Origin of the sequence: Streptomyces sp. NPDC102490, assembly GCF_044765285.1 — a bacterium.
Classification (GTDB): Bacteria; Actinomycetota; Actinomycetes; order Streptomycetales; family Streptomycetaceae; genus Streptomyces.
The window spans coordinates 1-46,648 of the sequence record NZ_JBIWJU010000023.1 but is presented as its reverse complement, the minus strand read 5'-3'; the positions used below and the strand labels follow the sequence as shown (position 1 = coordinate 46,648).

52 protein-coding genes and 1 pseudogene are annotated in these 46,648 nt (G+C 72.1%); 39 read left to right on the top strand and 14 right to left on the bottom strand.

Annotated elements, in window-relative coordinates:
• Positions 1–164: 164 nt before the first annotated feature.
• The 12 genes and pseudogenes from ACIRGB_RS35450 (at position 165) to ACIRGB_RS35395 (ending at position 11,483) form a co-directional block, all read left to right on the top strand.
• Positions 165–782: a hypothetical protein gene (locus ACIRGB_RS35450; protein WP_403873761.1), complete on the top strand. Its 618-nt coding sequence runs from the start codon at positions 165–167 to the stop codon at positions 780–782.
• Positions 779–1,306 (top strand): HIT family protein, encoded by a 528-nt coding sequence (locus ACIRGB_RS35445; protein WP_403873759.1) that lies wholly within the window; start codon positions 779–781, stop codon positions 1,304–1,306. Before ACIRGB_RS35450 ends, ACIRGB_RS35445 begins: the two co-directional genes overlap by 4 nt.
• Positions 1,303–1,662 (top strand): annotated as a pseudogene (locus tag ACIRGB_RS35440) (nucleoside 2-deoxyribosyltransferase domain-containing protein); the annotation flags it as partial. The gene ACIRGB_RS35445 and the pseudogene ACIRGB_RS35440, both read left to right, overlap by 4 nt.
• Before the next feature lie 114 nt (positions 1,663–1,776).
• Positions 1,777–2,223, top strand: a complete 447-nt coding sequence (locus ACIRGB_RS35435; protein ID WP_403873764.1) for an NUDIX domain-containing protein — start codon at positions 1,777–1,779, stop codon at positions 2,221–2,223.
• The gene (locus tag ACIRGB_RS35430; RefSeq protein WP_403873756.1) at positions 2,220–2,780 is read left to right on the top strand and encodes a hypothetical protein; all 561 of its coding nucleotides are present in this window, start codon (positions 2,220–2,222) and stop codon (positions 2,778–2,780) included. The genes ACIRGB_RS35435 and ACIRGB_RS35430 overlap by 4 nt, the downstream gene beginning before the upstream one ends.
• Before the next feature lie 92 nt (positions 2,781–2,872).
• Complete coding sequence (locus ACIRGB_RS35425; protein WP_403873753.1) at positions 2,873–3,421, top strand: hypothetical protein; 549 nt, start codon at positions 2,873–2,875, stop codon at positions 3,419–3,421.
• Between the two features lie 5 nt (positions 3,422–3,426).
• Positions 3,427–3,777 (top strand): hypothetical protein, encoded by a 351-nt coding sequence (locus ACIRGB_RS35420; RefSeq protein ID WP_403873751.1) that lies wholly within the window; start codon positions 3,427–3,429, stop codon positions 3,775–3,777.
• 82 nt (positions 3,778–3,859) lie between these two features.
• A complete protein-coding gene (locus ACIRGB_RS35415; protein WP_325748123.1) occupies positions 3,860–4,423 on the top strand; it encodes a Uma2 family endonuclease in 564 nt (187 codons plus the stop codon).
• A gap of 256 nt (positions 4,424–4,679) precedes the next feature.
• The gene (locus tag ACIRGB_RS35410; protein ID WP_403873747.1) at positions 4,680–5,135 is read left to right on the top strand and encodes a hypothetical protein; all 456 of its coding nucleotides are present in this window, start codon (positions 4,680–4,682) and stop codon (positions 5,133–5,135) included.
• A 358-nt stretch (positions 5,136–5,493) separates the two neighbouring features.
• On the top strand, positions 5,494–9,717 hold the full coding sequence (gene mobF, locus ACIRGB_RS35405) for a MobF family relaxase (protein WP_403873744.1): 4,224 nt from the start codon (positions 5,494–5,496) through the stop codon (positions 9,715–9,717).
• 234 nt (positions 9,718–9,951) lie between these two features.
• Entirely contained in the window at positions 9,952–10,839 is an 888-nt protein-coding gene (locus ACIRGB_RS35400) for a hypothetical protein (RefSeq protein ID WP_403873741.1), read from the top strand.
• Between the two features lie 434 nt (positions 10,840–11,273).
• Complete coding sequence (locus ACIRGB_RS35395) at positions 11,274–11,483, top strand: hypothetical protein (protein ID WP_403873738.1); 210 nt, start codon at positions 11,274–11,276, stop codon at positions 11,481–11,483.
• A 245-nt stretch (positions 11,484–11,728) separates the two neighbouring features.
• Here ACIRGB_RS35395 and ACIRGB_RS35390 read toward each other — a convergent pair whose 3' ends face one another.
• Both ACIRGB_RS35390 and ACIRGB_RS35385 read right to left on the bottom strand, forming a co-directional pair.
• The gene (locus ACIRGB_RS35390) at positions 11,729–12,289 is read right to left on the bottom strand and encodes a hypothetical protein (RefSeq protein ID WP_360017380.1); all 561 of its coding nucleotides are present in this window, start codon (positions 12,287–12,289) and stop codon (positions 11,729–11,731) included.
• Between the two features lie 118 nt (positions 12,290–12,407).
• Complete coding sequence (locus tag ACIRGB_RS35385; protein ID WP_403873734.1) at positions 12,408–12,923, bottom strand: hypothetical protein; 516 nt, start codon at positions 12,921–12,923, stop codon at positions 12,408–12,410.
• A 186-nt stretch (positions 12,924–13,109) separates the two neighbouring features.
• Between ACIRGB_RS35385 and ACIRGB_RS35380 the strand changes: the two genes are divergently transcribed.
• Entirely contained in the window at positions 13,110–14,081 is a 972-nt protein-coding gene (locus ACIRGB_RS35380; RefSeq protein ID WP_403873731.1) for a tyrosine-type recombinase/integrase, read from the top strand.
• A 50-nt stretch (positions 14,082–14,131) separates the two neighbouring features.
• Here the strand turns inward: ACIRGB_RS35380 and ACIRGB_RS35375 are convergent, their stop codons facing one another.
• Positions 14,132–14,440: a hypothetical protein gene (locus ACIRGB_RS35375; RefSeq protein WP_403873728.1), complete on the bottom strand. Its 309-nt coding sequence runs from the start codon at positions 14,438–14,440 to the stop codon at positions 14,132–14,134.
• Between ACIRGB_RS35375 and ACIRGB_RS35370 the strand changes: the two genes are divergently transcribed.
• Positions 14,439–14,777, top strand: coding sequence for a hypothetical protein (locus tag ACIRGB_RS35370; RefSeq protein WP_403873726.1), 339 nt, complete (start codon positions 14,439–14,441; stop codon positions 14,775–14,777). The genes ACIRGB_RS35375 and ACIRGB_RS35370 overlap by 2 nt on opposite strands.
• Positions 14,778–14,882: 105 nt before the next feature.
• On the opposite strand, the gene ACIRGB_RS35365 is transcribed toward ACIRGB_RS35370, so the two are convergent.
• A complete protein-coding gene (locus ACIRGB_RS35365) occupies positions 14,883–15,674 on the bottom strand; it encodes a replication-relaxation family protein (protein WP_403873723.1) in 792 nt (263 codons plus the stop codon).
• A gap of 130 nt (positions 15,675–15,804) precedes the next feature.
• Here ACIRGB_RS35365 and ACIRGB_RS35360 point away from each other — a divergent pair, with 130 nt between their 5' ends.
• The 3 genes from ACIRGB_RS35360 to ACIRGB_RS35350 all read left to right on the top strand — a co-directional run bounded on the left by ACIRGB_RS35360 (position 15,805) and on the right by ACIRGB_RS35350 (position 17,867).
• Entirely contained in the window at positions 15,805–16,008 is a 204-nt protein-coding gene (locus ACIRGB_RS35360) for a hypothetical protein (protein ID WP_392017092.1), read from the top strand.
• A 73-nt stretch (positions 16,009–16,081) separates the two neighbouring features.
• Positions 16,082–16,444: a hypothetical protein gene (locus ACIRGB_RS35355; protein WP_403873720.1), complete on the top strand. Its 363-nt coding sequence runs from the start codon at positions 16,082–16,084 to the stop codon at positions 16,442–16,444.
• Between the two features lie 373 nt (positions 16,445–16,817).
• A complete protein-coding gene (locus ACIRGB_RS35350) occupies positions 16,818–17,867 on the top strand; it encodes a hypothetical protein (protein WP_403873718.1) in 1,050 nt (349 codons plus the stop codon).
• A gap of 647 nt (positions 17,868–18,514) precedes the next feature.
• Here ACIRGB_RS35350 and ACIRGB_RS35345 read toward each other — a convergent pair.
• From ACIRGB_RS35345 to ACIRGB_RS35335, 3 genes are all read right to left on the bottom strand, one after another.
• On the bottom strand, positions 18,515–20,038 hold the full coding sequence (locus ACIRGB_RS35345; RefSeq protein WP_403873715.1) for a hypothetical protein: 1,524 nt from the start codon (positions 20,036–20,038) through the stop codon (positions 18,515–18,517).
• A gap of 268 nt (positions 20,039–20,306) precedes the next feature.
• On the bottom strand, positions 20,307–20,678 hold the full coding sequence (locus ACIRGB_RS35340) for a hypothetical protein (RefSeq protein ID WP_403873712.1): 372 nt from the start codon (positions 20,676–20,678) through the stop codon (positions 20,307–20,309).
• Positions 20,675–21,493, bottom strand: coding sequence for a ParA family protein (locus tag ACIRGB_RS35335; protein WP_360017398.1), 819 nt, complete (start codon positions 21,491–21,493; stop codon positions 20,675–20,677). Before ACIRGB_RS35335 ends, ACIRGB_RS35340 begins: the two co-directional genes overlap by 4 nt.
• Positions 21,494–21,825: 332 nt before the next feature.
• On the opposite strand from ACIRGB_RS35335, the gene ACIRGB_RS35330 reads away from it, so the two are divergent.
• Together ACIRGB_RS35330 and ACIRGB_RS35325 are read left to right on the top strand one after the other, a co-directional pair.
• A complete protein-coding gene (locus ACIRGB_RS35330; protein ID WP_403873707.1) occupies positions 21,826–22,605 on the top strand; it encodes a hypothetical protein in 780 nt (259 codons plus the stop codon).
• Positions 22,602–23,861: a hypothetical protein gene (locus ACIRGB_RS35325; protein WP_403873704.1), complete on the top strand. Its 1,260-nt coding sequence runs from the start codon at positions 22,602–22,604 to the stop codon at positions 23,859–23,861. Before ACIRGB_RS35330 ends, ACIRGB_RS35325 begins: the two co-directional genes overlap by 4 nt.
• Positions 23,862–24,244: 383 nt before the next feature.
• Here the strand turns inward: ACIRGB_RS35325 and ACIRGB_RS35320 are convergent, their stop codons facing one another.
• The 7 genes from ACIRGB_RS35320 to ACIRGB_RS35290 all read right to left on the bottom strand — a co-directional run bounded on the left by ACIRGB_RS35320 (position 24,245) and on the right by ACIRGB_RS35290 (position 32,310).
• Complete coding sequence (locus ACIRGB_RS35320; protein WP_403873701.1) at positions 24,245–25,144, bottom strand: hypothetical protein; 900 nt, start codon at positions 25,142–25,144, stop codon at positions 24,245–24,247.
• 1,742 nt (positions 25,145–26,886) lie between these two features.
• The gene (locus ACIRGB_RS35315; RefSeq protein ID WP_403873698.1) at positions 26,887–27,240 is read right to left on the bottom strand and encodes a hypothetical protein; all 354 of its coding nucleotides are present in this window, start codon (positions 27,238–27,240) and stop codon (positions 26,887–26,889) included.
• A gap of 212 nt (positions 27,241–27,452) precedes the next feature.
• The gene (locus ACIRGB_RS35310; protein WP_403873694.1) at positions 27,453–28,958 is read right to left on the bottom strand and encodes a hypothetical protein; all 1,506 of its coding nucleotides are present in this window, start codon (positions 28,956–28,958) and stop codon (positions 27,453–27,455) included.
• Entirely contained in the window at positions 28,955–29,197 is a 243-nt protein-coding gene (locus ACIRGB_RS35305; protein ID WP_403873691.1) for a hypothetical protein, read from the bottom strand. The genes ACIRGB_RS35310 and ACIRGB_RS35305 overlap by 4 nt, the downstream gene beginning before the upstream one ends.
• Positions 29,198–29,438: 241 nt before the next feature.
• On the bottom strand, positions 29,439–30,593 hold the full coding sequence (locus ACIRGB_RS35300; RefSeq protein WP_403873688.1) for an XRE family transcriptional regulator: 1,155 nt from the start codon (positions 30,591–30,593) through the stop codon (positions 29,439–29,441).
• Between the two features lie 320 nt (positions 30,594–30,913).
• Positions 30,914–31,579 (bottom strand): AAA family ATPase, encoded by a 666-nt coding sequence (locus ACIRGB_RS35295; RefSeq protein ID WP_403873685.1) that lies wholly within the window; start codon positions 31,577–31,579, stop codon positions 30,914–30,916.
• A complete protein-coding gene (locus ACIRGB_RS35290) occupies positions 31,576–32,310 on the bottom strand; it encodes a GntR family transcriptional regulator (RefSeq protein ID WP_360017324.1) in 735 nt (244 codons plus the stop codon). The genes ACIRGB_RS35295 and ACIRGB_RS35290 overlap by 4 nt, the downstream gene beginning before the upstream one ends.
• A gap of 495 nt (positions 32,311–32,805) precedes the next feature.
• Between ACIRGB_RS35290 and ACIRGB_RS35285 the strand changes: the two genes are divergently transcribed.
• The 20 genes from ACIRGB_RS35285 (at position 32,806) to ACIRGB_RS35190 (ending at position 46,531) form a co-directional block, all read left to right on the top strand.
• Positions 32,806–33,105 carry a hypothetical protein gene (locus tag ACIRGB_RS35285; protein ID WP_403873682.1) on the top strand — a complete coding sequence of 100 codons (300 nt, stop codon included), beginning with the start codon at positions 32,806–32,808 and terminating at the stop codon, positions 33,103–33,105.
• Positions 33,102–33,458 carry a hypothetical protein gene (locus ACIRGB_RS35280; protein ID WP_403873679.1) on the top strand — a complete coding sequence of 119 codons (357 nt, stop codon included), beginning with the start codon at positions 33,102–33,104 and terminating at the stop codon, positions 33,456–33,458. The genes ACIRGB_RS35285 and ACIRGB_RS35280 overlap by 4 nt, the downstream gene beginning before the upstream one ends.
• Positions 33,455–33,940 (top strand): hypothetical protein, encoded by a 486-nt coding sequence (locus tag ACIRGB_RS35275; protein ID WP_403873676.1) that lies wholly within the window; start codon positions 33,455–33,457, stop codon positions 33,938–33,940. The genes ACIRGB_RS35280 and ACIRGB_RS35275 overlap by 4 nt, the downstream gene beginning before the upstream one ends.
• The gene (locus ACIRGB_RS35270; RefSeq protein ID WP_403873673.1) at positions 33,937–35,379 is read left to right on the top strand and encodes a hypothetical protein; all 1,443 of its coding nucleotides are present in this window, start codon (positions 33,937–33,939) and stop codon (positions 35,377–35,379) included. The genes ACIRGB_RS35275 and ACIRGB_RS35270 overlap by 4 nt, the downstream gene beginning before the upstream one ends.
• Positions 35,379–35,753, top strand: coding sequence for an RRQRL motif-containing zinc-binding protein (locus ACIRGB_RS35265; protein WP_403873670.1), 375 nt, complete (start codon positions 35,379–35,381; stop codon positions 35,751–35,753). The genes ACIRGB_RS35270 and ACIRGB_RS35265 overlap by 1 nt, the downstream gene beginning before the upstream one ends.
• 147 nt (positions 35,754–35,900) lie before the next feature.
• A complete protein-coding gene (locus ACIRGB_RS35260; RefSeq protein ID WP_403873667.1) occupies positions 35,901–38,480 on the top strand; it encodes a DNA translocase FtsK in 2,580 nt (859 codons plus the stop codon).
• Positions 38,481–38,703: 223 nt separating this feature from the next.
• Positions 38,704–39,468 carry a hypothetical protein gene (locus ACIRGB_RS35255; RefSeq protein WP_403873664.1) on the top strand — a complete coding sequence of 255 codons (765 nt, stop codon included), beginning with the start codon at positions 38,704–38,706 and terminating at the stop codon, positions 39,466–39,468.
• A 1-nt stretch (position 39,469) separates the two neighbouring features.
• Positions 39,470–40,393, top strand: coding sequence for a hypothetical protein (locus ACIRGB_RS35250; protein WP_403873661.1), 924 nt, complete (start codon positions 39,470–39,472; stop codon positions 40,391–40,393).
• Between the two features lie 2 nt (positions 40,394–40,395).
• Positions 40,396–40,587, top strand: coding sequence for a DUF2304 domain-containing protein (locus tag ACIRGB_RS35245; RefSeq protein ID WP_384276222.1), 192 nt, complete (start codon positions 40,396–40,398; stop codon positions 40,585–40,587).
• 178 nt (positions 40,588–40,765) lie between these two features.
• Positions 40,766–40,945, top strand: coding sequence for a hypothetical protein (locus ACIRGB_RS35240; RefSeq protein WP_403873658.1), 180 nt, complete (start codon positions 40,766–40,768; stop codon positions 40,943–40,945).
• Between the two features lie 109 nt (positions 40,946–41,054).
• The gene (locus ACIRGB_RS35235) at positions 41,055–41,432 is read left to right on the top strand and encodes a hypothetical protein (protein WP_403873655.1); all 378 of its coding nucleotides are present in this window, start codon (positions 41,055–41,057) and stop codon (positions 41,430–41,432) included.
• A gap of 123 nt (positions 41,433–41,555) precedes the next feature.
• On the top strand, positions 41,556–42,413 hold the full coding sequence (locus ACIRGB_RS35230) for a DUF4097 family beta strand repeat-containing protein (protein ID WP_403873653.1): 858 nt from the start codon (positions 41,556–41,558) through the stop codon (positions 42,411–42,413).
• A gap of 41 nt (positions 42,414–42,454) precedes the next feature.
• Positions 42,455–42,832, top strand: coding sequence for a hypothetical protein (locus tag ACIRGB_RS35225; RefSeq protein ID WP_403873650.1), 378 nt, complete (start codon positions 42,455–42,457; stop codon positions 42,830–42,832).
• Positions 42,833–42,951: 119 nt separating this feature from the next.
• Entirely contained in the window at positions 42,952–43,194 is a 243-nt protein-coding gene (locus ACIRGB_RS35220; protein ID WP_403873647.1) for a hypothetical protein, read from the top strand.
• Between the two features lie 74 nt (positions 43,195–43,268).
• On the top strand, positions 43,269–43,916 hold the full coding sequence (locus ACIRGB_RS35215; protein WP_403873644.1) for a hypothetical protein: 648 nt from the start codon (positions 43,269–43,271) through the stop codon (positions 43,914–43,916).
• Between the two features lie 15 nt (positions 43,917–43,931).
• Positions 43,932–44,471 carry a hypothetical protein gene (locus ACIRGB_RS35210; RefSeq protein WP_403873641.1) on the top strand — a complete coding sequence of 180 codons (540 nt, stop codon included), beginning with the start codon at positions 43,932–43,934 and terminating at the stop codon, positions 44,469–44,471.
• Positions 44,472–44,506: 35 nt separating this feature from the next.
• Complete coding sequence (locus ACIRGB_RS35205) at positions 44,507–44,680, top strand: pRL2-8 (protein WP_403873638.1); 174 nt, start codon at positions 44,507–44,509, stop codon at positions 44,678–44,680.
• An 11-nt stretch (positions 44,681–44,691) separates the two neighbouring features.
• A complete protein-coding gene (locus tag ACIRGB_RS35200; protein WP_403873635.1) occupies positions 44,692–45,477 on the top strand; it encodes a DUF6919 domain-containing protein in 786 nt (261 codons plus the stop codon).
• Between the two features lie 101 nt (positions 45,478–45,578).
• Complete coding sequence (locus ACIRGB_RS35195) at positions 45,579–45,809, top strand: hypothetical protein (RefSeq protein ID WP_403873633.1); 231 nt, start codon at positions 45,579–45,581, stop codon at positions 45,807–45,809.
• Between the two features lie 86 nt (positions 45,810–45,895).
• Complete coding sequence (locus ACIRGB_RS35190; RefSeq protein ID WP_403873630.1) at positions 45,896–46,531, top strand: GGDEF domain-containing protein; 636 nt, start codon at positions 45,896–45,898, stop codon at positions 46,529–46,531.
• The last annotated feature ends 117 nt before the right edge of the window (positions 46,532–46,648 follow it).

The window sequence follows — 46,648 nt, the reverse complement described above, 5'->3', positions numbered from 1 at the left end:
GCGGGCGCCCGGGTCGTCGGCTCCGCCGCGTACCGGGTCTGACCTGCACCCGAAGAAAAAGCATCCTTCAAAGATGCCAACCCCCTAGAAATGCATCCTTCGAGGATGCATTATTGATGTGCGGGGGTCACCCGGCCCCCGCACCTCCGATCAAGGAGTTCTGCATGTCCGACCGCTTCCGCGCCATCGAGGGCCTGGCCCTGGTCGCCACTCTCACCAGCGTCTTCGGCGAGATCCACCCGCTGTGCGACCAGTTCGTACAGAACAGCCACGACGCGTCGACCAAGGGAATGCACGGCTCGCACCTCGTCTACAAGAGCGACGGCTCCACCGTCGAGGCCGACCCGTGGCGGCACGGCAAGGAGGGCCGCACTTGCACCGCCAGCGCGTACGGCAGGCGCTCGGTCAGCCGGCACGTCGCCAGCTACTCCGCCGTCCAGCTCGCCTCCACCCTCGCCGTCACCCGCACCCTGGGCTACCGCGTCCCCGCGGCCGCGCTCCTCACCGGCGCCGCGATCAACGCGATCACCCACGGCATCATCGACCGGCGCGACCCGCTGCTCTGGCTCGCCGAGAAGACCGGCAAGGGCGGCTACATCAAGCACGCCACGGTCGTGCGCAAGCAGGGCGGCGAGGGCACCGAGTACCCCGAGCCGGTGCAGGACGTGTCCGGTCCCGGTACGGCGCTCATGGAGCTGGACCAGGCGGCGCACCGAGCGATCGGCGTCGCCGCCGCCCTGGTCACCACCTGGATCACGCTCCGCAAGGGCGGCCGCCGATGAGCGCCGACTGCACGTTCTGCGCCATCGTGGCGGGCGAGCTCCCGGCGACGATCGTCCGCGAGTGGGACGACACCGTGGCGATCCTGCCGCGCGGCGGTTGCACCGAGGGGCACGTCCTGGTCATCCCCCGCACGCACGTCGCGGACGCCGGGGCCGACCCGGAGGTGACCGCCCGGACCATGGCCCGCGCCGCCGAGCTGATGGCGGAGCACGAGGACGCGAACATCATCACGTCCAAGGGCTCGGTCGCCACGCAGACCCAGTTCCACCTGCACGTCCACGTGGTGCCCCGCGTCGAGGGCGACGGGCTCGCGCTCCCCTGGACCGGACAGTCCGACTGGGACCGGCTGGTCGCCGAGCGGGACGCGGCCCTCACCAAGCTCAGCGTGCTGGCCGACCGGGTCGAGGACGCTGGCAGCATGATGGTCACCGCTTACGTCCGCGAGGCCCTGGAGGGCGGCACCGCCCGCTCCGTCGCCGAGTACGTCCGCGCACAGCAGGCGGCGGGGGTGTTCGACGCATGAGCCGCCACACGCCCACCGTCATCTACGCCCGCGAGCCGATCCCGGCCGGACCGAGCGTCTTCCTCGCCGGACCGACCCCGCGCGCCGGCGGCGACGTCCCCTCCTGGCGGCCCGCCGCCATCGAGGAGCTCACCGCCCGCTGGACCGGCGAACAGCCGCTGACCATCCTCACCCCGGAGTCGCGCGGCGGCGTCCGCGCCAAGCACTACGACGACCAGGTCGGTTGGGAGACCGAGGCCCGCGCCGCCGCCGACGCGATCCTGTTCTGGATCCCCCGCGACCTGGAGACGCTCCCCGGCTTCACCACCAACGTGGAGTTCGGCCTGGACGTGACGAGCGGCAAGGCCGTCCTCGGTGCGCCGGCCGACTGCCCCAACCCGGAGCGCAACCGCTACCTGGTCTACGTCGCCGAGCGGCACGGCGTCCCCGTACGGGACACGCTCGCCGCCACGGTGGCCGCCGCCCTGGACATCGTCGAAGCGACCGAGGCCGAGGCCGAGACCTTCGAGACCATCCGCTTCACCGCCGATGTGGTGACCATGACGCCGGACGGGCGCGTGCTGCTCATCGAGCGCGACTGGCCGCCGTACGAGGGCGCCTGGGCATTGCCGGGTGGTCACGTGGACGTCGGGGAGTCGAGCCGGTTGGCGGCCGCCCGCGAGCTGGAGGAGGAGACCGGTGTCCGGGTGGACCCGGGCCACCTGCGTCAGCTCGGCGTCTGGGACCAGCCCGGCCGCGATCCGCGCGGCCGGTACGTCACCGTCGCGTACCTCGCCGTCGTCCCCGCCGACACCACGATCGTCGCTGGGGACGACGCCCGCACCGCCCGCTGGTGGCCCGCCACCGACCTGCCGCCGCACCTGGCGTTCGACCACGCCGACATCCTCACCGCAGCCCTGACGGAGGTGTCCGTATGACCCCGCGCGCGATCCTCACCCCGAAGACCGAACCGGTCGGAGCCGACGGCTTCACGCTGCGCGAGCGGTCGTGGAAGCGCGAGGCCGACAAGCACGTCCAGGCGCTCAACGTGCTGCTCGCCGAGCGCGGCGCCCCGATCCGCTTCGGCTTCCCGGCCCCGGTCGCCGTCCCCTTCGACGGCCCCGGGCCCGACGAGGCGTACGCCGGGGCGCTGCCCCTGGACGACGAGCTCGCCGACGTCATGGCGCTGTCCACCGCGCTGCTGCAGGCCGCCCGCACCGGCACCGACGACATCGGCGACGAGCGGACGTTACTGCTCAAGCGGGCGGCGCTCACCGACCGGCTGGCCCTGGCGACCCCGCACGACACCACGGCGCAGAGCCGGGCCATCCGCGAGGCCCACATCCTCATGACGTTCGACGTCGTCCACCACACCGGCCGCGGCGAGTTCGCCGCCGACTCCATCGAGGCCGACGGGGCTGGCGGGCCGCGCGCCTACGTCCGCCAGGAGTACGCGGCCTGGCACACCCCGATCCCCCCGGGCGAAGGCATCTGACCAGTTCGCCCCCGTACCGTCACAGCCACACGACACAGTGAAGCCCGGGGCCGCACCAATCGGCCCCGGGCTTCACCCATGAAGGGAACCAGATGAGCACCCCGACCACCGACTCCCCGGCGCGGATCCGCCGGATCTACGACGGCCACGCCGGGCTGTACGCCGACAGTCTCGTCACCGAGGCCGCCGCCCTGCTGGACGCCTACCTCACCACCGCCGAGCAGCACGGCCTGGACCGCAAGGCCGCCGACGAGGACGGGTGGCTCGCGCTCAGCGCCGCCGAGACGATCTCCCGGAAGTACAGCCGACCGAAGACCGAGCGGACGTCCGCCGAGCTGAGCCAGCTCGTGCGCGAGCTGAACACCGCGCTGACCGCCGAGGGCCTGGAGGTCGTGCCCACCCAGATCCGGATGGGCACGGGCGTCGCCCCGCTGCCCGGCGGCCCGACCTGGGGGATGAACGGCGGCCTGGTCATCGCGCTCTACTCGGACAGCGGATGGCACCTGATGGCCAACGTCGCCCGCACCACGGTCCACACGATCTACGCCCCGGACAACGCCGACGGTGCCCGTGAGGTCGCCCAGCTCGTGCACCGCGTACTGCGCGGCGACGTCACCGACCCGTTCCGCCGGAACCGGTGACCGCGGTGACCGACACGAACGGCATCGACGCCGCGGCGGTCATCGGCGCCTACTTCGCCGAGCAGACCGCGAAGGCCCGCGCCGAGGCCGAGAAGGCCAATGCCGCGCTCGCCGAGGCGGAGCAGGCGGCCGCGGCCTACGCCGAACGCAAGGAGCTCCCGCCGGCGGTCGGCGGGATGAAGCAGGGCTGGGAGATCGCCGGGTGGTTCACCGACCGGTCCTCCCGGATCGCCTCCGCCGCCATCGACGGCAAGGCGAGCAGGGAGCAGTACGACCAGGCCAAGGCGGAGCGGCAGGCCGTGCTCGACTGGCTGGACGCCAACGGGTACGAGGTGCCCGCCCCGTACAGGAGCTGACCACGCCGGGCGGTCCCAGGGAAGACAGCGGCCACCGCGCCGGGTCACACTGGAGACCGGCCGGAAGGAGGTGAAAGGAACCGTGAGTGTCGCCTACAGCCACGCCGGACCGTGGACGCTGGACGCCGTCCTGGCGCTGCCCGAGGACACGAGCCAGCGCGTCGAGCTGGTCGGAGGGCAGCTGATGATGAGCCCCGCGCCCGGCCTGCCGCACCAGCGCGCATCGCACCGGCTGCACAACCTGCTGGAGCAGGCCGCCGAAGCCGCCGGCGCCGAGGTCGAGGTCTTCGAGGGGATCAACGTCATCGTCCCCGACGGGCTGCTGATCCCGGACCTGGCCATCATCGACGCGGCGGCCGCCGAGGAATCCGGCGTCGCCGTCTCCGCGCACGACGTCCTCGCCGTGGTGGAGATCGCCTCGCCGTCGACGCGGGTCACCGACCGCAAGCTCAAGCCGTCGCTGTACGCGGCGGCGGGCATCGAGCACTACTGGCGCATCGAGCTGGAGCCCGCGCCGCGGCTCCTGATCGGCCGCCTCCGCAACGGTGCGTACGCCGACCAGCCGCCACTCCTGGCGGGCGCTGTCGCCCACGTCGACGAGCCGTTCCCCATCGCGTTCGACCCCGCATCGCTGGTCCGCAGGTAGGACCGGACAGCACCCCCGAGGCCCTCGCCCCGCCGGATCATCCGGCCGGAGCGGGGGCCTTTTTGCGTTCCGGGGCGGGACGGTGATCCGGGCCGCCGCCGGGCACCGTGCCCGCCAGGCGGAGCCGGAATCAAGATCGTTGCCCGCCAGGCGGGAGCGGACGAAGTTGCCTGCCCCACGGCCGCCCGCGATGCCGTAGGCCGGGGAAGGCTGCGTGATCACGCGCCGCCGACCCCGCGCGAAAGGAACCGCCCCGATGTCAGATGCCTACAGCCACCCCGACCCCGACTTCGCCGTCGCCACCCTCGGACGGGCGCTGCGCGAGTTGCTCGCCACGTTCACCTCGGCGGCACCCGAGCACGACGCCGACGGCGGCGAGCACGCCTCCTGGTGGCTCCTGCTGCGCCCCGCCGACGACCACCAGGCCGACGCCCTGCTTCCTGTCGCAACGCCCACCGTGACCGTCTCCGTCGACGCCGACTCCACCCGCATCGAGGTCGCCCGGCCACTCGCCACGGAGGCGTACGACGACGTCGCCGGCGACATCGTCGAGGGCGCCCCGTACGCGGTGCAGCTGCCCGCCGGAAGCGTCCGGATCCTCACCCGCCTGGTGATGGACCTCTGGCATCAAGAGCAGCAGTCGGCGACCGCCCGCGGCCTGTGCCAGATGTGCGGCCAGGGCCGTGCGCTGTCGGTCTGGCGGCCCCGGTGAGCGCCCGCCGGCCTGCGCCGTGCGGCACGCCTTTCGCGCGCCGCACGGAGGCCGCGGCCCTCTATCACAGCCCCCCTTGTCCGCGGTCTGACGGCCGCGTTCCCGGTGTCCGTTTTCGCCTTGACCCGACCGATTTCCCGCACCGCTGTACCGCGCTTTCAGCGCAGGTCAGCAGTGCAATAGCCCGCTCCCGGAAGACCTCTTTGGTCAACCGCCAATCCGGAGGTACTGTCATGGACCCAAAGATCAACAGCGGACGTACCAAGGTATGGCTGCGCCATACGTCAAGGGACTTCAAGATCATCGACGCGGGAGGGGGTGAGTAGCGATGGCGTGGGTGACCACATTGGGCCCGGACATGCAGCAGGTGGAGTACCGGCTGACCGGGCAGTGCGGATGCGACCTGGAGCACGAGGGGCAGAAGGTCGAGGAGGACGACGCGCAGGTCGACTACCGCCTCGGTGAAGCGCGTGATCTGGAGTGGATCGGCGGCGGCCTCGCCGACGTCGGACTGGTCGCCGGGATGCCCGTCGACAAGGATCAGGCGCGGCTGCTGATGGACGGCCGGCACCCGCTGACCGGCGAGCTGCTCGTGACGCCGAAGGTGGCCGTCGACCCGCGCGGCAAAGTGCAGGCGCGGCCGCTCGCCGAGGCGATCGAGGCGGCGGCCGCCGAGCGCGGTGTGAGTGTCGAGCAGCTGCTCGGCGACGACGAGAAACTGGTCAAGCGCCTCGCCCGGCTGCAGCGCGGTGTGCACCGCGAGGGCGACCGCCACCGTGTCCCCTTCCGTGCGGCGGAGGACCTCGCCGAGGCGAGTGGCGTCGACCTCACCGAGCTGTACGGACGCGGCGGTGTGGCGGAGGCCCGCGAGTACGCCGACGCCCGGATCCGCGTCGGGAACCGCGGCTACGACGTGACGCTCGATCTGTCGAAGACCTACAGCGCCGCCGTGGCGCTCGCCGGTGAGGAGAAGTCCGAGGAGCTGCGCGGCGCGTTCCTCGAGGTGGCCCGCGAAACGTTCGGCGCGCTGGAGGGCTGGGCCGCGTACGCGATGGCGGGCGAGCACGGCAACGGCAAGACCGCCGACCGCGTCGACACCTCCGGATTCCTCGGCTGGATGACCGTGCACTACTCCGCCCGCCCGGTCGGCGGCGAGGTCGGAGACCCGCACCTGCACGTCCACGGCAACCTGGCGAACATGGCGCACGCCGAGGACGGCAAGTGGCGCACGGTCGGGGCCGGCGGCCGCGACATCATGCGCCACGCGCACGCCGCCGACGCGATGGTCAAGGCCCGCCTGCGGCAGGTGACCGGCGAGCGGTTCGGGATGCGCTGGGAGCGTCACCCCGAGACCGGCGCGTGGGAGGTCGTCGGCATCGACGAGGACGTACGCCGCGCGTTCTCCCGCCGCAACGCCCAGATCGTCGCGGCGGCCGCCGAGGAAGCGACGACCGGCGAGCAGAAGCTGATCGCCCGGCAGCTCGCCGAGGGCAAGGACACCACCATCACCCAGGCCGACGTCCGTGCCGCCTGGCGGGCCCGTGCCGAGGGCGTCGGCGCCGACGTCGACGCGATGATCCGGCGCGCGATCCCCGGCCCCGAAGGCCCCGACGGCCCGTCCGTCGCGGGCCCCGGCGGCGGCCCGATCATGCCCTCCCCCGAGGAGATCGCCGCGTTCATCTGGCGGCGCGAGGGCGGCCTGACCGAGTCGCGGAAGTCGGTCACCCGGGCCGACGTCCTGGCCCACGTGATCGACGCCTGCCCGTTCGGCGTGCCCGACATCGCGGCCGCCGAGGCCCTGACCGATGCGGTCCTCGCCGTCGACGGCGAGGCGGTCGCCCTGCCGACCAAGGGCATGGCGCACCTGACCAACCCCCAGCGCTACACCCACGCCTCGATCCTGGCCGCCGAGCAGACCATCGCCGAGACGACCGCCGAGCGCCTGGACGAGGGCGCGGCCCGGCTCACCGTGCGCGGTGCGGAGCTCGCCATCGCCGCGTTCGAGGCGCAGCGCACCTCCGACCCGAAGCGCCCGTTCGTCATGTCCACCGAGCAGCGCGCCGCGACCCTGCGCTTCCTCACCGCCGGGCACGGCGTCGACGTCCTGCGCGGCAAGGCGGGCACCGGCAAGACCACCATCATGTCGGCGGCCCGGATGGGCTGGGAGGCCGCCGGCCTTCGCGTCTCGGGAGCGGCCACCGCGGCGGTCGCCGCCTCCAAGCTGCAGGCCGAGTCCGGCATCGCGAGCGCCACGGTGGCCACCTGGCTGATGGACATCCGCGACGGCGGCCGCCGCATGGCGAACACCGACGTCCTGGTCCTCGAAGAGGCCGCGATGGTGGACGACCGCGACGTCGCCGCGCTGCTCACGGCGGCCGCCGAGAACGGCGTGAAGGTCGTCCAGATCGGCGACTGGGCACAGCTGAAGGCGATCGGCGTCGGCGGCGGCTTCAAGCGCGCCCACGAGATCGTCGACGGCCTGGAGCTCAGCGAGAACCGCAGGCAGAAGGACGCGGTGGAACGGGCCGCGCTGGAGGCGTGGCTGGACGGCGGGCGGCGCACCGCGCTGTCGATGCTCGCCGAGCACGGCCGCGTCCACGCCGTGGCGACGCCCGACGACGCGTACGCCGAGATGCTCGGCGCGTGGAAGGACCTCGTCGGCCAGCTGGAGGGCGACGTCCACGACCAGATCGAGGACCTGGTCGTCCTCGCCGCCCGCAACGCCGACGTCGAGGTCCTCAACCTCGGCGCCCGCGAGCTGCGCAAGAAGGACGGCGAACTCACCGGCGGCCACACCTACGCACTCGCCAACGGCGAGCGCCTGGAGCTCGCCGCCGGCGACGTCATCCGGATCAAGCGCAACGACTACCGCACCCGCCGCGGCGGCGACGTCGACGTCCTCAACGGCTACCGGGGACAGGTCACCTACGCCGCCAAGGGCGGGGTCGCCGTCGAATGGCGCCGCCCCGCCGACGACGGCGGATACGCCATCGAGCGGGCCTGGATCACCGCCGACCAGATCGCCGACGGCACCCTGCAGCACGGCTACGCGATGACCATCGCGGCCGCGCAGGGACTCACCTGCGACTACACCCTGGCCTACGGCGTGGGAGCGTCCGCGAACGACCTGTACCCGGCGATCTCCCGCGACCGGATCGCCACCCACCTGTGGCTGCCCGCCGACGTCGTCGAGAGCGAGGAGACCCGCCTCCGCCTCGGCGAGGCCCGCAGCGAGCAGGAGCGGCTGGAGCGGACGGTCGCCGCGTACGCCGACTCCCTGGAGGGCGACACCGACGACCGGATGGTCTCCGACGAGCTCACGCCGGCACCCGAGGCCCGGCCCGTCGCTCCCATCCCGCACCAGGTGCAGCCCGAGCACGAACGGGCCGTCGAGGACACCGTCGACCGCCACGGTGAACAGCAGCGCGCCGAGACGGTCCAGGAGCGCCCGGAGCCCGCTGAGAGCGCCGCGCAGGCCGTCCCCGGCCCGGCGGAGCCCGACGCGGCCGCCGAGCGAGCAGCGGAGCGTCAGGCCCGTCTGGACGCCGCCCGGGAGCGGCTGCAGGACGGCGACGTCCCGCAGATCACCGGAGAGCAGAAAGCGCGCCTGGAGCAGCTGCTCGCCGCCGGGTTCGCCTCCCGCGCCGAGCCGCAGCAGGAGAAGCGGCCGGAGCCGGAGTTCAAGGCGTGGGACGACCGCAAGTACGGCCACCTGTCCGGTCAGCGCCTCACCTCGCTGATCGCTCAGCACACGGCCGAGGGCAACCGCGCCGAGCGCCTGGCCGCCGACTACACCCGCCAGGCCGCAGCACACCGCGAGGCCCTGGCCGCGCCCGTCACCCCCGGCCAGGAGCGGAGGCACGAGGCCGCCACGGTGCTGGACCGCGCCGACGAGCTCGCCGCCCTCGCCGCAACCGAGCAGGCCAACCGGTACCAGGCGTACGAGGCGATGCGGCACGCGCAGGAGGTCAACCGGAAGGTCGAGGAGGCCAAGAGCAAGTCCCGCCTGGCACTGCGGCTGGCCGGCACCAGCCGCAAGGAGACGCTGGAACTCGCCCGGGAGTACGCGCAGAAGGAGCGCGCGGCGTACCACGAGATCAGCCGTGCGGCGCGGGCCTCCGAGGACGCCGTGCGCGAGGCGTGGACCACGGTCCGCGGCTCGGACGTCGCCGATCTGCTGGAGGAGCCGGGCGTACGGCGGGGAGCCCCGCGCGAGGTCGAGGAGCTGCAGACCCGGCTCGCCGCGATGCGTGAACGCCTCCCGGAGGTCGAGCGGATCACCAACCGTGGCATCGAGCGGAAGGCGGAGACCGCCGAGCGCCAGGCGGCCACGCAGAGCGCCGAGGCGAAGCGGCACGGCGTCTCGGCGGTCAAGCTGCAGGAGGAGAAGTCGCTGCGCTCGCGCATGGCGACCCAGGCCCCCACCCAGCACGCCGCCGAGGCGCAGCAGCGCGCCGCGTACATCAAGCAGGCCCGGCAGCAGGCCGCCGAGCGGGCCCGCGAGAACACCCGCCGGGCACAGGAGCAGTACCGGTACGAGCCACCGAGCCAGGGCCGTTCCGGACCCTCCCTCGGACGGTGAACCACCCTCCGTCAGTGCTCCGCTGACGCTCCCTTCGGTGCCCCCGGACCCGCCCGGTCCGGGGGCACCTCGCTGTGCGCGGCCGCGACCAGGTCCACCGCGACGTCGCCCGCCACATCCACCGCCCGGTGGTGGACGACTCCTGTCGGCGGAGGTGTCCGCTTCGCAGGTCAGGGTGCGTTTCGCGGCACCGGACACGGAGGTCCCGCACGCCAACTACAGGGAGAGATCAGGGTGGAGACGAAGGAGGCGGCGAGTGCGTACAGGGTGCGGGCGGAGCGCCGGCGGCGGAGCCGGGGAACGGGCGAGGCCCGCGGGGACGGCTGGGTGCGCACGGAGGCGGACGAACGGCTCCTGGCGGCCGCGACGCGGTACGGGACCCTGACCCTGCGCCAGGCGGCCACGGCCTTCTGGAACGGCCGTGAGGAGACCGCACGCGCCCGCGTCCGGCTGATGGTCGAGGCCGGGCTGCTGAACCGCTCCGCAGAGGTGAGGTGGGCGGGGACCGTCGTGTGGACCACCGAGCGCGGCGCCCGGGTCGCCGGGGTGGGCCTGGGTGCTCCGCACCCGCCGGGCGAACGGCTGCTGCACCGCCTGGCCCTCGCCGACGTCGGGCTCCGCCAGGAGGCGAAGGGACACCTCGTGCTCACCGAGCGGGAGGTGCGCACCGCCGAAGCCACCCCCGGCCGGGCGGCGGAGCTCCTGGCGGACCACGGCGTGCCCCATGTGCCCATCGGAGCCCGGAGCGGGCCCCTGCTCGCCGTGCCCGCCGGCGCCCGCGCGGTGCACTGGCCGGACCTGGTCGTGGTGCTGCCTGGCGACGGCATCGGCGCCATCGAGGTGGAGCTCACGCCGAAGACCCCGAGCGCGCTCCGCCGGATCCTGCGGGCGTACGGACAGGCGCGGCGGCGGGTGGTGTACCTCGGCACCGAGCCGGTCGTCCGCCAGCTGCAGGGCCGCCCCGGCCCGGACGGGCAGTGGGCCGACGGCGTCGGCCAGGACGTCGGGCTGCTCCCGCCCGGAGGGCCCGCCCCCGGCACCGGACTCCTGAGCGTCCGACCGTTCACGGCCAGCGACCCCGCCGTCGACCGCCAGGCCGCGCGGCACGCACACCGTCGCTGATCGTGGATCTGTTCGCCGGAGGGGGCGCCCTGTCAGGCAACTGCGGGACCGAATACGGGTGTTGAGCGCACTCTGGTAGCCGGAATTTGTGTGACCTGCATCACGTCACGCCGGAGGGGCGGTGTTCGGGCGGGTTATCCACAGAACAGGCTCTGAGCTGGTCTTTTCTCTGACGCCAGATCAGCCCGTCTCTGTCGCGCGCGTGTTAGGCGGACGGGGAATCGCGTTCCCGGCGGACGCGGAAAAGGCGGTGGCCGTCGCGACGCTGGACCGGAGCATCACAAGGCCACCAGTAACGTGGTTGGGCACCAAACGCCCTTCAGAACGACGAAGGGAGACCGCCTCGCGGAGCCGATGCTTGCCGGCCTGGCTCCGCTGGGATCTCCCACTCGCCTGATGTCGGGTGCCCGCTCACTGTGAGGAGACCGGAAACCTTGACGACCATTGACCGTACCCCAAACGCCTTACCGCGCCACCCCTCGCTGCTCGTGTGGGTGACCACCCTCACGCCGCTCGTCTCGATCGTCGCGGTGGTGGTGCTGGCACTGACGCACAACGCGGAGGCCGCGACCGCCGTCGGCACGATCGGCGGCGCGGTGACCGCCCTCGGTGGCACGGCGAACCTCCGCAGCGCCCGCCGGTAGGCCCGGCGGCCGCCAGGAGCCCGTCCGGCCCGGCCGCAGTGCGCGGCCGGGCCGGATACGGCCGACTACGCCGTATCCAGGGGGTGGCAATCCATATCCACCGCCGTATCCATCCGCAGGATCGCTCTCACAGAAGTCGATCAGCGCTCTGTGGGGCGAACGGGTCGGATGAGGGCTGTGAGGCGCACGGCGCAGGACGTCGCCGCGGCGGCCGCGTCCGGAGGCGCGCTGTCCGGCCGGTGCGCTCAGCCTGTCTGCCGGTCGCACTCCCAGCGGACCGGCGGGCCGTCGCAGTGAGCGCAGGGCCCGTGCGAGCGGCAGTCCGTCCACCCTGCGTGCGGCAGCGCGACGCCAGGACAGTCCAGGCCGCGCGAGCAGGACATGCTGCCGTCCTCGTGGTCGAGCTGGCGACCGGAGCAGCCGCCCATGCTGGACAGGACGGCACCGAGGCCGCTGAGATCCGGCGCCCCCATTTCCCGGCCCATCGCGACCAGGTCCTCGAAGACGAAGTCGCCGGCCTGCTCGGGGCGCTCCGCCTGGAGCGCGGCGCACATCTCTTCCGTGACTCGGTGGCCGTTGAGGAGCGGCCAGGAGTCGGAGCCGGTCCGCAGGGACAGCTTGTCCGCGCCGAGGACGTCGGGCCGCCAGTCTCCCGACTTGGGCTGCGGCACGATCGCCGCCAGGACGTCGAGGACGTCGTCGGGCGAGCGCACCTCGTGCACGGTCGCCGTGACGCCCGTCCGCGCGGTGTCCCGCAGGCGCCTGTCCCTGCGGGCCTGCTTCGCTCGCTTGGCGTCTCTTCCCATCCCGGCCTCCGTCGATCGGCGTGTGTGACCGTACGGAGAACGATGCGCCGGCCGGGTCAGTCGCCGGAGTCCCCCGGACAGCCCGGCGCGAAGCGGGTACCCGGGGTACCCGGTGTGATCATCGTTCTCCCGTGGGAGACGGCTGTCCGGCCCGGCCGGGCGGACGGGAAGCGTCGGGCGGCCCTTCGAGCCGCGGCTCGGCGTAGCCGCCACCGCGAGCGGAGTTGTGCGGACACGACCGGCCCGCCGGGAAGCCGGTGCCCAGCGCCGTGCCCAGCGCGGGGAAGAACTGCCGCCCGTCCTCGAACTGCGGTGTGGTGGTCCAGGTGAAGGACTCGCACCCGCGCATCGCCCGCAGCATCATCCGGGTGCCGAACCCGCGGCGCTGCCGGTCATCGGTCACCCGGATCTTCATGACGTGGCCACGGCGGCACTCGGCGCAGGTCTGCCAGGTGAGCCGGGCGAAGTCGTAGCCGCTGCGTTCGCAGACCCGGAGCTGCTGGGGGCCTGCTCCGTTCCTCGGCGCGTAGTACACCCAGAAGTCCTCGGTGCGCGGCCGCAGGAGCGTCACGAGCTTCCACTGCCGCTCGGTGAAGCCGGACGGCGGCGGCGCCCACTGGCCAGCCGGAGTCATGCGATCCCCCTTCAGGGCGCGACCGTCGCGCGCCGGTTGATCCTCTCGCCCGGCCGGGCCTTCGCCAAGGGCGCCGCGTTGGCGCAGATAACTGCCCTGTTATCTGTACTAGGGTGATCATCGACCAGGGAGAACGCGCCCGTTCTCCGACATGACGAGGACCTGTTATCTGTGGCAAGGAGAACCGTGGCGACCGTCGTCCCCCTCAAGACCGCTTCCGGAGCGGCGACCGTGCGCACCGCCGCCGACCGCTACCTGGACTCCATCACCGTCGCCAACACCCGCCGGAGCTACACCACGGCGCTCGGCAAGGTCGTCCCCGAGCTCGGCGAGGGCCGGCCGCTGTCAGCTGTCGCTGACGACGAGATCGGCCAGGCGCTCGAACAGCTCTGGGGCACGGCGGCCGCCAGCACCTGGAACGCCCGCCGTGGCGCTGTCGGCGGGTGGCTCGCCTGGTGCCACGACGCGGGCCTGCAGCCGCCGCACATCCCCGCCTGGTGCAAGCGGATGCCCGACCCGGGCTCGGACACCCCGGTCCGCTCCAAGACCGCCATCGACCGCCTGATCGCCCGGCGCGACGTCGCGCTGCGCGAGAAGGTCACGTACCGGATGCTCTACGAGACCGTCGCCCGCGCCGACGAGCTCCTCGGCGTGAACATCGAGGACCTCAACCTCTCCGCCCGCCAGTGCCCGGTGAAGGCCAAGGGCGCCAAGGCCGTCCGCCGCCGGGGCCAGGCCCGCGAGGACTACGCCACAGAGACGATCTACTGGGACGCCGGCACCGCCCGGCTCCTCCCCCGCCTGATCGGCGAGCGCACCCGCGGACCGCTGCTCGTCACCCACCGCAAGCCCGGCCCCGGCAAGGTCCTCACCCCGCGCGACATCTGCCCCGACACCGGCATGGCCCGCCTGTCCTACGGCCAGCTGCGCGCCCTGCTGGACCGGCACACCTGCGTCGGCGGCGAGGAGGGCACCGGCTGGGACCCGCACGAGTTCCGGCACTCCGGCCTGACCCACCTCGGCGAGCAGGGCGTCTCCCTGCTGCTGTTCATGGCGAAGTCGAGGCACAAGTCCGTCAGCGCCGCCCGGAAGTACTTCAAGCCCGGCGCGGCCGCCCTCGCCGAGGTCACCAGCCTGCTCGCCCCCAGCGACCGCTGACCCCGGACGCGACGGAGCCCCGGACCGTGCGGTCCGGGGCTCCGTCGCGTCTATCGGCCTGCGCCGTCCTGCGTGCCGGGTAACCGTCGGGCGTAGACGAGTTCCTCGGGATAGTTGGCGGTGCGGAGCTTGACCCACGCGGCGTCGAAGGCGATGCCGGTCTTGCGTGAAAGCCGCCAGGCTTGCCACGAGATGACGGGTGAGAGGATCCAGCGGCGTCGGGTGAGCTGATTCATGCGGCGATGCATACCCCCACCGACCAGCCGCTGACCGCCAGTTCTGTCAGCGCGCCCCGCGATGATGACGGCAACGATCACCAGCTCTCCGGGAGGGGAAACCGTGGCGAACATCTGGATCATGCGGACCACCGACGACATCACGCGGTACGGCGAGAAGAGGGAAGTCCTGGTCCGTGCCGACGCTCTCAGCTACGTACGCGCGAGCGTCGGGAGCAAGGTCGTGGCCGCCGACGTCGCCTCACAGGAGGTCGTGACGCTGGCAGACGAGCAGGACGGCCTCCATCACGGCCGGCCGGAGCTGCCGCCGAACTTCCACCTCGAGCTTCTGGCCCGGATCGCCGAGGTCCGCAAGAAGGTTCAGGGCGAGGACGACGAGGACCGCTTCGTTGTCGCCGAGATCCGCGAGGGCAAGTGGGTCTGGGGCTCCTACAAGCTCTCCGAGCTCCTGAAGGGCTGAGACCCGGTCAAGCTCAGCGCGGAGCCCCCGGGACCATGACGACCCGGGGGCTCCGCTGTGCACTTCAACGTGTCCGCCGCTTCAACGACCGTTCGCCGTCCCGGGTCACCGGCCGACAGGCTCGGGGTACCGCTGCCGCCGGCGGTCAGGGTCGTCGGTGCCGAGCCGCACCCACTTCTCGCGGCGCTGCAGGGCGGGCAGCGTGGTGGCGAACACCGAGACCGCGATGCCGTCGACCGCCTCGGCGAGCGCCTCCAAGCGCCGCTGCAGCAGGTGCTCCTCCAGGCCCGCCAGGACCACGTGCAGCGGCGGGAAGCGCTCACTGCGGGTGTACCGGTAGCGCGACCAGAACGGGAACGTGCCGCCGATGGTGCCGCGGGCTCCCTCCCAGACGCGGTGTCCGGCGTACCGCTCGTAGTCCCAGACCTCGCGGGCGAGCTTGGCCCGCGACATCGTGCCGTTGTCTATCTCGAAGAGGCGGACCTCGAACGTCTTGCCCGGCGCGGCGAGCACGGCGTCGGTGTTGAACGTCAGCCCGGTCTCCTTGATCGCGTGGTTGACCTCCACCTGCCAGTCGGTCAGATGGTGGCGGCCGCCGAAGGCGAGGATCGTCTCCGTCACCGCCAGGGCGTGCGGGCCGAGTCCGGCGCGGACCGCCTTTGCTCCGGTGCCGGCTCGCGGCCGCGCGGGCAGCTCGTTGCCGTCGGCCACCGCCCGCAGCCCCGCCCGGGTCAGGTTCCAGATCAGCTCCTTGCCTTGCTTGCCGTTCGTCTCCGCCAGGCCCTGCTCCGCCAGCTTCCGCATCGCCCGGCGCACGTACGACCGGCCGTCCGCGTCCTCGGCTGTGATCACCCGCGCCATCTGGCGGACGGTCGCGACGCGCACGCAGGCCAGCATCCGCAGCGCGTCTCCCCTGACCCGGGGAGCCGTGGGGGTTGAAGACCTCTGCCTTTCAGACGCAGGAGGGGCAGGGAGAGAGGTGTCAGCGTCGCCGCCGACCCCTGGACAAGGGGCGTGGCCTGCGGCGATGGGCGCGGCTGCCGAATCCTTCACGGCACTGGATACGGCACTGGAAATCGGGCGGCGCCGCACCCTCGGATCGTCCCTGGTCCAGGTCCAGATCGCCTTCTGCGCGGTCGCGGGCGCACGGTGGCCGGTGTCGTCGTACGACATGTCGGCGCTCCTCATCAGCGTGGCGCGGACCTCCGGACAGAGATCCGCTGTCACCTGATACAGGTCTGGATGATCATGCTCGTGTGACATCTCGCGCCGTACTTTTTCCGACCGGCCCCGTTGAGCCGGGCATGGAACTCCCCGACCGGGCCGCGCCCGGAGTCGAGGCCCTTGCCTCGGAGGCCGCCGACGCGGCCTGTGCGCTGGCCGACGCGGCCGGCCCCGCCGGGTGGAACCTCGCGGCCGCCGAGGACGCGGCGGAGGCCATCGACACGATCGCCGCGGCGCTCTCCGACATCGACCCCGAGGCCGCCCGGCTCCTGGCGGCGATCCCCGCCGCGACCAAGGCCCTGCTGCACCACTTCGGGCAGGAGCAGGAGGCCGATGCCGCCGGGCCCGCGACCGCCGCCCGGTCCCCTCGGCTCCCGAAGCCGCGTCGGCGCGGTCTCGGGCCAGGGTGGCAGGGCCTCACGGACGCGTCAGCGAAACGCTGACACGAGTTGCACTAGCTCAAAACGTAGTCCAACAGCTCAGTCGAGTTGCTAGCTTGCGCGATCTCCATACAGCGATCCATGCAGCTCACTCGAAAGAGTCGCTGTATAGCGATCAATTCCGCTAGCGGAAATACGCGCGGCACAAGTAGGCGTCACGCTATCCGTTTCGATCTCCTGGACGTCCCAGCGGGAAGTGAGGGCGCGATCTCTTCCACCCGCCCGGTGCCCAGCCGCTACCTTGAGAGTCGGCCGCCACACGTCGGCCCGACTCCGAGCCGCATCCCGCCCACGCCGGGAGCGGCAACGAGGACAAGGGGCTCCGCTTCACGTGCCGCATCGTCCCGCTGTCCGTGGTCTTCCACGGCGGGGGTGCGTGGGATCTCCCGCCGACCTGGAGACGATTGTGACCACCGACAAGCAGTTCAAGCGCGCCGCCCGGGAGCTCGCCGAACGCGAGGGAATCTCGTACACCGCAGCCCGTCGCCGCCTCGCCGCCGACCCCGAGACCGCTGTCAGCGCTCCGCTGACGACCGCCCCGGCCGCCGCCGAGGGCGACCAGGAGCCGACTCCCCCGCGCCTCTACCCGATCGCCCGCACCGTGTGCGCGACCGACTGCGACGGCACGCCGCACCCGGGCGCGCTGTGCCACCCGTGGCGGCCGGAGGACTCCAAGCGCGTCCGGCACGAGGTGCGGCGGGCGGCGCAGCTGCCGAACGGGCGGGCCGGGGAGCTGTGCCACCGGTTCGAGCCGCCGGCGCCGGGCTACACGGGCGGATCCTTCTTCGCACGCGAGGCCACGTGGCTGCTGGCCCTGGTCTACGCGATGCTCACCGACCAGCATCCCGAGCTCCGTCCCGGCCGGGCGGAACTGCGGGCGGCCGTCGAGGCGGAGGACCAGGCCGCGGTCGACGCGGTGATGGAACCGCTGGACCGCGCGGCGGCCCGGCTGCTGACGAAGGTGCCGGAGCGGTGGTGGGGCGAGGTGAAGCCGCAGCTGGACGCGTACGCCGACTTCGTCGACCGCGACGAGCGGGAACCCCTGACGTGGCAGGAGGCCGACGACCGGCACACGGTCGGTCGCCTGGTCGACCAGTGGCGTCGGGCGTGGACGCCGGTCCGGAACCACAACGGCTACATGGACGCGCCCGGCGTGCTCTGGCTCGCCCCGAAGGGCTGGCTGGACGACCTCCTGGTCGAGCAGCACGGCGGCCACGGCGACGGCGCCCGGGTCCGTCTCACCGACGGCCGCCCCGCCATCGTGTACGCGGCGGAGTGGAGCGAGGCCGGGGCGCCCGTGGCCTACCGGATCCGCGAACTCGAACCCGGACGGCACGGCAACGTCGGGAAACTCGTGCCGTCGCTCACCAGCGACGAGCTGGTGCCCCGCGACCAGGTCGCGGGAGAACTCAACGACGTGGCGTAGCCCGGTGGCCGCTGGGGGCCTTCGCCGGCCCCCAGACCCCCGCTGCCCCGGCATTCCGCAGCGCGAACCGGTATCGCCGGGGCGGGCCGCCGTCCGCGCTGCGAAACACCGGGGTTGTGTTCCCGTCGGCCCGCCCCCGGTCCGGCGACGCGCGAAGAGTAGCTTCTCGGATAACTTGCTCGGACACTCCCGCCCTCCCTCTTGCTGCCCGTGCTGACGCCTCTCGAAGAAACTCCGGCGGAAACTCCAGGGTGTAAAGCCACCTATAAACCAGGGTGTTTCCAGCGTGTGACAAGCCGCTCTCCGCACCCCCGTCCTGACCTGCGGGAACCTGACTGACGAGACAATCCCACCCACTCTCATCGTCCCTCAAAGAGTGGGTGGGATTGTCTCGTCAGTCAGGAGGTCAGGACGGGGGTGCGGAGAGCTGGAGTTGTACTCAGAGAAAAGCAGAGTGGGGGTCAGAGTTTGATGGATGAAGGGAAATAGGGGGCGGTGTAGGGAAGCGGGAAGCGGGTGCCCAGGAGAAACCCGGAGCACCGGCTGGAAGTGCGGCCGAGGAAGCGGTCTGGTGGGGGTGCGGGGCGGACGGCGGATACAGCGGGCGCCGGGGCCGGCCACGTGGTGCAGGCCCCGGCGAGCCGCGATCAGGCGGTCAGGCCGTCAACTCCGGTGACGTCCTCGCCGGGCTCCAGGTACTCCTGCAGCGCCCGGTCCCGCCACCGCTTCGCGCCCTCCGTGTAGTGCGCATCGCGCCGGTTGGTGGCCATGTGCGCCCGGGTCAGTTCGATGACCCAGTCGTCGACCTGGTGGTGCTTCTCCAAGACGTCCAGCGCCTTGCGCAGCCGCAGCCGTTCGTCTCCCTCGGCGGCCCGCCGCTGCTCGTGGAGGGCGTCCATGATGCAGATCTGCCCGACGCGCAGGAAGTCGCGGTACTCCTGCCCGCCGGTCTCGATGCGGGCGGCGGCCTGCTCAGTGGTGAGAGCGCCGCCGCTGCGACCGGCGAGCGCGGCCGCCAGGTCGGCCGTCTCCTGGCGGCGCTGCTCGTCGTAGCGGGCGGTCCCCTCGGCGTACGACTCATCAGGGTGGCGGTCCATCAGGGCCCGGCCTTCCTGCGTCGTCCAGTCGTGGGCAGCGGCGCGCGGGAAGTGCGGCCCCCAGGTCTCTGCCCACGCGTACGGGCCGCCGGTGCCGACGCGCAGCAGCGTCGCGGCGATGCCCGCCGGGCTGCGGCCGCCGACGAACCAGGCGAGCGTCGTCCAGCCGTCCGTCTCGGACCAGACCCGCAGGTCGTACGTCGGGGGGTGCTTCTCCCCCTTGAACCAGGTCGGCTCCGGGGTCGGCTCGGTGGAGGCCGGGCGGCCCTTGGGCCAGGCGTTGAACGGCAGGCGCGGCACCTCGGGGCGGTCCGGGTCGGCGTCGACCTGGTGGACGCGGGCGGGCAGGGTGCCCAGGTCGGTGGTGGAGTGCTCCCAGACTTCGGCGCGCAGGTCGCCGCAGTCCCCGCCGGCGGGACGGGACGGGCTGCTCAGCCGGTGGGCGACCAGGGCGTCGGCCAGGAGGACGGCCTTGTCGAGGCGGTCGCACCAGGCCCGCGTCCACCAGCTCGGTGCGCCGCCGGTGTGGTCCTCGCCCACGATCCCGTCCGGCACGTAGTAGATCCGCACCTCGTACGGCAGGTCCGGGCTGGGGCACACCGGATCGAGGGCGGCCGGGAAGGTGCCGGGCTGCTCCACCGACCAGCCGTTGTGGACGTAGCGCCAGAACGGCTGGTCGTTCGAGCACCAGACCACCGGCCACAGCGCGGCGACCTCCACCTGTCCGTCGTCCAGGCGGTGCGGCACGGGCACCCGTGTCCCCTTGGGCGCCACCCCGACGTCGCCGCGCACCTCGCGGATGACGACGCCGTCGGCGGCCGCCTCGGCGACGCCCCACCGCACGCCGTTGTCGCGCTGGACCATCGTGTGGCGGGCGTTCTCATCCCAGATCACCGTGACGGGCACGACGCCGTGCTCGGCGACGACGGCGGACAGCGCAGAGACCACCAGGTCGTCCCAGTCCGGGGCGGCGGGGTCGGGGGAGGCGCTGCGCAGCGCCTCGGTGTACTTCGCGCCCTCCCGGGCGGCGGCGCGGGCCTTGCGGGCCGCGGTGCTCTGGTTCTTCGGCGACATGCGTACTCCAGACCCAGCGGTCTCCCACGCTCCCGCCGGCCGTGTGTACGTCGGGGCCGATCCAGGACAGAGCAGTGCTGAACTTCGCGGGCCCCGAGAGACCTTGACCGACGGTGTCCCGGGCGGCGTGGGCGCCAGGACAGCGGTGGACGGCAGTACGCGTCTAGCCGTACGGAAACGGTAGCGCCCGCCACTGACAGGGCGCCAGGAAACAGCGAGCGGCCCCGTGGACAGTTCCACGGGGCCGCTCACGAAGGGGAAGCCAGGGTCAGGACGCTTCGGTCTGCTCCTCCTGGTCCGCCTGCTTCTTGGGGACCTTGGGGAGCTTCCCGGTCCGCCGCAGGTAGGCGGCGTAGTGGGCAATCGCGACGTCGGTGACGTCCTGCGGGCCCATGCCGGTCTCCTCGCCGATCTCGGTCACGAGGTCATCGGTCTCCAGCAGGACGCGCACGTTCATCATCACGCGGGTCGGGCCGGGCTTCCGGCCGCGCCGGCGCTCCGGGCGGCCGAGCTGCTTGCGGCTGTTCGGCGTGACGGCGGCGCGCTTCTTCGCCGGCTTCGCGTCGTCGCCGACCTTGATGTCCTCATCGTCGTCCGGCAGCGGGGTGTCGGTCGCGGTACGGGTGCGCGGCGGGGTCACGGGAGCGGAATCTCCTTCAGGAAGGTCTGGGTGAGCAGTTCGTAGGTGGCGCGGATCTCGGAGAGTCGGTCTCCCTTGGACTCCTCGAGGGAGACGCCGTTGTTGTTGGCGGTCGCCAGGGACTCGATGAACTTCACGGTCGGGTCCCACACCAGGGGGCCGAAGATCTGGCGGATCGAGTCGCGCTGTTCGTTCTGGCGGACGGTGTCCTTGTACTTGTTGAGGATCACGCCGCGCAGCTCCAGGCCAGGGTTGCCGAGGTCCTTGGCCGCCTTGTTCCTGATGAAGTCGCGTGCGCGCTGCGCGCCCTCGATGGCGTAGAAGTCCGCGTCGGTCACGATCACCGCGTCGTGCGCCGCGGCGAGGCCGAGCTGGGTGAGGTGGAACAGCGACGGCGGGCAGTCGATCAGCGTGTAGTCGACGTCGTCGTCCGCGCCCTCCAGGGCCTGGTCGAGCCGCCGCCACGCGCCGCCGATCCCGGCCTCCGACATCCGGTTCTCCAGGGGGAGCCGGGCCGGGGCGATCGAGATGCGCTCGGCGTAGCTGCAGTTCCAGGCGATCGGCTGGAAGACGTCGCGGGCACAGCCGAGGGCTTCGTCCTCCCCCGTGTTGGCCTTGATGGCCTGGCTGATCGTCGGCTGCTTCAGCTTCGGGTCATAGTGCCACCCGAGCATCTGCGAGCTGTTGCCTTGCGGGTCCATGTCCACCACGAACACCCGCTTGCCCGCCTTCGCCAGGCCCTCGGCAAGGCGGATGGTGGTGCCGGATTTCCCGACCCCTCCCTTGTTGTTGAGCATGGCTACCCGTCGGGCCATCAGTCCTCCAATCCGCTCGCCCGACTCGTTGCAGGCCAGCTCATAGGGCTCGATGCCGGTACGGCAGGAAGCCGGTCCCGGCGTCCGGCTCGGCACCGGAGCGCCCGCGCGTCAGCGAGCGTTACCGGTCATCATGACGGCTCTCCTCGCTCACCGCTGACAGGCTTGACAAACGGATATCTGAGCCGCTCAGCGGTTGTGCGTGGCATTTCCGCTAGCGACATGGCGAGCGCTACGAGTCGCTTTTTTGCTGACTGGTTTGGATCGCACACCCGTTAGCACTGTCAGCGGAATGCTGACGCTTGGTGAGTGTCAGTGGAATGCTGACGCCCATGGCGAAGGACTACGCGAAGCACCACGAGACCAAGCGGGCCGCCGAGAAGCTCCTGACGGAGCGCTACGGCAACGAGGACGACGCCCGGTACGGCGGCTCGCTGCCCCCGGAGAAGGCGATCACCTCCGTCCTGGTCGCCCTCAGCGACTACCTGCCGCCGGGGCAGGAGCCGCGCGAGGTGCCGGCGGAAGACGTCCTCGCCGCCCTCTCGCACGTGGACGACGCGCGGCAGCGCCTGGACAACCAGGAGCTGCGGCTCATCCGGGCCGCCCGCGCCCGCGGGGCGTCCTGGCAGAAGGTCGCCGACGCGCTGGGGCTGGGCACCCGGCAGTCCGCCGAGACCCGGGCCCTGCGCTTGGAGCGCGGCGCGCAGACCTACCGCGGCCGCGACGTCGCCTCCCAGCGCTTGGACAAGGCCCGCGAACGGGCTGAGCAGGCGTGGTGCGAGGAGAACACCGGGCGGATCCGGGAGGCCGCCGAACGCTTCTACGACACCTCCGGCGCGTGGGACCTGCAGAACCTGAACGCCATCGACATCCGGGGCACCGTGCACGGGATCGGGGAGCTGCTGGCCACCGACGGAAGCCCGGTGAGGCTGCTCGCCCTCCTGGGGAGCGTGCGCTACCACCTCCTGCCGTACGAGGGCGAGGCGCCGAAACCGACCGGCAAGCAGGCCGCCGACGCCGCGCAGGCCCTGACCGGCCTGGTGGAGCTGCTCGCCGAGCAGTCGGCCGCCCGCCACCGGGTCACCTCCGTACGCGGCACGGCGACGTCGTGAGCGCCGAGGAGACGGTTGTCGACGTCGTCGACAGCGCACTGACCGGCGCCGAGCTGTTCGCCGCGGCGGCCGCCGAGGTGACGTCCTGGCCCTCGGTGTCCGCCGCCCGGGCCCGCCAGGTGAAGTGGGTGGCGAACGAGTACACCCGCGCCCTGGCCCACGCCGAGCATCCGCTCGCCGCCGACGCCGGCGTCCGCCAGGTCTTCACCGCCGCCCCGGTCGACGTCTACCTGCGCTTGGCCCGCACCGGGAAGCTGCGCGTGCGTACGGCCGCCGACCCGGCCAAGGGCTCCGACCACTCCGAGCAGATCCGCCTGGAGGTCCTCAAGCTGTTGGTGACGGCGTGCGGCGCCGAGGACTTCGCCGAGCTCCCGCCGCAGCCGGACCCGCCGCGCAAGGCACCCGTCGCCAAGCGCCCCCGCTCCCTGCTGCGCTCCCAGCTCACCGAGCTCGCCGACTCCCCCGACGCGACCACCAGCCAGCTGCGGATGCTCGCGATCGGCGCGGTCGTCTCCGACACCGGCGTCCGGGCGGGCGAGATGTGCGCCCGCACCATCGAGGACCTCTCCCCGACGCTGGAGGACCTGCGCGTGGTGCGCCGGCCGCAGGGCTGGAGCGAGGCGGAGGCGTTCACCGAGCTGCTCGCCCTGTCCGGCCTGTCGAGGGCGGCCCTCAAGCGGTGGCTGCCGGAGCGGTTGCGGCTCCTGCAGCGGGTCGGCGGCACCGCCACCGCGTTGTGGGTCTCCCTGCACGGCAACCACCAGGACGGCCAGACCGTCCCGGCCGGGACGCCGCTGATGCCCCGCGGCCTGGCCCGCGCCTGGACCCGCGCAGTCGTCGACACGAACATCGAGATGACCGGCCAGCCGTCGTGGGAGCCGCTGCCCACGCGCATGGAGCAGCTGCGCCGGGGCGTGAAGCCGACCGCCGTACGGGCGCCGACCGTGCCGGACGCCGAGAAGGCCGCCGTCCTCCTGGACGACGTCGCCGCCCGCGGCCGCGCTCTCGCCGAGCTGCGCCGGGCGGGCGAGGAGAACTCCACCGCCGAACTGCAGGCCCGCATCGCCGTGCGCCAGGCGGTGCGCGACGCGTGGGCGGAGGGCATCGAGCACACGGTGCAGCTGCAGGTCCTCGCCGACGCGGGCCTGCCCGACACCGCCTCGCTCGCGGCCGCCGGCTGGGAGCCGGTGCTGCTCGCCGCGATCGACCGGGGCCAGGGCTGGGGCCGCCCATCGAGGGCGGCCGCCGCCATGTGAGCCGGTACGGAACGGCGGTGCCCCGGAGGACACGATCCTCCGGGGCACCGCCATGTTCGCTCAGGCGTCGACGTCCACGGCCTCCCGCTCCATCACCAGCGCCGTGCACACGCACGCGCACCAGCAGGCCCCGCCGCCCGGGTGCACGGAGAACGCCTTGCTCAGCGGCCCGCCGCAGCTGACGCACTGCGAAGCGCACCCGCACACGCCGCAGTCGGCGCACTTCATCCGGTCGCACGTCCGGCACAGGGTGTCCTGTGGGGGCGGGGTGGGGAAGCACGCGCGGCAGCTCAGGCTCCCGCCGCACTCCCCGCGGCAGATCGTCGTCACCACCCCAGACTCGCCGCGCCTGCCCGGTCTCCGAGACCGCGACACGCCCCTCCTCAGTCGATCGGCGGGCCGGTCTTCAGCTCCTTGCGCCGTGCGGGGAAGGGCCGGCCGCCGTTGTGCTTGCCCTCCGCCTCCTTGATGGCGGCGGCGACCGCGTCCTGGACGAACGAGGAGAGCGTCACCGTGCGGTCGGTGCCCTGCAGCGCGACGACCGTGTTCCGCAGCTGGTCGAGCAGCGCGTCGGCGATGTAGGCGGGCACCTTCGTCTTCCCGCCGGCGGCCGCCGCGGTGTCCGGCTCCGGCTCGTCGTCCGGCACGGTGACCTGCGCGGGGAGCGGACCGAGACCGGCCAGGAGGACCGCGACGCCACCCACCCCGGCGGACGGGGAGCTCTGCCGCCACGCCTCACCGGTCGCCTGCACCAGCACCTCGGCGCCGTTCTCGGTCAGCACTCCGGTGCCGGCCGCCCCGATCCGGATCGGGGTGTCGTCGGCGAGCGCGTGCCAGGCCCGGCGCACCTGGCCCACGCTCAGCTCCGGACGGCGCACTCGGTCGTCGTGGGGCATCCCGAAGGCGAAGCTGTGCGCGCCCGGGTGCTCGGCGAACAGCAGGCAGGGCCGCTCCTGCGGGACCTCGGGGTCTTCGACATCGAGGTGAGGCGGTTTCGGGTACAGAGGCGGCTGCTTCGGCGGGACGGGCAGCGGTTCGCCCTTGGCGGTGCAGCTCTCGCGGACCAGGAGCTCGCGGCCGGTCGGCTTCCAGCGCAGCCACCAGCGGCCGTCGTTCGCCGACTGCCCCAGCGCGTAGTGCCACTCTCCTTCGTGGCCCGATTCCAGTTCGCACCACGCGAACGCCTCCACCACGTTCGCGCCCACCGGACGCGATGCCAGATAGGCCAGCTCCTCCACCGTGAACGTGGTGGCCACTGAGCAGCCCTTGCGCATCATGCTCACGCGCTTCCTCCCCTTCCTCGCCGAAAACCCGAGGTCATCGTCACGCGGGACCCCGCACACGCGCGGGAGAATTCGGAAACCCGACCCCGCTCCACTACGTCTAAGCGAGCATTTCCGCTAGCGAAAATGAGAGCCGCAAAACTCGCTGGACGCTATTTATTCGGTTAGCCGTTCAGCCAAGCGCTAAGGCAACTCGTAAACCTACCCATTTGCTGAGCGAAACAGCTACCAATTACCGGTGTCAGCGATCCGCTGACACCCCGGGTGTGCCGGTTTCCGGGCCGTCCGCCGGGGCCCGAGGTGCCGGATTCCGGCAGGTGGGGTGCCGGTTTCCGGCACCTCGATGTGCCGGTCACCGGCAGGTCGATGTACCGGCTACCGGCACCCAGAACAGGAGTGAACCGAAGGGAACCGGAAGGAACAGAGCAGTTGCTGCGCGCGTGCGCGGCCCAGCCCGCGGCCACCGCTGCGCCCCCAGCGCCCCGAAGCCCTCAGCGGCCGCGAGAGCGCCGAACAGCATCCCGGCCCTCCCGGTGGACCTTCGCCGGGCGATCGTCCGGGAGGGGGCGACGCAGGCCGCTTCCCGGGCCTGCAATCGTCGACCGCTCGGTGCACCACCAGCCCCACCGCGCCCGCATCCGGATCACGCCTCCGACCAGGGAAGCCCCAGGAAGGCCCCCTGTGCGGCCCGGAGAGCGACGATCACGCGGCGGGGGCCCCGTTCCACCCCGAGCCCACGAAAGGCCGTCAGACGGCGATCTACGGACGCGCCGCCCTGCTCTTCCAGTTGCCGGGCGAAGCCCGTCCGCTGTGCCATCGGTGGAGCCGGGGCGCCTGTGGCGCCCCGGCGGAGCCGATTGGCTGCGTTGAGTCGTCCCGGAGGGACGTCATTTCTATGGGTTGACCTGCACGTACGCACTCAGGCCAGCCCCCACGGCGCGGGGCCCGTCACTACGCCGGCCACGACGATGCGGTCAGCCCGGCACCGGCCCTCACCCGAACGGGTGACGGGCCCCGCGCCCCTCTCCTCTGACCCCTAACAGGCCCTCGCGCTCTTGGAGCGGGCCTGTCGGTCGCTTCGCTGTTCGGTTGTCTGCGGCCGCGCCGTGGTTGCGGCTCCGACCTGCGCTTTCAGCGTGAGGGGGTCGCCCTGCGAAGTGGCAGTGGGTCCAGTACCGGGAGGACTGGACCCACTGGGGAGAGCCGCGCAAGGGCCTGTTAGGGGAACCAAGCTGATGCGCTGCCCTGCTCGGCGTGCTGGTGCCCACCCAGGCCGGGCACGCCGCGGCGGTGCTCCTGGACCACCGGCCCGCCGCCCTGCCTGTCTTCCCCAACCGACGAGATCTCTTCGGCGCTTGCGCCGCGAGCGCGGCGGAGCCGCCAACGCGCCCTCGCGCGCCACTACCTGTAGATGGCCTCCGGCGTTCAGCGGCGCAACGCGCCGCAAGGCGCCAAACCCGATCTTGGTTTCGATGAGCTTGGTGTCGATGACCTTGGTCTCGTTCTGCGGTGGCGTTCACACCACCCCGCGAGGTTGCGTCTCCACCACCCTGCGAGGTGGCATCCATGCAACCTCCGGAGGTGGTACTGATACCACCTCCGGAGTGACCTGCGGTTTTACGGCTCCAGAGCCCGAAATCGGGGTGAAAACCGGAGCCGAAATCGGGGCCCGGAGATCCGGATTTCAGCCCCGATTCGCGGCCCGCCCCGGCCCCGGCCCCCGGACCCGGTTTTCACTCCGGTCACGCCCCCGGCGACGGCACGGCCCCGGCCGGCCAGGCGGCGAACCCGACCCACATCCACGGCCACTCCCGGATGTGCCCGATCACCTTCTCCGCCGGCACCGTGACGTCCCGGGCCTCCCCGGCCTCCCACGCCGACAGCAGCAGCCGCACGTACTCCACGTCCCACAGCACCGCCGTGTACGGCTCGCCGTCGCCGTCGAGGGCCAGGAGGAAGCCATAGCCCTCGGCCGTCGGCTGCAGCCCGGCGACCGCGCACAGCGCGAGGTAGGCCGCAGGTCCGTGGAAGTCGGTCTCGGTGGCGAGCATGGCTCCGTGGATCGCGATCACGTCGTCCTCGTCTCGGTCGGGCACCGCCTGGCGGCGGCGCGGCACACGAAGAAGCCCCGCCGGATCGGCCGGCGGGGCCTCGGAAAGGGGTCCAACAGTTACGTCAGCGGTCCGCTGACAGGGGCGTGACCCGGTGCCCGGGCACGCCGAAATCCCGGTCCGGCCCCGGAAGCCGGGCGGACCGGGTGATCAGGTGGAGCGGCGGAGGGGAGAGTCCGCAGGCCCTCCCCGTCCCGTCAGCGCGCGGCCGCCAGGTCCTCGTGCTGCGCCATCTGCGCACCACGGCAGACGCCGCACAGCCCGTCCTCGGCCTCCGTCGTACGCCCGCACGGCGAACCGTCCCAGCGGGCCCCCGAGCAGGGCGCCGGGTCCGCGCCGTACATCACCGGCATCGACGGCATCGACGGCACCTCCGGGGCCGCCTCCGGCTCGCCGCCCGACTCCTGGGGACGGTCGCCGTCGGCGTCCAGCGTCGCCAGCCGCAGCCGGTGCAGGTCCGTCGCGGCCGACCGCGCCGCGAACTGCGCCGCCAGGAGCTGACCGAGCATGTCGGCACCCTCCCGCCGGACCCGCTCGCGTGCCTGCTCCGCCTCTGCGAGCACCCGCGCCTTCGCGTCCGACCACTCGGCGGGCACGTTCCCCATCTTCGCTGCGTCCTCGGCGGCCCGCTCAGCGGCTCCGACGATGTCGTTCTCGAACCCGCTCACGCACAGCGGGCACAGCGCGCCCTCGGTGCCCCGGTCCTGCTCGCACCCCGGGCACAGCAGCCGGGTTGCGGCGGCGGCCGCCGCCTCCTTCTTCGCGTCACGGGCGGCCTTGTGGTCGGCCTTGTAGTTCTTGCCGCGCTCGATGCACAGCACGCACGGCTCGCCGTCCGCCAGGAGCTCGCCGTCCTCGCACCCCGCGTCCGGGCACTCGCCGTGCCGCAGCATCGCCACGGCCGCGCCCACCGGACGCTCCAGACGGCCCGTCTCGAACTTCTCGGCGTACCCGTGCGTCGTCCAGCGCCGCAGCACCCGGGAGACCAGCTGCTCGGCGGTCCGTTCCTTGAGGGCCTTGGTCACTGCCGTCACCAGCGTCTTCGGCGCGTCGGTGTGCGCGGTCTCGCGCATCGCCTCCCGCAGCTCCGGACGGAACGCCTCGAGGACCTTCAGCACCTCCGGCGCCAGCGGCACCTCGGCGGCCTTCCTCCGCGCCTCGCGAGCCGGGGCGGGCTTCGGCTTCGGCGCGGGCTTGGCCTGCGCCGGGACCGTCGGGGCCGCCGTCTTCTTCGCGGCCTCGGTACGGCCCTCCCACTTCGCGGCCGCCTTGAACTCCGGGTGCGCGTTGTAGAAGTCCCGCAGCCGCATCTGGCCCTGGTAGCCGGCCGGAGGGTTGTAGCGGACGAAGTACTTGTACCCCTGGCGCATCCCGCCCGCGTACCGGTACTTCTCCGTCCTGATCGCGCCGAGAGCCTCCAGCTCCTTGCGGTAGGTGGCCACCTGCCGGTCGTCCGCGAGCTCCAGGACCACCGCGATGGCCTTCTGCTTCGGGCAGGCGATCCGGCGGTTCGGGTTCTGGATGCGCGCGTTGATGTGCTCGGCGAGGAAGGCGTACATCAGGAACGCCTTCGCCGACAGACCCGCGAGCATCACCCACACCGGCACCGGCGTGTGGACGGTCGGCCAGTCCTCGGCGACCAGCTGGTCGCCCTCTTCCTCGCCGTACCCGTCGTCGTACGGCTCGTCGTCGAAGTCGTTCATCGGGCCACCTCCGAAACCGAGGCGGCGGCATCGCGAGCGGCGCCCGCGAGCAGGGGCATGTTGGTCATGAGCTGGGTGTACTTGCCAAAGCGGACACCCCCGCGAGCGCGGACTTCGGTCCCGGCCGGAGTGGAGAATCCCACGGAGAAACGTCGGCCGAACCGGTCAAAACGCGCCGTAGTGACCTTGACGGATGAGGCGTCGGGCTGGTTAGCCACGACGGTCTTGCGTACTCTCATATTGAGCCTTCTCCACCTTCACTGGAGAGCTTCGATGACTGCCGGGTGTGAGAGCCCGGGTAGTCCGTACAGGGGCCCCGCCGCGGCGGGGCCTTTTGCGTGCTCCAGCCAGTGAGAGATGGCTGGTGTCACGCGGTTCATCATCCTCTTCCTACCTGCTAGCCCAACGGCTGGACACAGGATTTCGTTGCGAAGGCCCCGATCTCCCGTCAGGCGGGACGGAACTTCCTTTCGCTGCCCGTCACATGGGACGCCCCCGTAGGTCTCGCAGGTGGGCGAGGAATGCTTGCGCCTCCCCGTCTTTCGCGTACCGCTCGTGCAGGACGCCACCGAGGTCGCTGGCGACCATCGCGAGCGAGGGCACCGACCGCCGGCTGCTGCCGAGCGCCTGCTGCCCGAATGACAGCGCCGTCTCCAGGTCGCCGTCGCGGGCCGCCGCCACGGCGAGCGTTACCCGGGCCTCGGAGATACGCATCGGCGCCTTCTCCGTCCCGTCGAAGTCCGTGCTGGACCGGATCACCTCGCCCGCGATCTGCGAGGCGAGCCCGTCCTCGGCGACCCGGCGGTAGCAGTCCATGCGGTAGAAATCGAACTTCGCCGGGTCGACCTGGAAGTGGTTGGCGATGTTCTCCGGGTAGGGCAGCGACTCCAGGAGCTGGCGGCCCGCGTCGAGCGCCACCTCCGTCTGCTGCCGGTCGCCGATCCGTGCCCATGCCTTCGCCTTCTGCGCGTACAGCTGCACGGCGACGCTGTGCCGCGGGGCGGCGGCGATCCCGGCGTCGGCGGCCGCGATGACGCCCCGGTAGTCCCCGGCCGTCAGGGCGAACCACGCCTTCATTTCGTGAGCCCAGCCGACGATGCCCGGGTCGCCGGCCTCGCTGCCAAGGTCCAGCGCGGCTCGCCGCGTCGCCTCGGCGGCCCCGCCGATCCCGGAGTCGTACTCGACACAGCCGACCAGCAGGGCGAGCTGCCCGGCGAGTGCGATCACGTCCCGGTGCTGAGCGAGCGAAAGTCGTTGGTGCTGCAGGTTCGCCACTCGGCCCAGCCACGCCTTGCCCTCGATGAGCAACTGCTCGGCAGGCGCGTGCGCGTACTCCGTGCACAGCCGGTCGGTGGTGATGCGCAGCGCGTCGAGCGTGGCGTTGTCCACGTCGCTGGCCCGCAGCCTGGAGACGATGTCGACGGTGTCCATGCCGCTGACGGCCTGGATCTCTGCCCGTCCGTCCCGCTGGCCCTCCACCGGGAAGAACGCGAAGGTCGTCGTGCCGAAGGTGGCGGCGATGGCCGGCGCGTACTTGCGGGGGTACGCCTCCCCCGCCTCCCAGCGCTTCCACTGCCGGAGCATGTCGTGCTCGGCGGGGGCGTCAGCATCCAGCCGCGGCATCAGCGCGCGCACGGCCCGAAGCTGGCTCCAACCGCGTGCTTCCCGCTCTGCCACCATGCGGCGAGCCCAGTCCGGCCGATCGTCGGACATCGAGGTCCCCTCTCCTCCCGTACGGAACCCGCAACGAATGCGGTCCGGCCTGGAGGTGCCCAGCGTCCAGCAGCGGGTCCTGACCGCGAGTCTGGCACGCACGCACCGGCCGGAGACGGTGACAAATGGCGGTGACATTTCAATGTCACCGGCGCTCGTCACTTTCGGCACTCCCTGCTCCAGAGCACCGTGTGCAGCCAACCGGCAGCTACGGGAGGCGCGTTGTGGAGCACGATTCGCGATCATGCGGAGTCCTCGATCACGGGGATGAGGCTCCCGGCGTAGACGACGTGCGGCTCGTCGGCGGTCGGCGGCTCGAACCGGGCGCCATGCCGGAGCAGGTCCTCCTGGCTGAAGTACATGGCGTTCGGGTCGTCGTAGGTGGAGGCGTTGCGCTCCTTGATCCGCTCCCACAGCTCGTCGTGGCTGGCGGGCAGGTACAGCAGCGTCACGGCCGCTCCGGCGTCCTCGCCGACCTGACGCCACTCCTGGCGCTCGTCGTGCGTCCAGAGGCCGTGGTCCAGGACGACGTCCCGGCCGGCGGCCAGCGCGGTGCGCAGTTCGGCCGCGACTTCGGTGAGGATCGGGCGCTCCCGGATCTTGTAGGCGCCGCGAGGGAAGTCCCGACCGTAGTGGCCGTGCTGCTCGAAGACCCGCTCATCGGGGCAGAGCCGCAGGAAGCCGCGGGACTCCAGCTCGCGAGCGACCGTGGTCTTCCCCGAACCGGGAAGGCCGGACATCAGGATGAGCCGGGCCGGGCCCGTCCGTCCCGCCAGTGTTCGCATGATCAGCGTGATCTCCGTCTGCCCGGCCGGAGGCAGCTCGCCCCGGCGCTGCGCCCGGAGAAGTTCCCCCAGGCGCTCCTCCACGACGTGCATGAGGGTGTCGTCCGCCAGCAAGAGCGTCATTCGGTGCTCTCCTCCTTGGTCCAGCGGCGGTCGGGCCCTCCGAGGTCCACGCCGTACTCGATGACGACACCGCCGCTGTCGATCACCTGCACCGTCGACACGATGACGGCGGCCCGGGTGTCCTGCGGGATCTCCAGCGGCCCCGCGTCGGCCGGATCGGTGATCCGGGCCCACATGGCGCTGATGCGCCGGGCGACGGGGCGGCCGGTGTGCTGCGTGATCGCGTCGATCGACGTGCCGCTCGCCAGCCGCTTGCCCATGAGCAGCTCCGGCAGCGCGTCGGCGAAGGCGGCCGGGATCCACGAGGTCGAGTGGGCGATGACCGCGTTGGAGTGCTCGTCGCGGTACGTGCGGGAGCGGCGGAGCACCTTCTCACCCGGCGCGATTCCCAGTGCTTCCGCGACATCCTCCGGTGCGGCCACGATCCCGGCCATGTGGGAGTCGGAGCGCTCGCCGGCCCGCCACGAGGAGCCGGTCAGTTTGCTGCGCTCCTCCCGCTCGGCTCCGGTCGCCAGGGACAGGCGCTCGCGTACGACCGTGCCGTGGCCGCGCGACGACGTGACCAGGCCCTCCGCCTCCAGAGCCTTGTACGCCTGGTGGACGGTGGTCTTGGCCCATCCCTTCTCCTGCGCCATCTCCTCGATCTTGGGCAGACGGTCGCCCGGTGCGTACTTCCCGCTCTTGATCTGCGCGGCGAGTGAGTCCGCGAGGTCTCTCCACTTGGGCGGCATTCCGCTGCTCTCCTCTGTCTCGGGCGACCCCAGTGAACCACAGTCATGGGACTAGATCACGTCCCGACGCAATAACAGTATTGCGTCGGCAAGGGTGATTGACAGGGGTCCGCAATACTGGGAATGTCATTCCCGCAAGGCAACGCCGAGTGAGGCAGCTCACGAAGCGTCACGGCACAGCTATGTCCAAAACGGCCGCAACTACGGGCTGGTAACCACCGCGCGACACGTCGCGGCAGGACACCCGGGCGGTACCGCAAGTTCCTTGAAAACCGAATAGGTCCCGCCGAGAGCCCCACCGAAGGAGGTGATGGGGGCGAGGCGGAGCACGACCCGAAGGACGGGGCTCGAGTGGGCCTCTGCGGAGGTGGGGTGCGAATCCCTTCCCGTCCACGCACAACTGCCATGCCCGTACGACGCGGCCCCCCGGCCAGCCTGCAAGCAACGACCGGGGAGCCGCACGGGCCGTCCACTGATTCGAGAGGAAACCGACCCGTGAACGTCATCGTCGCAGGACAGCGCATCGTGAGCGAGACCGAGTTCGTCGAGGCCGCGATCGGCTTCACCCCGACCGAGGACGACCTGGCGGACTTCGCCGAGTTCGTCGCCGAGGGATACGGCCCCGCCGAACGCCGCAACGAGGTCGACGCCGAGAACGACTTCTACTTCCGCCGGCGCAAGCCGAGCTCCCGCCGCACCCGCAAGCCCCGGACCGCCAACGGCACCGTCGTCCCGCTGCCCCGCACCCGCAGCGGCGCCGGCCTCATCGAGGACCGGAAGGGGTGGGCGGCATGAGGACCCCCTTCGGAACCTGGATCTACCTGCTGCTGGTGATCAGCGGCGGCGCCTGGGTGCTGGGATTCCAGACCGCCTGGTGGCAGCGCCTCCTGGCCGTGCTCGCCGTGGTCGGCCTGGCCGTCGCCGACGCCGCGCACACCGCGGTCGTCTCCGAGCTGCGCGAGCGCACCGCCCACGGGCTCGACTCCCTGTCCACGTGGATCAGGGGCCCGCTCGCCATAGCGGGCGGCGCCTGGCTCACCGGCTTCACCCTCCCCGCCACCGGCCGTGTCGTCCTGGCGGCCGCCGTCCTGACCGTCATCCTCTTCGAGCGGTCGATGACCGCCCCGGTCGCCAGGACCGCCCCGTGAGCCGGGTGCAGCGGCTGGCCCGCTGGCTCCTGAACGCCGCCGTCGACGTCGACGGCATCCGCCTGATGATCCGCCAGCCGAAGCAGTGGCTGCTGGCCCGCGCCCACCACCCGTGGATCGGCCTCGCGCCGCTGGCCCTGATCGCCGCCGGCACCTACGTCGGTCGGCCCACCCCGTTCTGGCTCTGGACGCTCGCCGTGGTCTACGGCGCGCTGTCCTTCGGCACCGACACGGTCGGCAACGGCGCCCACTCGCTGTGGCAGCGCGGCCGGATCTGGCAGGACACGATCTGCCCCTGCTGCGACGCCCCCGGCGACGGCGGCTGGTGGTTCGAGCACCCCGACCTCTCCCCCGACGGCCCCGAGGACCACGGGCGCACGCCCGATGAGACGCCCCGGCCGTCCCTGACGACCATCACGACCCCCCGCGAGCGGGCGGCCCAGGCCGCGTACGCCGCGACGAACCTGGAGGGCCTGCGATGAGCGAGGCAACCACCTACCGAGGCCGCGAGCAGATGGACGCGGTCAGGGCGCGCGCGGCGCAGGCCGAGGCCGCCGCGAACTCCCGGCGGACGAACGCGCTGACCGGGATCGAGATCGAAGAGGCCCGCGCGAAGGCCGCCGAGCGCAAGGACCTGCGCAAGGCGGCGGCGAAGACCAAGAAGGCCGAGGAGCGGACGAAGCGCCGCGAGAAGGCGGCCGCCGCCCGCAAGGCCCGCAACGAGCGGATCGCCGCCGCGATCGGCCAGCCGCTGCCGTGGGTGATGACGGTGGTCGTCACCTCGATCGCCTTCGCCTTCCCCGGCCAGTTCTCGGCGATGACCGGCCTCGGCGTCTTCTGGGTGCTGGCGCTGCTGGTGCCCGTGTTCATCGAGGGCGCGACCTGGGCCATGGCCTGGATGCGCAAGTGGGCGGTGGAGAACCGCAAGCCCGCCAAGCTCTACACGGTCATGACGTGGGTGTTCGCCGCTACGGCGGCCGCGCTGAACGCGTGGCACCACCTGGACGAGCCGCAGCTCGCCGTCGTGTTCGCCGCCAGCTCGCTGTTCGGCGTCGCGGTCTGGGACATCTACATGCACTCCCAGAACCACGCGGCCGGCGGGCGCGACGCCGCCGACATCAAGCTCGCGCTGCAGCGCCGGATCCGGCACCCCAGGGTCTCGCGCCGGGCCTCGTGGCTGCGGACGGCGACGATCCCCGCGCTGAGCGAGTCCGAGGCATGGGCCATCGCGTGGCGTCAGATCCGGGGCACCGAGCCGGGGCTGACGAAGCGCACGCTCAAGCGACACAACAAGCTCGCCGAGAAGGTCGCCGAGCACGCGGAGAAGGCGTGCGAGCCGCGGCTGACCGCGTCGCTCGATCTGTTCGCGGCGCCGCTCGATCCGGTCCGCGAGGTGCCCGCCGACAAGGCGTGGGCGATCGACCCGCAGGCCATCGCGCGGATCCTCGCGGACCCCGCGAACGCTAGCCGTGAGGCACGCGCGGCAGCACCCGAGAAGGAGATCAATTCGGCTAGCGACACGGCGGGCCAGAAGCCCGCGCAGGCCGCGCAGGAGCCCCGCACGCGCGACGCGAAGCCGCAGGTCAAGCCCAACAACCCCCCGGCCGTGCGAGGCCGGGAGAAGGGCCTCCAGGACGGCTCCGCGAAGCAGGCGCGCGCGGCCCGCACGCTCGCTGCGGAGACCGCCCGCGCGGCCACCCCGGAGCAGGCCGAGGCGGAGAAGCGCACGGCTCGCGAGTGGGTCCTTGAGCAGCTGCGCGCGGGCCGCGAGGTCGGCTGGCGCGACGTCCAGCGGTACTTCGAGAAGGACATCCCCGAGCAGCACATGCGTGTGGTGCGCGGGGAGACCTGGTGCCGCGCGCGGATCAAGGAGGCCATGGCCGAGCACGGCGGTGACAAGCCGCTGCAGCTGGTCGGCTGATGGGCCGCGGGTACGTCAGGTTCTGGGACCCGGACGGCGAACGGTTCGGGATCCCGACCTGGCCGTGGAAGCTCGCGCCGGCGCACCTGAAGACCCGCGACCAGCTGGTGGCGATGGGGCTGCGGCCCCATCAGCCGCCCGCCGGTCAGATCCTCTGGAACAACAAGAAGCTGGGCCTGCGCCGCGCGTACCTGTTCGACATCGCGCTCGCGGGCCCGCCCAAGAAGCGCTCGCCCGGCCAGGTCGCCTCGCTCGAGGCGGCCCGCCGCAAGCGCCGCACCTGCCCGACCTGCGGCCTGGTGCGCGACTACACGATCTCCACCGCGCTCAAGGAGTGCACGACGTGCGCGGACGGCCTCGCGGCCGCCGCCTGAACCACCCGAACCGCGGGCTCCCGGCACTCACTGCCAGGCGGGGGCCGGGAGCCCGCACCCCGTACGGCCCGACCACCACTTCCGCGCGGACCCCGGCACTCACTGCCAGGCGGGGACCGGGGCCCGCGCTCACCTCGCACAGGAGGCATGACCAGCATGACGGAGATCGACGAGCGCCCGGTTACGACCGGCCAGGCCCGCAACAAGGTGACGGAGGCGATCGAGCTGGTCGTCTCCACCCAGTTCGGCTCCACCTCGATGCTGCAGCGCAAGCTGCGCGTGGGATTCGCCGAGGCGACCGCGCTGATGGAGGCGCTGTTCCAGCTCAACGTCGTCGGCCCGGCCGACGGGTCCAAGGCCCGCGAGGTCCTGGTCAAGACCTGGGACCTGCCCGACCTCCTGCAGCGCCTGGAGGCCGACCCGCCGGCCCCGGTGCCGGTGCCCGCCCCGGCCCCGGCCGACGACGGCAAGGTCGTCACCCTCGCCGAGTACCGCACGGCGGCCGACCCGGAGGCCGCCGCGACCATCCCGGCCGTCGACTTCAGCAAGACCGACGTCTACGACCAGGAGGACGACGAGCTCCTGGACGACGACGAGGACGACGAGGTCCTGGTCGACGAGGACGACGAGGAAGACGAGCGGGTCCCGGCCGCCGCCGACTACGAGCCGAACTTCCGCGACCGGCTGCGCGAGCTGCCGCAGATCCCGGCCACCTTCCGCTCGAAGGCCGCGTTCACCCAGGCGCTGCGCGACCTCGGCAACGACACCAAGCACGGCATCTTCCACGCGGTGAGCCACTCGCCGAAGTACGCCGGGCGCGAGGTGAAGCGGGCCGCGAAGTTCTACGGCCGCGGCGTCGGCCAGACCGCTCAGTGGATCTACTCCCGCGAGCACAAGCTGCTGGTCCAGCAGGCGTGGGCGGCCAAGCAGAAGAACGCCGCGCTGATCATGTCGACCACCAAGGCCATGTACAAGGAGCGCACCCGCCGCACGCTCAAGGCGTCGGGCCTGGCGCTCGCGGCCGCGGTCGTCACCGCGATCGAGTTCGGCGCGATCTGGTACTTCAGCCCGGACTGGATGCGGCCCTTCGCGTGGGGCCCGGCGCTCGCCGTGATGACCACGCTGGTCGGCATCGGCGCGGTCGCCGAGCGGGTACGCACCAAGGTCACCCCGGTCGAGGGCGAGGCGTACGAGGCGGAGATCTCCGACGACGACCCGTTCCCGATCGCCGACGCCCGTTCGCGCGCCGAGGCGGTCGACTGCATCCGCCGGACCCTGACCGCCAACGGCATCGCGGTCGGCGCGGTCGTCAAGCCCCACCGCCACAAGTGGGGCTGGGAGATCACCGTCCGGCAGAAGTCGGGCACGCCCGCTGAGATCGTCTCCAAGGCCGGAGCGATGGAGACCCCCCTCGGGCTCGGCGTCGACCGGCTCCTGGTCCAGCCGCACAAGGAGGTCCGCTCGGACTCCACGCTGCGCCTGGTGATGAAGAACCCGTTCGCCGGGATGGGCGAGCTGGAGAAGGTGCAGCCGGGCTCCCTGACCATCACCGAGCCGCTGCTGATCGCCCGCCGCATGGACGCCCAGCCGTTCCTGCTGCCCGCGCTCGGTACCCACGTCCTGATCGTCGGCGGGCCCGGGTCCGGCAAGTCGATGCTCCAGCGGGCCATTGCCTCTCGGATCTCCGACTGCTACGACGCGCAGCTGTGGGACGTCGACCCGGTCGGCCCCGGCCTGGACGCCCTGGGGCCGGCGGTCGCCCGGAAGGCCCGCAGCGAAAAGGCGATCGAGGCGCTGCTGGAAGACGCGCTGGCAATCGCCAAGGCCCGTGCGACGAACGTCCTGGCCTGGGGGCACGGCGACAACTGGCGGCCTTCCGCCAAGGAGCCTGCCCTGGTCGTGATGCTCGATGAGTACAAGTCCCTTTCCGCATACGCGAAGGAACTGGTTATCGAGATTTTCGGCGTCGGCCGGAAATCCCGCGTCACCGTCATCATCGGCTCGCTTTACGGAACGTCCGACGCGATCGGTGAGGCCGTCGCCACGGCGGTCGCGGTCCGCATCATGCTGCCGAGCCGCCACAAGGACATCGAGCTGGTCTTCGGCGCCGGCGCGGGCGGCCAGGGCTGGCGCCCGGACCGGCTCCACCCGCTGGTGGAGGGCGAGGACCCGAACAAGTCCGACGTCGGCTGCTGCTACATCATGGGCGGCGGTTCGCGGGAGCCGCTGATCTACCGCTCCTACCCGCTGGACCCGAAGAAGGCGTACGCCCGCGGCGTGGCCCGCGCCGAGGTCGGCCTGCCCCAGCTGGACCGCCGCTCGCTCGCCGCGGCCGGGGTCAAGGCCCCGGAGCTCCCGAAGGTCGCCGACGTCCCGGCCCCCGAGGTCGAGGAGGAGGCGCAGGCCCTGGCCGACCCGCAGCTCGATCTGCTGATGGACACGCTGGACGGCATCGACGCCGTCGGCGCGACCAACAAGCAGGGGCAGGGCCGGGTCCACCTGGACACCCTCGCCGCCTGGCTGTCGGCGGAGTACCCGGACGTCTACGGCGACTGGGACCAGGCCCGCCTGTCCAAGGAGCTCAAGGCCGCCGGCGCCAAGGTCTCCGGCTCCGTGCGGGTCGGCGACCAGGGCCCGCGCACCGGCGTGAAGGGCGAGGAGATCGCCGAACTGATCAAGGAGGCCCAGGACGCGGCGGAAGCCGCCTCCGAGGGCGAGAGCTCCTGATCTGAGATGTAGAACCGCAGGTCAGCGGCCTCTACGTGCCGCTCTACACCCTGCTCTCACCCCCTCGCCTGCTCTACGTAGAGCAGGCGAGAGAGCCGGGAGAGATCGCCGTAGAGGCCGCTGACCTGCGGGAACGTCCGTGTAGAGCGGTTGTAGAGCGTCCGAGAGGCCCGAAAGGCCCGGAATGCTCCCCGACTCCCCGTGATCTTGAAGGAGGCCCGTGATGGGCGACGTGAGCACCGCCCGAGCCCGCACCGCCCCGGCCGCGAGGAAGACGGCGGTCAAGAAGGCGGCGGCACCCAAGACCGCCGCGAAGAAGGCGGTCCCGGCCGCCAGGACGCCCCGGAAGGCGGCGGCCCGCAAGACCACCGTCCCCAAGCCCGATCCGGCTCCGACCGAGCCGACCGCGCTCGCCGAGGCGATCACCGCCCGCCAGGCCCAGCCCGGCTTCGACGCCGAGCAGCTGCTCGCCAACTCCACCCCGGCGGCCCCGGCCAAGGCGCCCCGGAAGACGGCGGCCAGGAAGACGACCACCGCCAAGAAGGCGCCCGCCGCCCCGGCCGTGAAGAAGACCCCGGCGAAGAAGACGGCGCCGAGGAAGAAGACGGCGAAGAAGCCGGTGCGCACCTCGGCGGCGAAGGCCGGCACCACCCGGGCCAAGAAGTTCAGCCAGCGTGTGAAGTACGCGAGGAAGCACCCGTTCACCGCCTCGCTCGCCGTGCTCCTGGTCGTCACCACCGTCGCCTGGCGCGGCACGAAGGCGGGCGGTCGCCTGCTGAAGTCCGGCGTCACCAAGGCGTGGGCCAAGGGCGAGGACGAGCGCCTCAACCGCCGCGCCGCCAAGAAGGCCGCCGAGGCCACCGCCGCCGGTCACAAGGGCTGCCCGGCCTGCAAGGGCACCGGCGTACTGCCCAAGCACAACGCCGACGGCACATGGGCCGGGTCCATCCGCTGCACGAAGTCCGCCGCCCGGCGCGCGGGGCGCTGACATGGAGGACTGGAGCCCCGACAACCCCTTCGGCGCGATACAGCCGTACTGGCTGCAGGTCGAGGGCAAGTGGCGCACCGCCGACGTCCTCGGACCGTTCCTCGGCGAGTACGTCACCTGCCCGTTCTGCGAGAACCAGAAGGGCCTGATCTTCGAGACGGACTCCTCCCGGCTCGATGAGATGGCGGACATCACCTGCACCTGCGGAAAGAAGTTCCAGGTCCTGGAGGTGCTCGGCTACGACCTCCAGCAGCGCCTGGCCTTCCTCGCGGGTGAGGAGACCGACCCGGCCTGGACGGCGAAGATCCTCGCCGAGGACCCCAACCACACCAGCGGACCGCAGCCGCCCGGCGCCGACGACGAGGCCGACGAGCCGAAACCCGCCCCGGCCGCCGCCAGTACGACGCCCCCGCGGATGCGGTCCGCCGGCCGACGCGAGAACCGCGGCGTCGTCGTCGGCCGGGGCGAGAAGGTCACCGGCCCGGTGCAGGCCAGCGCCGGAAGCACCACCGGCGCCCGGCGGCCCGCCCCGAAGTCGTCGCCCCGGGCGACCCGCAAGGCCGTCGACGAGGCGACCCGCCCCGCGCCCGGCACCCGCGTCTACCGCAACGACGGCGTCGTCAACACCGGCGTCCTGGTCGTCGGCGACAACAACCGCCAGATCAACGTCCGCGCCGACGGCAAGGGCGGCGGCCAGGTCACCGTCGACGGCCAGCCGCTCACCTCCAGCGGCCGCGTCCCCCGCAAGTTCGCCGCCCGGGCAGAGCGCGCCGTCCGCGACGCCGTCCGCCAGGCCGGAGGGCAGGGCGCCGGCCCCGGCGAGGTCCGCATCCACGGCGAGAACAACAGCGTCGTCACCACGACCACCAGCGGTGATCAGGTCCAGGTCACCCGCTCCACCAGCAGAAGGAAGAAGGAGGACTGACCGTGCTGACCATCTCCGCCGTCGTGGTCTTCGTGCTCGCCGAGGCCGGGCTGATCTGGAAGGGCGGCCTGAAGTTCTGGCACGCCGCCGTCTGCAACATCGCCGCCCTCTACCTGGCCGCCACCTCCATGGGGCCGTCGCTCTACGGCGGGCTGGAGAACGCAGCCAACATGCTCAGCGAAATACGTTTCTAACCACGTCGCAATTCGGCTAGCGGAAAAGCTCAGTTATCCAGTAGCCGTCACGCCGACCTGACAGCTAGCTGAGCGACTACCCGAACAGATCGCCTTTCCGGTGCTCCTGTCAGCAGACCGCTGACAGGAGTCCAATCCGCTCCCACCTCGCGCAATGCAACGGAAGGAGCCCCATTCCGTGGGCGTCAAGTACGTCATAGTCGAGCCCGATCCGCCCGGCCCGCGCTGGAAGACGACCGCCGTCATCATCGGCGTGCTTCTCCTGGCCGCCTACCTCAACGGGCACGACGGAACGGCGGATCACCCCGAGCCGCGCCCCTCGCCCTCCCCGAGCGTCAGCCGCAGCGCGACGCCGTAAAGCCCGGCCGATCCCGCCGGCCCCGGAGCGCCTCTCACCGTTCCGGGACCTGGCGGGGACGCCCGGTCACCCCCGACCGGACGCCCTTCGCCCGACGAAGGAGTACACCGTGTCCGTCTCCGACTTCCTCGCCCGCCTCCAGGGCAAGCGGGCCGCCTACGACACCACCGACGAGGTCGTCCAGCTCCTGGACGAGCAGTACGCCCGCATCCACGACGCCCGCCTCCCGCTCCACCTGCAGCGCGCCGCGCACCTGGAGCAGCTGCTCAGCTTCCAGCCCGGCCTGGTCGACGCGCGCGGCCAGGCCGCCGACCTCGCGCTGCACACCGAGGCCCTCATCACCGCCGCCCGCTCCAACGGGCACGAGGAGCTCGCCGAGCGCCTGGTCGACGCCGCCGAGGCGCTCAACGAGGCGGTCTCCCACCTCGCCGCCGCGACCCACGAGACCGTCCCCGTCCCGCAGGTTCCGCTCGCGTACGCCGCCTGACCTGCACCAACAAAAAAAGCATCCTCGAAAGATGCCAAACGCTTGAAACGCATCCTTCAAGGATGCATTATTGGTTGTGCGGGGGCCGCCTGGCCCCCGCACTCTCCGACCAAGGAGTTCGTCTTGACCACCTCCCAGACCTTCACCGCCACCGCCGCCGGCGCCGTGTGGACCGACATCATCAGCCACGTCGGCACGGTCAACGTCACCATCGACCCGACGCTGAAGAACGCGGTCGTCACGGTGAGCACCGGCGACGACGAGGGCCCCCTGGCCGACGCGGTGCGCGGCACCACGAAGAAGGAGAACAAGCACGGTCAGCTGGACTGCCTCACCGTCCGCGTCCCCAAGGTCCAGGGCAACACGATGACGATGGGCAACTCCACGTTCAGCTTCAACGGCGGGAACATGGTGGTCGGCCAGAACTTCGGCGTCGTCACCGGCTCCGTGACCGGCATGACGATCAGCAACGGCGACGTCATCATCGGCGGCCGCAAGGTCGTGGAGAACGGCCGTGTCGTCGCCGAGGCGGGGACCGTCGTCAGCGGCGGCGGGATGGGCACCATCACCGTCGACGTGAAGCTGCCGAGTGACCAGTCCTCGGTCCGGCTGGAGACCACCAGCGCCGACATCACCGTCCACGGCGACCTCCAGGTCCTGGACACGCACTCGGTCTCCGGCGACGTCGAGGCCAGGGGCGTGCACACGCTGCGGGCCAACACCACCTCCGGCGACGTCGAGGTGGACCGCGTCGACGCCCGGGTCGACGTCACCTCGGTCTCCGGGGACATCGAGATCGGCGCGTACAACGGCACCGAGTTCCGCGCCACCACGGTCAGCGGCGACGTTCACGTCAGCGCCACCCCGGCCGCCAGCGGCTCGATCGACGCCAGCACGGTCTCCGGCGACGTCACCACGCGCGGCACCGGCCACCTGCACGAGCGCGTTCGCACCGTCTCCGGCCGCCGCCGCAGCCGCTGACCACCACCCATCCGCTGCCCCACATCGACCCAGGAGTGATCGTGACCGACGCCAACCCGCTGGAACTCTTCCGTGAGCTCGCCCGCGACTTCCAGGAGCACCGCGACGTCAGCCGCATCGCCGCCGCCCACTTCGTCGGCATCTTCGCGATGACCAACGCCCTGTACGACACCCAGGAGGAGGCCGAGGCCGAGGCCAACCGCCTCGTCACCCAGGCCCTGCAGAACGGGGAGTCGTGGGCGAAGGAGTGGATGGAGGCGTCCATCGACGTCATGTACCCGAACGCCGCCTCGATCTGCGAGACCGCCACGAAGGCCGGCACCGACCCGATCGCCGCCCTCCAGGCCGTCTACGGGATCGCCTCCGACGTCGCGGGCGAGCTCGCCCGCGCCATCAGTCGCCGCCGCAACATCGGCTGACGCCGCCCCGGGGCGGCCGCCAGGTCGCCAAACTCACCGGCCGCCCCGGGCCTCCCATCCCGCTCCAGACGGAGCAGGGGGCAGACACATCGTCCCTCGAATCCGAAACGGAGCTCCACATGACCCCGCGCCCCGACGACGAGGCCCGTACCGAACTGCGGGACCTGGTCGCCAAGGCCAGCGAGCGCCGCGCATCCGAGCGCGAGCGCGTCGAGACCGAGTTCTGGCAGGAGATCGACCGCCTGCAGAGCCGGTACCACGGCGCTCAGCAGGACATCGCTGACGCCCTGGACGTGAAGCGCAACCAGATCCTTCGGCAGACCAAGCGCTACCGGTCCGCCGAGGAGCCTGCCGCCGACTGACCCCGGCCGCCGCCCCGCCCCGGTTCTCCCGGGCCGGGGCGGCCCCCGCCGGGAGACGCCCCGAGGAGGGCCCGATGCCGCAGTACCCCCCGGCCCCCGGCGAGATGCCGGCCCCGAAGACGCCCGCCACCTTCCTGCGCGAGCACGCCGCGTACGCCACCACCGCCGTCTCCGCCGGCACCCTGCTGACCCTGGCGAGGATCTGGAACGAGCAGGGCGCCGAGCACAGCGTGGGGGCCGCGGCCCTGATGCTCTGCTTCGGCGGCGCCTCCGGCCTCTTCGCCGTCCGCCTGGACGACCCCACCGCACAGGCCGTGTTTGCCTCCGGCGCGATGACGTTCGGCGCGCTGTCGGTCGGCGTCTACTCCGACTCCATCACCCCGGCCCTGATCATCTGGGCCGTCGCCGTCATCACCTCCTGCGTGATGATCGGCCGCTCCCACCGCGAGGACCACCGAGTCCAGCGGGCCCACCTCAACGACATGCAGGCCCGGAACCTGGAGCGCAACGCCGACCTGTCCATCGCGAAGATCGAGGCCACCGCGATGGTCGACGCCGCCCGCGAGCAGTCCGCCGCGATGGCCGCGCTCGAGGAAGCCCGCGCCCACCGCAGCGCCCTGGACGAGAACGGCGCCGTCGACCCGATGGCGATGCTCCGGGCCACCGGCCAGCTCCCCAAGCTCTCCGTCGTCCACGACGACGCCGACCGGCGCACCGCCTGAGCCGGGGGCACCGAGATGATCAGTGTCACCAGCCAGAACGTCTCCTTCGGTCACCGCCGCCTCGCCCGGTACGCCGAGCAGATCGCCGACCAGGCCGCCGGGCTCATCCGCTCCCACTTCGGCGCCCTGCCCGACGTCCAGGTCCTCATCTCCAGCCGCAGCGACGCGCTGGCCGACTTCGTCCACGAGTCCAAGGTCTCCCTGCTGCCCGGCGCGGACCCGCGCGAGGTGGCCAAGCAACTGCGCTGGGAGCGCCGGGGCCTGCGCGGCAAGTACGGCGTCACCGAGCTGTCCGCCGGCGGCATCGTCCTCGGCGTCAACCTCGGCAAGGCCCGCACCACCGCCGACGTCAGCGAGACGCTGACGCACGAACTGGTCCACGCGCACCAGCTCTCCGGCCGCGCCGCCCGCGAGGAACACCTCGCCTACCTGCGCTACGGGTTCGAGATCGAACCCCTGCCCCGCCGCAAGGTCCGCGCCTACGAGCGCGTCATGGACCGCCGCGAGCGCGAGGCCCGCGACGCCGAGCGCCTCGCCTCCCAGCTCCCCGCCTGAACCCGCACGTCACCCCGTCGAACAGGAGAAACCTGATGGCGAGCAAGCAGGCCCTGAACCCGCCGAAGGGCGAGTGCACCCAGTGCTGGCTGCACGCGTACGACAGCCGCGAGCAGCACAAGCACCTCAAGCCGCGCGAGGACTGCCCGGCGTGCGTCGACCACATGAACAACGGGCACGGCAACATGATCGTGGGGGCCGACCGATGAAGATGCCCTGGATGAGCCGCGCGGACAAGCGGCGCTGGCGCTCCGCCGAGAACCTCCAGGAGCTCGGTCACCTGGTGGCTTCCTGGCTGATCGGCGACCTCGCCAGCCAGCCCGGCTACCAGCCCAACTGCGGCCCCGACGAGGAGACCCAGCACCTCATCCCGGTGCTGGTCGCCGTCAACCGCCTCGGCTTCGTCACCGACGGCTCCCAGCCCGGATTCGCCGGATACGGCTACGACCACCACTGGTGGGAGCAGCGCGCCGCCGTCTCCGGCATCGTCGACGACCCGCAGCTGCGCGACCGCCTGGTGGCCGCCGCCGAGGTGGCCGGCCTCACCGTCGTCCAGCACGACATGACGCCCCGCCGTCACGCCGAGGGCGTACCCGTCACCCGCTCCCTGGGCCGCGCCCGCACCCACTTCGGCCGCTTCCTGCCGGTCCGCGACCTGCGCACCGTCTGGCAGCCGGAGATCATCGGCCGCCGCACCTTCGAGAAGGTCGCCGCAGCGTGGCAGCTCACGCTCATTGACCCCGAGTGGGGCCGCGACGACGTCCTGTGGGAGGCCCTGGCGGAAGTCGTCCGCCAGTACCGGCTCGAAGACGTCGAACGGAAGGCACGAGTGCGCCGCGAGGCCCTGAGCCACGACAACCTCTGTCGCCGCTACGCCTACCCCGACCTGGCCCGCGGCGCGGTCCAGGAGTGGCACGACGACAAGGTGCGCCGGGCGGTCGAGGAAGCGAAGCTCAGCGGCTGCACGGACGCCGCCATCGAGCTGGTCGTCGGCTGCGAGTGCTGATCTGTCCCTCCCCCGTGCCGACCGGCCCGCCGTGGGCCGGGCGGTGCGGGGGACCGGACAGCCCGGCCCCCGCAGAGATCAGCACGAAGGAGGTGGACGCCATGGCGCACTGGGAGATCAGGATCCCCACCGTCACCGCCGACCAGCGAGACGGCGTCCAGGTGTTCACGTACAGCGCCGAGCAGTATCCGCTGCAGCTCCTGGCCAAACGCCAGGCCCGCAAGGACGTCGACAGCGCTGACGCCATCCGGCACCGCCGGGGCGCGACCGCCAAGCCCGACGCCATAAGCGTCGTGTGGCACGAGACGTACGAGTTCGCGAACGGCTTCTGAGTTCGCCCCGGGGCGGCCGTCCTACGGCCAAGCAGACCGGCCGCCCCGGGCCCATCCACCCCGTACAAGACGAGACGGAGAACCCCATGATGACGCAGACGGAGCTCGCCTTACAGCTCTTGATCCTGCTCCTGGCGGGAGGGTGGACGCTGCACGCGCACCGCCTCTACCGGCGTCTGCACCGCGTCCGCCGCGACCCGCTGACCGGGCTGCTGACCCGGGAGGGCTGGAGCCGCGCCGCGAACCGCATCATCCGCCGGCACCGCAGCGCGACCGTTCTCCTCGCCGACCTCAACGGCTTCAAGGCGGTCAACGACCGGCACGGCCACGACGCGGGCGACGCGGTCCTCGCGGCCGCCGGCGAACGGCTCGCCGCCTGGTGCGGCAAGAACGAGGTCGCCGGACGGCTCGGCGGCGACGAGTTCGTGGCGGTCCTCGCCGACGACACCCGCCTGCCCGACCGGCTCGCCGACCTGGCGCAGCTCCTGCGCCAGCCCGTCGCCCACAACGGAGAGCAGCTGTGCGTCGGCGCCTCCATCGGCGCGGCCCGGCTCGCCGAGCTGGAGACCCCGACCCTGGCGGCCGCGCTCAAGGCCGCCGACGGCGCGATGTACCGGATCAAGGGGCGCACCCGAGGCGGCCGCCGCCTCCTGGTCCCGGCGCTCGCCGCCGTCCGCCGCCTCCCGGTCTCGCTCGCCCAACGCTTCCGGCTCGCCGCGTAGAAGCCCGACCCGGGCGCCCCCAGCGGGCGCCCGGGTCGTCGGCTCCGCCGCGTACCGGGTCTGACCTGCACCCGAAGAAAAAGCATCCTTCAAAGATGCCAACCCCCTAGAAATGCA

Coding starts and splice junctions, on each gene's coding strand:
- ACIRGB_RS35450 (WP_403873761.1), top strand. CDS start 165: ATGTCCGACCGCTTCCGCGCCATCGAGGGCCTGGCCCTGGTCGCCACT.
- ACIRGB_RS35445 (WP_403873759.1), top strand. CDS start 779: ATGAGCGCCGACTGCACGTTCTGCGCCATCGTGGCGGGCGAGCTCCCG.
- ACIRGB_RS35430 (WP_403873756.1), top strand. CDS start 2,220: ATGACCCCGCGCGCGATCCTCACCCCGAAGACCGAACCGGTCGGAGCC.
- ACIRGB_RS35425 (WP_403873753.1), top strand. CDS start 2,873: ATGAGCACCCCGACCACCGACTCCCCGGCGCGGATCCGCCGGATCTAC.
- ACIRGB_RS35410 (WP_403873747.1), top strand. CDS start 4,680: ATGTCAGATGCCTACAGCCACCCCGACCCCGACTTCGCCGTCGCCACC.
- mobF (WP_403873744.1), top strand. CDS start 5,494: ATGCAGCAGGTGGAGTACCGGCTGACCGGGCAGTGCGGATGCGACCTG.
- ACIRGB_RS35390 (WP_360017380.1), bottom strand. CDS start 12,289: ATGGGAAGAGACGCCAAGCGAGCGAAGCAGGCCCGCAGGGACAGGCGC.
- ACIRGB_RS35385 (WP_403873734.1), bottom strand. CDS start 12,923: ATGACTCCGGCTGGCCAGTGGGCGCCGCCGCCGTCCGGCTTCACCGAG.
- ACIRGB_RS35370 (WP_403873726.1), top strand. CDS start 14,439: ATGCGGACCACCGACGACATCACGCGGTACGGCGAGAAGAGGGAAGTC.
- ACIRGB_RS35375 (WP_403873728.1), bottom strand. CDS start 14,440: ATGATCCAGATGTTCGCCACGGTTTCCCCTCCCGGAGAGCTGGTGATC.
- ACIRGB_RS35365 (WP_403873723.1), bottom strand. CDS start 15,674: ATGCTGGCCTGCGTGCGCGTCGCGACCGTCCGCCAGATGGCGCGGGTG.
- ACIRGB_RS35360 (WP_392017092.1), top strand. CDS start 15,805: ATGGGCGCGGCTGCCGAATCCTTCACGGCACTGGATACGGCACTGGAA.
- ACIRGB_RS35355 (WP_403873720.1), top strand. CDS start 16,082: ATGGAACTCCCCGACCGGGCCGCGCCCGGAGTCGAGGCCCTTGCCTCG.
- ACIRGB_RS35345 (WP_403873715.1), bottom strand. CDS start 20,038: ATGTCGCCGAAGAACCAGAGCACCGCGGCCCGCAAGGCCCGCGCCGCC.
- ACIRGB_RS35335 (WP_360017398.1), bottom strand. CDS start 21,493: ATGGCCCGACGGGTAGCCATGCTCAACAACAAGGGAGGGGTCGGGAAA.
- ACIRGB_RS35330 (WP_403873707.1), top strand. CDS start 21,826: ATGGCGAAGGACTACGCGAAGCACCACGAGACCAAGCGGGCCGCCGAG.
- ACIRGB_RS35310 (WP_403873694.1), bottom strand. CDS start 28,958: ATGAACGACTTCGACGACGAGCCGTACGACGACGGGTACGGCGAGGAA.
- ACIRGB_RS35305 (WP_403873691.1), bottom strand. CDS start 29,197: ATGAGAGTACGCAAGACCGTCGTGGCTAACCAGCCCGACGCCTCATCC.
- ACIRGB_RS35295 (WP_403873685.1), bottom strand. CDS start 31,579: ATGACGCTCTTGCTGGCGGACGACACCCTCATGCACGTCGTGGAGGAG.
- ACIRGB_RS35290 (WP_360017324.1), bottom strand. CDS start 32,310: ATGCCGCCCAAGTGGAGAGACCTCGCGGACTCACTCGCCGCGCAGATC.
- ACIRGB_RS35280 (WP_403873679.1), top strand. CDS start 33,102: ATGAGGACCCCCTTCGGAACCTGGATCTACCTGCTGCTGGTGATCAGC.
- ACIRGB_RS35270 (WP_403873673.1), top strand. CDS start 33,937: ATGAGCGAGGCAACCACCTACCGAGGCCGCGAGCAGATGGACGCGGTC.
- ACIRGB_RS35265 (WP_403873670.1), top strand. CDS start 35,379: ATGGGCCGCGGGTACGTCAGGTTCTGGGACCCGGACGGCGAACGGTTC.
- ACIRGB_RS35260 (WP_403873667.1), top strand. CDS start 35,901: ATGACCAGCATGACGGAGATCGACGAGCGCCCGGTTACGACCGGCCAG.
- ACIRGB_RS35255 (WP_403873664.1), top strand. CDS start 38,704: ATGGGCGACGTGAGCACCGCCCGAGCCCGCACCGCCCCGGCCGCGAGG.
- ACIRGB_RS35250 (WP_403873661.1), top strand. CDS start 39,470: ATGGAGGACTGGAGCCCCGACAACCCCTTCGGCGCGATACAGCCGTAC.
- ACIRGB_RS35220 (WP_403873647.1), top strand. CDS start 42,952: ATGACCCCGCGCCCCGACGACGAGGCCCGTACCGAACTGCGGGACCTG.
- ACIRGB_RS35215 (WP_403873644.1), top strand. CDS start 43,269: ATGCCGCAGTACCCCCCGGCCCCCGGCGAGATGCCGGCCCCGAAGACG.
- ACIRGB_RS35210 (WP_403873641.1), top strand. CDS start 43,932: ATGATCAGTGTCACCAGCCAGAACGTCTCCTTCGGTCACCGCCGCCTC.
- ACIRGB_RS35205 (WP_403873638.1), top strand. CDS start 44,507: ATGGCGAGCAAGCAGGCCCTGAACCCGCCGAAGGGCGAGTGCACCCAG.
- ACIRGB_RS35200 (WP_403873635.1), top strand. CDS start 44,692: ATGAGCCGCGCGGACAAGCGGCGCTGGCGCTCCGCCGAGAACCTCCAG.
- ACIRGB_RS35195 (WP_403873633.1), top strand. CDS start 45,579: ATGGCGCACTGGGAGATCAGGATCCCCACCGTCACCGCCGACCAGCGA.
- ACIRGB_RS35190 (WP_403873630.1), top strand. CDS start 45,896: ATGATGACGCAGACGGAGCTCGCCTTACAGCTCTTGATCCTGCTCCTG.